The organism is Sphaerisporangium rhizosphaerae, assembly GCF_042665155.1.
Taxonomy (GTDB): domain Bacteria; phylum Actinomycetota; class Actinomycetes; order Streptosporangiales; family Streptosporangiaceae; genus Sphaerisporangium; species Sphaerisporangium rhizosphaerae.
Genome location: NZ_JBHTCG010000035.1, coordinates 1 through 42,616, shown reverse-complemented (window position 1 = coordinate 42,616; position 42,616 = coordinate 1). Strand labels below are relative to the sequence as shown.

At 72.3% G+C, this 42,616-nt stretch carries 38 protein-coding genes; 23 read left to right on the top strand and 15 right to left on the bottom strand.

The genetic code is table 11. From position 1 onward, the window contains the following. Positions 1 to 204 precede the first annotated feature (204 nt). A complete protein-coding gene (locus tag ACFQSB_RS33770) occupies positions 205 to 2,340 on the top strand; it encodes an NACHT domain-containing protein (protein WP_380830884.1) in 2,136 nt (711 codons plus the stop codon). Positions 2,341 to 2,437: 97 nt separating this feature from the next. Here ACFQSB_RS33770 and ACFQSB_RS33765 read toward each other — a convergent pair whose 3' ends face one another. Further along, positions 2,438 to 2,914, bottom strand: coding sequence for an ATP-binding protein (locus tag ACFQSB_RS33765; protein WP_380830883.1), 477 nt, complete (start codon positions 2,912 to 2,914; stop codon positions 2,438 to 2,440). An 804-nt stretch (positions 2,915 to 3,718) separates the two neighbouring features. On the opposite strand from ACFQSB_RS33765, the gene ACFQSB_RS33760 reads away from it, so the two are divergent. From ACFQSB_RS33760 to ACFQSB_RS33745, 4 genes are all read left to right on the top strand, one after another. Next, positions 3,719 to 4,540 (top strand): helix-turn-helix domain-containing protein, encoded by an 822-nt coding sequence (locus tag ACFQSB_RS33760; protein ID WP_380830882.1) that lies wholly within the window; start codon positions 3,719 to 3,721, stop codon positions 4,538 to 4,540. Beyond that, positions 4,531 to 4,743: a DUF397 domain-containing protein gene (locus ACFQSB_RS33755; protein WP_380830881.1), complete on the top strand. Its 213-nt coding sequence runs from the start codon at positions 4,531 to 4,533 to the stop codon at positions 4,741 to 4,743. Before ACFQSB_RS33760 ends, ACFQSB_RS33755 begins: the two co-directional genes overlap by 10 nt. Before the next feature lie 73 nt (positions 4,744 to 4,816). Continuing rightward, positions 4,817 to 5,749, top strand: coding sequence for a helix-turn-helix domain-containing protein (locus tag ACFQSB_RS33750; protein ID WP_380830880.1), 933 nt, complete (start codon positions 4,817 to 4,819; stop codon positions 5,747 to 5,749). Positions 5,750 to 5,910: 161 nt separating this feature from the next. Next, complete coding sequence (locus ACFQSB_RS33745) at positions 5,911 to 6,471, top strand: GNAT family N-acetyltransferase (RefSeq protein WP_380830879.1); 561 nt, start codon at positions 5,911 to 5,913, stop codon at positions 6,469 to 6,471. A 102-nt stretch (positions 6,472 to 6,573) separates the two neighbouring features. Here the strand turns inward: ACFQSB_RS33745 and ACFQSB_RS33740 are convergent, their stop codons facing one another. Then, positions 6,574 to 7,071: a GbsR/MarR family transcriptional regulator gene (locus ACFQSB_RS33740; RefSeq protein ID WP_380830878.1), complete on the bottom strand. Its 498-nt coding sequence runs from the start codon at positions 7,069 to 7,071 to the stop codon at positions 6,574 to 6,576. An 80-nt stretch (positions 7,072 to 7,151) separates the two neighbouring features. Between ACFQSB_RS33740 and ACFQSB_RS33735 the strand changes: the two genes are divergently transcribed. Next, complete coding sequence (locus tag ACFQSB_RS33735; protein ID WP_380830877.1) at positions 7,152 to 7,967, top strand: class I SAM-dependent methyltransferase; 816 nt, start codon at positions 7,152 to 7,154, stop codon at positions 7,965 to 7,967. Positions 7,968 to 8,048: 81 nt separating this feature from the next. On the opposite strand, the gene ACFQSB_RS33730 is transcribed toward ACFQSB_RS33735, so the two are convergent. Continuing rightward, positions 8,049 to 8,954, bottom strand: coding sequence for a helix-turn-helix domain-containing protein (locus tag ACFQSB_RS33730; RefSeq protein WP_380830876.1), 906 nt, complete (start codon positions 8,952 to 8,954; stop codon positions 8,049 to 8,051). A 143-nt stretch (positions 8,955 to 9,097) separates the two neighbouring features. Beyond that, entirely contained in the window at positions 9,098 to 9,334 is a 237-nt protein-coding gene (locus tag ACFQSB_RS33725) for a DUF397 domain-containing protein (protein WP_354849167.1), read from the bottom strand. Between the two features lie 221 nt (positions 9,335 to 9,555). Between ACFQSB_RS33725 and ACFQSB_RS33720 the strand changes: the two genes are divergently transcribed. From ACFQSB_RS33720 to ACFQSB_RS33700, 5 genes are all read left to right on the top strand, one after another. Continuing rightward, entirely contained in the window at positions 9,556 to 10,146 is a 591-nt protein-coding gene (locus tag ACFQSB_RS33720) for an ATP-binding protein (RefSeq protein ID WP_380830875.1), read from the top strand. 121 nt (positions 10,147 to 10,267) lie between these two features. Continuing rightward, positions 10,268 to 11,095: an SAM-dependent methyltransferase gene (locus tag ACFQSB_RS33715; protein ID WP_380830874.1), complete on the top strand. Its 828-nt coding sequence runs from the start codon at positions 10,268 to 10,270 to the stop codon at positions 11,093 to 11,095. 211 nt (positions 11,096 to 11,306) lie between these two features. After that, positions 11,307 to 12,569, top strand: coding sequence for a Bcr/CflA family efflux MFS transporter (locus ACFQSB_RS33710; protein WP_380830873.1), 1,263 nt, complete (start codon positions 11,307 to 11,309; stop codon positions 12,567 to 12,569). 65 nt (positions 12,570 to 12,634) lie between these two features. Then, the gene (locus ACFQSB_RS33705) at positions 12,635 to 13,120 is read left to right on the top strand and encodes a hypothetical protein (RefSeq protein ID WP_380830872.1); all 486 of its coding nucleotides are present in this window, start codon (positions 12,635 to 12,637) and stop codon (positions 13,118 to 13,120) included. Between the two features lie 257 nt (positions 13,121 to 13,377). Continuing rightward, positions 13,378 to 14,214, top strand: coding sequence for a sirohydrochlorin chelatase (locus ACFQSB_RS33700; protein WP_354849180.1), 837 nt, complete (start codon positions 13,378 to 13,380; stop codon positions 14,212 to 14,214). Here ACFQSB_RS33700 and ACFQSB_RS33695 read toward each other — a convergent pair. Continuing rightward, entirely contained in the window at positions 14,181 to 15,680 is a 1,500-nt protein-coding gene (locus tag ACFQSB_RS33695; protein WP_380830871.1) for a glutamate--cysteine ligase, read from the bottom strand. The genes ACFQSB_RS33700 and ACFQSB_RS33695 overlap by 34 nt on opposite strands. Positions 15,681 to 15,860: 180 nt before the next feature. Between ACFQSB_RS33695 and ACFQSB_RS33690 the strand changes: the two genes are divergently transcribed. From ACFQSB_RS33690 to ACFQSB_RS33665, 6 genes are all read left to right on the top strand, one after another. Beyond that, positions 15,861 to 16,985, top strand: a complete 1,125-nt coding sequence (locus ACFQSB_RS33690; protein WP_380830870.1) for a hypothetical protein — start codon at positions 15,861 to 15,863, stop codon at positions 16,983 to 16,985. 91 nt (positions 16,986 to 17,076) lie between these two features. Next, complete coding sequence (locus ACFQSB_RS33685) at positions 17,077 to 17,826, top strand: Clp protease N-terminal domain-containing protein (RefSeq protein ID WP_380830869.1); 750 nt, start codon at positions 17,077 to 17,079, stop codon at positions 17,824 to 17,826. Between the two features lie 388 nt (positions 17,827 to 18,214). After that, positions 18,215 to 19,939 (top strand): L-arabinonate dehydratase, encoded by a 1,725-nt coding sequence (gene araD / locus ACFQSB_RS33680; RefSeq protein WP_380830868.1) that lies wholly within the window; start codon positions 18,215 to 18,217, stop codon positions 19,937 to 19,939. An 89-nt stretch (positions 19,940 to 20,028) separates the two neighbouring features. Next, complete coding sequence (locus tag ACFQSB_RS33675; RefSeq protein ID WP_354839692.1) at positions 20,029 to 20,751, top strand: GntR family transcriptional regulator; 723 nt, start codon at positions 20,029 to 20,031, stop codon at positions 20,749 to 20,751. A gap of 433 nt (positions 20,752 to 21,184) precedes the next feature. Beyond that, positions 21,185 to 21,940: an ABC transporter ATP-binding protein gene (locus ACFQSB_RS33670; RefSeq protein ID WP_354839689.1), complete on the top strand. Its 756-nt coding sequence runs from the start codon at positions 21,185 to 21,187 to the stop codon at positions 21,938 to 21,940. Continuing rightward, positions 21,925 to 23,652, top strand: coding sequence for a hypothetical protein (locus ACFQSB_RS33665; protein ID WP_380830867.1), 1,728 nt, complete (start codon positions 21,925 to 21,927; stop codon positions 23,650 to 23,652). Before ACFQSB_RS33670 ends, ACFQSB_RS33665 begins: the two co-directional genes overlap by 16 nt. A 172-nt stretch (positions 23,653 to 23,824) precedes the next feature. Here ACFQSB_RS33665 and ACFQSB_RS33660 read toward each other — a convergent pair whose 3' ends face one another. The 3 genes from ACFQSB_RS33660 to ACFQSB_RS33650 form a co-directional block, all read right to left on the bottom strand. Further along, complete coding sequence (locus tag ACFQSB_RS33660) at positions 23,825 to 24,190, bottom strand: hypothetical protein (protein ID WP_354839683.1); 366 nt, start codon at positions 24,188 to 24,190, stop codon at positions 23,825 to 23,827. Between the two features lie 408 nt (positions 24,191 to 24,598). Continuing rightward, complete coding sequence (locus ACFQSB_RS33655) at positions 24,599 to 25,372, bottom strand: ribonuclease activity regulator RraA (RefSeq protein ID WP_354839680.1); 774 nt, start codon at positions 25,370 to 25,372, stop codon at positions 24,599 to 24,601. 62 nt (positions 25,373 to 25,434) lie between these two features. Continuing rightward, on the bottom strand, positions 25,435 to 26,346 hold the full coding sequence (locus ACFQSB_RS33650) for a dihydrodipicolinate synthase family protein (RefSeq protein ID WP_380830866.1): 912 nt from the start codon (positions 26,344 to 26,346) through the stop codon (positions 25,435 to 25,437). A 172-nt stretch (positions 26,347 to 26,518) separates the two neighbouring features. Here ACFQSB_RS33650 and ACFQSB_RS33645 point away from each other — a divergent pair, with 172 nt between their 5' ends. The 4 genes from ACFQSB_RS33645 to ACFQSB_RS33630 are packed head-to-tail and all read left to right on the top strand — an operon-like array spanning position 26,519 to position 30,688. Further along, positions 26,519 to 27,730, top strand: a complete 1,212-nt coding sequence (locus ACFQSB_RS33645; RefSeq protein WP_380830865.1) for an extracellular solute-binding protein — start codon at positions 26,519 to 26,521, stop codon at positions 27,728 to 27,730. Beyond that, positions 27,727 to 28,944, top strand: coding sequence for an ABC transporter ATP-binding protein (locus ACFQSB_RS33640; RefSeq protein WP_380830864.1), 1,218 nt, complete (start codon positions 27,727 to 27,729; stop codon positions 28,942 to 28,944). Before ACFQSB_RS33645 ends, ACFQSB_RS33640 begins: the two co-directional genes overlap by 4 nt. Then, the gene (locus ACFQSB_RS33635) at positions 28,944 to 29,843 is read left to right on the top strand and encodes an ABC transporter permease (RefSeq protein WP_354839669.1); all 900 of its coding nucleotides are present in this window, start codon (positions 28,944 to 28,946) and stop codon (positions 29,841 to 29,843) included. Before ACFQSB_RS33640 ends, ACFQSB_RS33635 begins: the two co-directional genes overlap by 1 nt. Continuing rightward, on the top strand, positions 29,840 to 30,688 hold the full coding sequence (locus ACFQSB_RS33630; RefSeq protein ID WP_380830863.1) for an ABC transporter permease: 849 nt from the start codon (positions 29,840 to 29,842) through the stop codon (positions 30,686 to 30,688). The genes ACFQSB_RS33635 and ACFQSB_RS33630 overlap by 4 nt, the downstream gene beginning before the upstream one ends. A 54-nt stretch (positions 30,689 to 30,742) precedes the next feature. Here ACFQSB_RS33630 and arfA read toward each other — a convergent pair whose 3' ends face one another. After that, on the bottom strand, positions 30,743 to 32,245 hold the full coding sequence (gene arfA / locus ACFQSB_RS33625) for an arabinosylfuranosidase ArfA (protein WP_380830862.1): 1,503 nt from the start codon (positions 32,243 to 32,245) through the stop codon (positions 30,743 to 30,745). 258 nt (positions 32,246 to 32,503) lie between these two features. On the opposite strand from arfA, the gene ACFQSB_RS33620 reads away from it, so the two are divergent. Further along, positions 32,504 to 33,694, top strand: coding sequence for a TIGR03118 family protein (locus ACFQSB_RS33620; protein ID WP_380830861.1), 1,191 nt, complete (start codon positions 32,504 to 32,506; stop codon positions 33,692 to 33,694). A 380-nt stretch (positions 33,695 to 34,074) separates the two neighbouring features. Here ACFQSB_RS33620 and ACFQSB_RS33615 read toward each other — a convergent pair whose 3' ends face one another. The 5 genes from ACFQSB_RS33615 to ACFQSB_RS33595 all read right to left on the bottom strand — a co-directional run bounded on the left by ACFQSB_RS33615 (position 34,075) and on the right by ACFQSB_RS33595 (position 40,492). Then, complete coding sequence (locus tag ACFQSB_RS33615) at positions 34,075 to 35,118, bottom strand: LacI family DNA-binding transcriptional regulator (RefSeq protein ID WP_354921368.1); 1,044 nt, start codon at positions 35,116 to 35,118, stop codon at positions 34,075 to 34,077. 64 nt (positions 35,119 to 35,182) lie between these two features. Next, positions 35,183 to 36,067, bottom strand: coding sequence for a hypothetical protein (locus tag ACFQSB_RS33610; protein WP_380830860.1), 885 nt, complete (start codon positions 36,065 to 36,067; stop codon positions 35,183 to 35,185). Then, entirely contained in the window at positions 36,067 to 36,834 is a 768-nt protein-coding gene (locus ACFQSB_RS33605; RefSeq protein ID WP_380830859.1) for a bestrophin-like domain, read from the bottom strand. Before ACFQSB_RS33605 ends, ACFQSB_RS33610 begins: the two co-directional genes overlap by 1 nt. Positions 36,835 to 37,398: 564 nt before the next feature. Next, positions 37,399 to 38,928, bottom strand: a complete 1,530-nt coding sequence (locus ACFQSB_RS33600; RefSeq protein ID WP_380830858.1) for a PQQ-dependent sugar dehydrogenase — start codon at positions 38,926 to 38,928, stop codon at positions 37,399 to 37,401. A gap of 358 nt (positions 38,929 to 39,286) precedes the next feature. Beyond that, positions 39,287 to 40,492 (bottom strand): phosphotransferase enzyme family protein, encoded by a 1,206-nt coding sequence (locus ACFQSB_RS33595; RefSeq protein WP_380830857.1) that lies wholly within the window; start codon positions 40,490 to 40,492, stop codon positions 39,287 to 39,289. Positions 40,493 to 40,794: 302 nt separating this feature from the next. Here ACFQSB_RS33595 and ACFQSB_RS33590 point away from each other — a divergent pair, with 302 nt between their 5' ends. After that, positions 40,795 to 41,541: an SDR family NAD(P)-dependent oxidoreductase gene (locus tag ACFQSB_RS33590; protein ID WP_380830856.1), complete on the top strand. Its 747-nt coding sequence runs from the start codon at positions 40,795 to 40,797 to the stop codon at positions 41,539 to 41,541. A gap of 44 nt (positions 41,542 to 41,585) precedes the next feature. Here the strand turns inward: ACFQSB_RS33590 and ACFQSB_RS33585 are convergent, their stop codons facing one another. Continuing rightward, positions 41,586 to 42,410, bottom strand: coding sequence for an HpcH/HpaI aldolase/citrate lyase family protein (locus ACFQSB_RS33585; RefSeq protein WP_380830855.1), 825 nt, complete (start codon positions 42,408 to 42,410; stop codon positions 41,586 to 41,588). Positions 42,411 to 42,616: the final 206 nt, after the last annotated feature.

Genomic DNA, 42,616 nt, shown 5'->3' with positions numbered 1-42,616 from the left:
ACCTTCGCCAGGTGCTGTAGTGATCGGCGCCGGGTCGGCGGGTCGTGGTACGGCGAAGCCGGCGCCTACCACGGCGCCAAGCCGCGATCGTTTCGCGGTCACAGCATTGGCAGCACCGGCAGCACCGGCCGGTCGCGTCTCCGACCGGTCACGGAATTCGCGATCACCCTGACGGCGGCCGACCAGATTTGTCAGTATCCGATCATGTCCCGGTCTCGCCGTCGCCTCATGGTCACCGCCGCGGCCTGCCTGTCCCTGCTCGGGCTCGGCGCGGTCGTCGTCATGGTGCTGGTCAGGCTCGATCTCGGTGAGAAACTGCACCTCGGGGACGCGGCCGGCGTGCTGCTCACGACGGTCGCGCTCGTGGTGCCGCTGGTCCTGTGGCTCAGGCGGGCGTGGGCGGCCGGGCCGCCCGAGGACGTCGCCGAGGCCAAGCGGGTGCTGGCCGAGCTGGTGCACGACCGGTGGGCCGAGGAGCGGGCGATCCGCGCGCAGGGAGCTCCCGCCATCCCGGTCCCCTGGCACCTGACTCGGCGCACCGCGATGATGGACCACGCCCGGCTGGTCGCCGACGGCGACATCTCCGGCGACGCGGCCGATGACGAGTGGCTCGCGGCGACGTTCCGCGCCCTGCGCCGGCGCCGCCTGGTGATCACCGGCGGCGCGGGCACGGGGAAGACCACGCTGGCCGTCCGGCTTCTGCTGCTGCTCATCGAGACCCGCACCTCCGAGGAGCCGGTACCGGTACCGGTGTCGCTCGCCGACTGGGACGTCGAGGTCCACCCGCGCCTGCACGACTGGCTGGCCGAGCGGCTGCGCACGGACTACGGGGTGGCGCGGGGCCGGGGAAAGGGCGCGGACGGCGCCGACCTGCTGGTGCGGCGCGGTCACGTCCTGCCGGTCCTGGACGGCCTGGACGAGCTGCCCGAGGCGGCCCGGCCCGGCGTGATCGCCGCGCTGAACAAGACGCTGGCCGAACGCGACCAGGTGATCCTCACCTCCCGGACCGACGAGTACGGCGACGCCGTCAAGAAGTCCGGCCGGGTGCTGAAGGGCGCCGCGGTCATCGCGCCCAAGGCGCTCGACCCCAAGGTCGCGATCGGTTACCTGACCGACGACCTGCCACCGGACCGCACCCCGGCCTGGGATCGGACGCTGCGCGCGATGGAGAACGGCGAGGCGCCCGCGCTCGCCGCGGCGACCAGGACCGCGCTCGGGCTGTGGCTCGTGCGCACCGTCTACATCGAGCGGGGCGCCGATCCCACACCCCTGGCGACCGTCTACGCGGGCGACGCCGCCGCGCTGCGCGCGCACCTGCTCGACGAGCTCATCCCCGCCCTGCTCGACCGGCCACCCACCCGGCCGTCCGCCGGCGACCCCTTCCGCCCGCACCACACCTGGGACCCCGTCAAGGTGCGCCGATGGCTGTCGCTCCTGGCCCGGCTGTCGACGGCCCACGGCACCCGTGAAGTGGCCTGGTGGCGCGTCGCGCGGCAGGCGGCCACCCCGCCGGGACGCAAGCGGCCGGCCTGGCCCGTCCAGGGCTGGACCATCTCCTTGACCGGCATCCTGTACGGCCTGCCCGCCGCGCTGCCTCCGCTCGCGACCGGCCACGCTCCGCTCGGGCTGGCCCTGTGGTTCGCCTACGGCCTGGGCACGGCGTCGATGGCCTCGGACACTCCGGCCTTCTCCCGCCCGACGCTCGCGGACCACCTCGCCCGACTGGTACGCGAGCAGATCAGGCCCTTCCGGCTCGCCATGCTGTCCATTCCCGGCATGGGCCTGCCGATGGGAGTCGTCACCGGAGCGGTCTATGGGTTCTGGGAGGGGGTCGGCATGGCGGTGATGACCACGACCGGCCTCTGGCTGACGATCGCCGGCCCGCGGCCCGAGGAGTCGGACGAGGAACGGCCGCCTCGGTTCACCAGCGCCCTCACCCCGATGGCGGTGTGGCGGGCCAACCGGGCGCTGACCGGCATGCGGCTGGTCACCGGGCTGCTCCTCGGCACGACGCTGGCCCTCGGCGCCGGCTGGGTGCTGCGGCAGATGGGCGGCGAACCGGGCGACCGGCTGCGCGAGCTGGGCCTCGGCCTGCTCGTGGGCGGCATGCTCGCCACGGTGACGCAGCGGGGACGGCGGGCCTGGGCGGCCACCGTGTTCACCCTGCCCCTGCTGGCCGCGACCGGCCGGCTGCCGCTGCGCCTGATGACGTTCCTGGACGACATGCACAAGACCGGCCTGCTCCGCGCCGTCGGCCCCCTCTACCAGTTCCGCCACGCCGAACTCCACGACCACCTCGCCCGCGTCTCCCCCGACGCCACGCGTTCGGCCGTGTCCTGATCCCCGAGGAGGCGGCTACCGACGCTGTGTCTGCCGAAGCGCGCCGCTCATGCGGTCACCCGGCGCTCGCGCCCTCATGCGGGTCTCCGGGGGCCGATCAGGGGAAAGGTTCGCATGCGATGCCGGTCGCCCCGCTCGCGCGCCGGCCGGCGTCCTGAGCCGGCGGCGCGCACCGCGCGGGAACGCGCCAGCGGGCCCAGACCGTCTTGCCGACGACGCCGGAACGCGTGGTGACGCCGCATTCGGCGGCCAGGGCCTCGACGATGGCCAGGCCGCGGCCGTGGACGGCCTCCACGCCCAGGTCCAGCCGGCGCGGCCGTCCGCGACCATGGTCGGTGACCTCGACCCGAAGCTCGTCGCCGCGTGCCGACAGGGCCAGCCCTATCGGCGGCGCGCCGTAGGCCAGCGCGTTCGCCAGCAACTCACCGGTCGCCAGCACCACGTCGTCCGCCAGCGCCTGGAGCCCCCAGGACAGCAGGGTCTCGCGCACCATGCCGCGCGCCTTGCCGGCCATCGACAGGTCGTGCGGCAGCTCCCAGTTGACGACGCGGGCGTCCGGCGTGCTGTCGGGCATGTTCGCTCCTCGGGGTGGACGCGGCGCGGGCGGGAGGACGGTAGGCCAGGGCGGCAGGCTCACGGTCCGCCCTGGTGACTGGGAGTGACCAGTGGGCGGAGGCGGCGGGATGGCGGGGTGCGCCTGCGGGGACGGCGGGTGCCCCGGTGACGGGGATGAGGCGGCTCCGGTACGACCAGGCCGCTCGGCCTCGCGCATGAGGGCGCCGAGTTCCTCGACCGAGCGGGACCGGACGATCAGGGGCTCGGGTGTCTCCCAGATGGCCACGGCGTAGAAGCACCTGGCGCCGACCCCGTACCAGACCGTCCAGGCGGGTTCCAGTCGGTCGAGCTGACGGGCGGCGGCCCGCTTCGCCGGATCCCACCGCCCCGGCTGGACCTCGTTCACAGGAGCCCCCACCCGATGCCTGCCACCCCGGCCCGTCCCGATCTCACGCGCTGTCATTCCACCCCCCTGACAGGTACGGCGAAGATCGCCCCGCAGCGCTGTCGTCCCGGTGACAAACCCCTAACCGACTGCGGCGGCGACTGGTGGTCGAATCCGGGCCCTCCCCCACTCCGACGGCCATTCTTATCTCCTTATATTTGGACATAATGGACTACCTTTTGACACCCCTATATGGGACGCCCAATTGGCCGAGCGGACGGGCATCGCCCTTGCCGCCCAGCTCCTCGAACCGCTTCACAGCGTGCTCCCGACCGGCTACTTTGTGCAGCGAAAGACGGGCCACATAGCCGGACGCTTTGTACTGCCGCTGTGCTCGCCGTGCTGAAGGAGTAGCGCATTCCACCCGACGGAGCCGTCATGCCCATTCCTCTCGACCCCGATCCGACAGAGCGGCCGCTGGCCTTTCTGGGCGCCGAAATGCGCAAGCACCGACTGCGGTGCGACTTCACCCAGGACCGCCTGGCGCGGATCATCCAGTTCAGCCAGAGCCTCGTCGGGTTCATCGAGCGCGGCGAGCGCACCCCGAGCCAGAACTTCATGCAGCGCTACGACGACGCCGTGGACGCCGACGGCGAGCTCGTCCGCCTCCGGGCGCAACTGACCCGAGGCGCGAGCCCCCGCTGGTTCCGCGACTGGCTCGAAGTCGAACAGGAAGCCCACACCTTGCACAGCTGGGAGCCCCTGGTCGTGCCGGGCCTCCTGCAGACCGAGGACTACGCCCGAGTCGTCATCCGCGGTGAACCTGGTATCAGCGAGGAACGCGTGGAAACTGCGGTCCAAGCGCGAATGGATCGACAAAATATCTTGGTGCGCCCCAATTGCCCCATCCTTTGGGTGGTGCTGGACGAGGGCGTCCTCTGCCGTCCTATTGGCGGAAAGAAGGTGATGGGCCTTCAGCTCGAACGCCTCTTGGAAGCGGCCGAGTCACCTAGGGTCAGCGTCCAGATCATCCCTCTGAGCCTCGGGGCGACCACCGGCACCTCTGGCGGATTTATCATTGCGCAACTTCCCGGAGGTGCGGATACGGTATATATCGAGTCCGCGACTCACGGGCACGTGACCAACCGGCCAGAAGATGTCGAGGCCATCCGCGCTCGATACGACAGAATTCGAGCCGACTCACACCCGCAACATGTCTCTATCAAGTTGATCAGAGAGGCGCAGGCAGCATGGACGTGAACGAAGAACTGAAGGTGGCAGCCTGGCGCAAGGCCACCAAGAGCGCGTCCAACCAGGGAAACTGCCTGGAAGTGGCTCCGTTGTCCGGGGGGCGGGTCGGGCTGCGGGACACCGAGGCGCCCGAGAAGGCCCCCTTCGTCGTCAGCGCCACCGTCTGGGACGCCTTCATCGACGGCGCCAAGAACGGCGAGTTCGACTTCTAGCCCCCCATCACGCCAACGGCGGCAGAGGGCCGCGGTTGACTTTCGGGTGGGGCGAGGGTGCAGGCTCGGTGCCGTGAGCGAGAGCGTGGAGCTTCACACCGTCGGCCGCATCGCGCGGCGTACCGGCCTGTCGGTGCACACCATCCGGTTCTGGTCGGACATCGGCGTCGTGCCGCCGACGGTGCGTTCGGCCGGCGGGTACCGCCTGTACGACGCGGCGGCCGTCGCCCGGTTCGACCTCGTCCGGACGCTTCGCGACCTCGGCATCGGCCTGGAGACCGTCCAGGCGATCCTGACGAACCAGGTTTCGGTCGCCGAGGTCGCCAAGGCGCACGTCCGCGCCCTCGAGGCCGAGATCCGCACCCTGAGACTGCGCCGCGCCGTGCTGAACGGCATCGCGGAGCGCGGCGGCACCGCAGAGGAGACCGTGATGACGCACAGACTCGCCCGGCTGTCGGCCGCCGAACGGCAGCGGGTCATCGACGACTTCGTGGCGGAGATCTTCGCCAGGATCGGCCCGCGGGAGGATGCCATGATCGTCGCGGAGTGGATGCGGGAGCTTCCCTCCGAGTTGCCCGACGACCCGGACGCCCGCCAGATCGACGCGTGGCTGGAGCTGGGCGAGCTGGTCGCCGACGAGGGCTTCCGGGCCCGGCTGCGGCGCATCGTCCTGGACGGGGTCTTCGGGCCGCCGATCGAGGACGGCTTCGACCTGAGGCGGCGGGTGCTGGAGGAGGCCGGCCACGCCCTGGCCGGAGGGATCGCGCCCGAGACGGCGGCGGGGAAACAGGTCCTGGACCGCGTCATCGAGCCGGGTCTGCCGGCGGCGGAACGGGCCGAGTTGCGCGACCGCCTCCGGACGCTCGCCGACGTCCAGGTCGAGCGCTACTGGCACCTGCTCGCCGTCCTCAACGGCCGCGAGCCCGGCCCGTCGGTCATCCCCGCGTTCGACTGGCTCATCACCGCCCTGCGCACCCACGGCCGGCCCCCGACGGAGCCGCGCTGACATTGCCCGCAGTCACCTCGTCGCGGTGATGATCTCGCTGTCGGGTTCCTCTTTCAGCGGGTTGGTGCTCGTGGTGGCGGATGCCGTCGTGAGCAAGTGCGGTTGATCGATCACTCCGAATTCGTTGGACGTCTGTCGGACATTTTGCGAGCATCCGCATGGTGACCGATGAAGCCGATCGACAGACGTCGTTCCCCACCAGTTCGAAGCATGTGCGCTTTGTCGAGTTGTCGCGCACTACGATGTCCGCTCTGCTCGATGGGGACCTAGCCGCAGCCGGCAACATGGCTGGGGTCGCTCTGACCGAGTACTTCGTGACAGACAGAGCACGGTGGCTGTGGCGGTTGCGGATCGACCAGATGGCCGCCGACCCCCGCCACGCACAGTGGATGGTGCGGCAGGCGGTGACCGGGCCTGAAGGTGTCGTCATCGGTCATGCCGGGTTTCACGGACCGCCCGATGAGGCGGGCATGGTAGAGATCGGCTACGCGGTTGCTCCTGACTTCCGTCGCCAGGGGTATGGCCGAGCCATCCTGATCGAGTTGCTGCGTCGGGCCGCGGCCGAACCGGCGGTCAAGACCGTACGGGCGACCATTGGTCCCGATAACGTGGCGTCCCTGGCCACGATCGCCGGCTTCGGCTTCGTCGAGGTCGGAGAACACTGGGACGAAGAGGACGGTCTCGGACTCATCTTCGAAGTCCCCGCCAACCGCAGCCGCTAAGGCCGGCCCGCGGCACTCTTTGATCCTGTTGATGCCTTCTACGACTGAGCAACGACGGCCCGGTGCACCATGCGGACACGAAAGCTCGCGCCACCATCGAGTTCACAGCGCGCGCCTTTGACCGGGCTCGCGTTCGGCCTCCTGGAGTCGCTGCCACTTCACCATCGACCGCTTGATCTCCTCGCGTACGAACGCGAAGAACCGTCGGGTCTCGTCCAGCCGCCGTCCGGCGGGAGAGTCGGGTCCCAGGACCGGGATGCCCTCGCCGGCGCCTTCCTGTAGCCGGGCCAGCACCGGGTCGGACTGGCTGACGTAGTGGCTCCAGGTGTGCTCGTGGATGCGGCAGAAGTCGTGTCGGCCACCGGGTTCGCGACCGCGTTCGACCAGTCGCACCTGCACCAGGTACTTGACCGCCCCCGAGATCGCTGACGCGCCGACGCCCAGTCGCTCGGCGAGTTCGGCGGCCGACAGCTTGCCGGAGTCGGTGACCAGCAGTGCGGCGTACACGCGCGCGGCCATCCGGGGCATGCCGGATTCGACCATGATCTGCGCGAACCGTTCCTGGTAGCCGGCGATGGCGTTCTCGTCCGCTTGTGTCACCGAAGCTCCCTATCTGCCGTTGACGATCGAAAGTGTTCGCGAACTTCACGAAATTCGTGAAATAGGTCTAGTGTAGCTGTGTGAGAGACGCCGAACTCGTCGGAGTGCAACAGACCCTAAGCCCCGTCCTCAGGGCCAAAGCGCTGGACAACCGACTGCCGGACCCGATCCTCGGTGACGGGTTAGCCGAGCAGGCGATGCGCCGTCTCGACCCCGGCTACGACAAGCGCAGATTCGGCACCAGCCAGATGGGCCTCGCCGCCGTGGTGCGCGCCAAGGCCCACGACGACTGGGCGCGAAGCTTCCTCGCCGACCACCCCGACGCGGTGGTGCTGCACCTGGGCTGCGGTCTGGACGCCCGGGTGTACCGGATCGACCCGCCCGCCACCGTCGACTGGTACGACCTGGACTATCGATCCGTCATCGACCTGCGGCGGCGATTCCTGCCGCCACGCGAGCACTACACCCTGATCGACTCCGGTGTCACCGACCTGACCTGGCTGGAACGCATTCCCCGCGGCCGGCCGGTGCTGATGATCGCCGAGGGATTGGTGCCCTATCTGACCGAGACCGACCTCCGGCGGCTGCTGATCAGCGTCGTCGACGCCTTTCCCACCGGACAGATACAGTTCGACACGGTATCGGTCTGGGCGTGGCGCACGTCGAAATGGCATCCCGTGCTGCGCAAGTACAGCACCCAGTTCCACTGCGGCTTCAACGACCCGGCGGAGCCGGCCGATTGGCACCCGCGGCTCGAATACGTCGATGAGGCGCCGATGTCCGACTCGCCGGTGCTGATGGCCAAGGCGCCCGCGAACGTACGCCGCGTGTACCGCGTCATGAATGCGCTGCCGGGCATGAAGCGGTCCACCCGCATCGTGCGCTTCTGCTTCTGACACGGCCGATGGCCGTCACGGTGGCCGTTCGCCGCGTTGACCCGGTCCGACGGCCCCTCGGCCCGGGCCCCTCGGACGGGGTCAGAGCTCGGCGAGGATTCTGGTGAGGGCCTTTTTGGTCTCGGAGGCGGGGACGGCGTCGATGCACAGGCGTTCCATGACGGCCTGGTAGCGGTCGAGGTCCTCGCGCTTGTCCAGGTAGATGGCGCTGGTGAGCTGCTCCAGATAGACCACGTCGGGCAGGTCGCGCTCGGAGAAGCGCAGGATGCTGAACGGGCCGCCGGCCGCCGCGTGGCCGCCGGCGCTGAAGGGCATCACCTGGACGGTGATGTTCGGCGAGGCGATGGCCTCGATGAGGTGCCTGATCTGGCCGCGCATGACCTCGACGCCGCCGAGGGGGCGGCGAAGGGCCGCCTCGTCGACGACGGCCCACAGGTGCGGAGGGGTGGCCCTGCCGAGCACCTTCTGCCGGGCCATCCGCAGGTCGACCCGCCGCTGGACCTCCTCCTCGACGCCGTCCGGGTGGCCGAGCAGGACGACGGCCCTGGCGTACTCGGGGGTCTGGAGCAGGCCGGGGACGAACTGCACCTCGTAGCAGCGGATGCGGGTGGCGGCCTCTTCGAGCCCGACGTACGCCTCGAACCAGTTGGGCAGGATGTCGTCGTAGTTGTGCCACCAGCCGGGGCGGTTGGCCTGCGAGACCAGCGAGAGCAGGGCCTCACGCTCGCGCTCGTCGCTCACCCCGTACAGGGTGAGCAGGTCGGCGACGTCGCGGGCGCGGAAGCTGACCCGTCCCAGCTCCATGCGGCTGATCTTGGAGTGCGAGGCGCGGATGGAGTGCCCGGCCGCCTCCAGGGTGATGCCTCGGGTCTCGCGCAGCCGGCGGAGCTGGGAGCCCAGGAGGATGCGCAGGACCGTGGAACTGCCCCGTTCCCGAGCCATCAGATTGAGCGGGGTCTCGTCCCCTTCGGCTCGGGCTGTGATCATGGCCAGTCCTTAGAAGAGCAGCAGTTCAGATTCACTTCTCGCGGTGACAGAGAAGTTCACGATACCCCCGGGCGGCCAATCCGGATATACCCCAACATCACCCTTAGGCTACGATTTTGGACACTCCGTAGCCGCCGGATCGGTCAAAGTGCCAGGTCATCGAACTCGCCGTTCTTCGCCCCCTGGATGAAGGCGGCAATTTCTCCCCGACTGTAAATCAGGGCCGGACCGGAGGGATGGCGGGAGTTGCGCACGGCCACCTCGCCCCCCGGGAGCTCGGCGAGCTCGACGCAGTTGCCACTGGGGTTGCTGTACACGCTCTTGCGCCACCGCACCCCTGAGAGCGCGGTCGCGGCCACGCCGTTGGAGATCTCGTTCATCCCTGCTCACACATCCCCGAAGCCGACGAATCTGACATCGTTCCTGAAAAGGGGCCTTCATCCTGATGAGCGCCCCAAACGGGCTGCCTTCACCCGCGAGTCAGCATACCGGTGTGCGGATGCACGTGCATCGGTACTTGCATCTGCACACCGGGCCGGGCAATATGGGCATGAGGCGTAAACCCCCCGGCGATATGCCCTAAACCCCCTGAGGCTTCCCCATGAATGGGTGCAGAACACAGCTCGCCAAACCCGCTCAGACAGGGGACGAGAGGTGGGAGGGCTGGCTCGACGAGCTGGGCCGCGCCCTTTCCTCGGGCGACTCGCGGGCCGCGTCCGGCGCCCCGGGAGACACCCCGGACGACGACGGGATCCGCCTCGAACGGTGCGAACTGCGCGGCGACCCCCAAGCAGCCCGCACCGCTCGCCGGTTCACCCGGGCCACGGTGCGCGAATGGGGCCTGGACGGCCTCGCCGACGACGCCGAACTGGTGATCGGTGAGCTGGTCATCAACGCCCTGCGGCACGGGCTCAGCAGCCGCGCCGCCGCACCCGCCGCCCACCCGGTGCGGGTCGTGCTCGCCCACACCGGCGAGTCGCTGATCTGCGTCGTCACCGACCCGAGCGACCGCTCCCCCACCCCCCGCCCGCCCGACGCCGACTCCGAGGGCGGGCGGGGGCTCCAGGTCGTCGCGGGCGTCAGCCACCGATGGGGCTGGGCCCCCGGCCACCCCGGCAAGGCCGTCTGGGCCGGGTTCACCCTCCCCCGCGGCACCGCGCGCCCGGCGCGGCACCTGGAGATCTGCCGCTGACGGTGCGCGCTCCCCGCCGCGGCCGGCCCCGCTCCGCCGCCCCTCCGCCACGTAGTGCCCGGAACGATGGTCGCCGTCGTGTCCGCGGCGCTACCATCGGGTTCCGGCGAGATGGGGTGTGATGACGAGGTTCCCGAAACTCGAGCCTCTCGGCTTCGATCCGACCATCCCCAACCAGGCCCGCATCTATGACTACCTCGTCGGCGGTAAGGACAACTTCGCGGCCGACCGCGAAGCCGCGCGCTGGGCTCTGTCCGTCGCTCCAGAGCTGCCCATGATGTGCCGCGAGGGGCGCCGGTTCCTCGAGCGCGTGGTGCGCCACCTCGCCGGGCGCGGCGTCCGGCAGTTCGTCGACGTCGGGTGCGGCCTTCCCACACAGGGCAACGTCCACGAGATCGCCCAGGCTGCCGCGCCGGGGTCCCGCGTGGTCTACGTCGACAACGACCCGGTGGTCGTCACGCACGCCCGCGCCCTGCTGGAGGACGAGGAGCACACGGCCGTCATCGAGGCCGACATGCGCGAACCCGATCAGGTCCTCGGCCATCCCCGCCTGAAGTCGCTGATCGACCTGGGGAGCCCGGTCGCGATCCTGCTGTTCTTCGCGCTGGACGTGATCCCCGAGGACGAGCTGGCCTCCCACATCGTCGGCCGGTTCCGCGACGCCATCGCCCCGGGCGGGTACGTGGCCATCGGCCACACCGTCTCCGACCTGCGGCCCGAGGCCACCGCCGGGCTCGCCGACCTCTACCAGAGCCGCAGCGTGGTCACCGGCCACGCCCACAGGGAACAGCAGCGCACCAAGGCCGACGTCGAGGGCCTGTTCGACGGCCTGTCGCTCGTCCCGCCGGGCGTGGTGTACATCCCGGCCTGGGGGGCGGACGCCGGGCAGGACACCCTCGACCCGCGCGCGATCTGGTCGGTCGGCGGCGTCGGCCGCAAAGACGCCTGACGCGACGCCCCCCCGGGCACCCATCACGCCGGACCGCGCCACCGCCCGACGTGCCGGGCCGCGACGACGCCCCGCACGTCCAGGCGGCGGCGGCCCGGGGCCGGGCTCGGGCGGAGGGCAGGCGTACCGTGGCCAGGGACGGCACCGTCGCGCGCTCTTCCGGAGCCGACCGGCCGGGGGCGCCGCGGGGAACGGCCCCAGGGAGTCCGCCATGTCCGCTACCACCATCGCCGGCGCCCCCACCACGACCAGCCCCTCCCGGGAGCTGGCCACCGTGCTCGGCCTGGTCGCGCTGTTGGCACCGTTCGGCAGCGACATGTACCTGCCGGGACTGGCGTCGATGGCGGCCGAGCTGCGCACCGGCACGGTCGGCGCGCAGCTCACCTTCTCGGCCTTCCTGCTCGGCATGGCCGCGGGCCACCTGGCGCTGGGACGGCTGTCGGACCGCTACGGCCGCAGAGGACCGCTGCTGGCGTGCCTCGCGGTCTGCGCGGTCGCCGGGGCCGTGTGCGCGCTGGCGCCCACGATCGGCGTCCTGATCGGCGCGCGGTTCGTCCAGGGGCTGACCGGCGCGGCCGGCGTCGTGATCGCCCGCGCCGTCGTGTCCGACCTCGCGCGCGGACGCCGCGCCGTCCGCGTCTTCGCCGCCCAGATGTGGGCGCTGGCCGCCGTGCCCGTCGTCGCCCCGCCGATCGGCGGGGCGCTGGTCGCCGTGGCCGGCTGGCGGGCGGTGTTCGGCGCGCTCGCCCTGCTGTCCCTGCTGATGTTCCTGGCCGCGCTGATCGCCCTTCCCGAGACGCTTCCCCTGCACGCCCGGGCGGTGAGCCCGCCGCTGCGCCGCCGCGACCTGTCCGTTCTGCGCACCCGGAGCCGCCTCGCCCCCGTCCTGGCCTTCGTTCTGGCGTTCGGGGCGCTGGCGGCCTACCTGGCCGCGGCCCCGTTCTTCCTGCGGGCTCTCGGGCTGCCTCTCGCCGGCGTCGGGCTCACCCTCGGCCTGAACGCGCTGGCGCTGGTGCTGGTCGCCGCGGTGGGCGCACGGATCGCCCACCGCTTCCGGCCGCTGGCGCCGGCGCAGGCGGGAGTTGCCGTCCTGCTCGCCTGCGCCGCCGTGCTCTGGGCACTGGCGGCGACCGGATGGCTGACGGCCGACACCTGCCTGCCGCCGCTGCTGCTCGCCGTCGCGTCGCTGGGCCTGGTGCTGGGCGACACCTCGGCGGTCGCCTTCGGCCGGACGACCCGCGCCGCCGGGACCGCCGCGACCCTGACCGCCACCGCGCAGTTCACCTTCGGCGCGCTGACGGCCCCGCTGGCCGGGGTGGCCGGCGCCCGCAGCGTCATGCCCATGGCGCTGATCATGGGTGTCTGCGCGATGTTCGCCCTGGTGGCGCTGGCCGTGAGCGAGTCGTCCATGATGCCGGGCGACCACTCGGGAACGGCAGGCATCGGTGGCGGGTATTGCGATCAACCGGAGTGACGCCCACACTCGAATCGGGCGACGCCGTGTAACAGGCGCGCGCGCACCCTTGGGGGGTGGTCCTGGTGGACGAAGGCTTCAGCACCCGGGAGATCTGGCCGTTCGAGTGCCTCCGCTGTCTTTCGGTGTGGGAGGAGGAGTACGTCGTCCGGCATCTGTCCGACAGCCACGGTAACGACGCCGACGTCTGGTTCCGCGCCGAGCTGCTGGTCCAGCCGCCGTGGTCGGGCGCCCGCTGCCCGTCGTGCGGCGATACGGGCGTGAAGACGTTCCCGCGCGGCTACCTCGCCCGACATCCCGAGCTCCGCACCGCACCGCCTGTCGTGCCCACGCTCCCGCCCGTCCCGCCGCCGGTCTCGCCCGCCGTGGCCGCCGCACGAACGCGCCCCGCGCGGGCCGGGCGGGCGCGCCTTCCGGCGGCGCTCGCGCGGTGGCCGGTCGCCGCCCGGGCGCGCGTCTCGGCGGCCTACGCGGTCATCGGGCTCTCGGTGGCGCTGTTCGCGAGCCTCGGTGTGTTCGAGGTCCTGCGCGCCGCCCACCGCGTGCACTGACACGCGCGGAGCCGCGCGCGGTTGAAAAAAACTTCACCGCCGGAAAGAACGCAACTGTCAACGGCGGGCCCCCTCCGGGCCCTTCCGCGACCTTCGGCGCCCCCGCCATGATCTCGAATGATTACGGACCGTTGGTACCGTTCAGAGGATCGAGTCCTAATTTGTCACTGATGTCACGGGAGATGGGCCCGGCTCGGCCCGCGCGTAACGGCGAATCAGACTTAACTTTTGCCTCATACCCCGTAAAATCCGCCGATGTGAACGATGGTCATCAGGCTCCACAGGAGCTTCCGGTCCGCGAACGCTCGTTCCGGACCAGCTCCGGCCGGCATCGGCGCCCCGTGCCCGCGCAGCTCCCTCCGGACGCGCCGGCGCTCGTGCTCGCCGCGCCCGGCACCGGCGGCGACGTCCCCGCCGCGGTCAAGACCATCGTCAGTGTGGACCATCCCCAGCTCGACGTCCGGCTGGTCCACCTGGGCGACACCAAGACCAGCCTGGCCGAGACGCTCACCGACTGCGCCGCCGACCGGCCGAAGGAGTCGCCCGCCGCGATCGTGGTCCCGCTGGTCACCGGGCCGCACCAGCAGGTGTACCGCGCCATCCGCGAGGCGGTCGCCGAGAGCGACGTCATGACGACCATCGCCGACCCGCTCGGGCCCCACCCGCTGCTCGCCGAGGCCCTGCACGTCAAGCTGTCCGACAGCGGGCTCGCGCGCGCCGACCGCATGCGCCTGTTCAACATCGCGGCCCCGGTGGACGGCATCATCGTCGCCACGGTCGGCGGCCAGGAGGCCGTGCGGGCGGCGGACGCCACGGTCGTCCTGCTGGCCGCCCGCCTCACCCTCCCGGTCGTCGCGGCCTCGCTGGACGCCCGGCCGGGCGTCGGCGACGCCGCCCAGCGGCTGCGCAACATCGGCGCCTCGCGGCTGGCGCTGGCGCCGTTCCTCATCGGCCCCGAGATCGACCCGCAGAAGATCACGGCGGCGGCCGAGTCGGTCGGAGCCGGATGCGCCGAGCCGCTCGGCGCGCACGGCGCGGTCGCCCAGCTCGTCGCCCTCAGCTACGGAAGCTCGCTCACCGGCATCGACGACTGAACCCCCTCGACGGCCGGCCAGGTGTGGACGGGATCGCCGCCGAAGGCCAGCTCGCGGTAACGCCCCAGCATGGCCGCCCGCGCGCCCGGCTCCTCGCCCAGGGCGGCCAGCGCCTCGCGCTGCCAGACGGCGCCGGTGCGGCGCAGCCGGACGCGTTCGGCGATGACCGACAGATGGCGGCTCGCCTCGCCGGGGTCCACGCCCGCCGACAGCAGCCCGTCGTGCGCCACCGGCAGCAGGTCGGCGACCAGCCGGGACGCCGGGACGGTGTCGAGCCGTCCCGGCCAGGCCAGCTCGGCGTCCAGCCCGTTGCGCGCCGCCCGGTAGAAGTTGCGGTAGGCGTCGGCGAAGGGGAAGCCGCCGATCCACGCGGGCCGGGCCGCCATCGCCGTCACCAGGCCGAGCAGGAAGGCCGCGTTGGCCGCCATGTCCGCGCAGGTGGGCCCGGCCGGCAGGGCCCGCAGCTCCACCCGCAGGTGCCCCCCGTCCGCCGGGTCGTACACCGGCCGGTTCCACTGCCACACCGTGCCCTGGTGCAGGCGCAGCTCCGCCAGCCTCGGGACGCCGCCCCCGCGGGTCACCGCCAGCGGGTCCTCCTCCTCGTCCAGCACCGGGATGACCGGCTCGTACTCGCGGACGCTCTGCTCGAACACCTCACCGGCGCCGCTCTCCACCCAGCCGGACCCGAAGCAGACGCGGCCGTCCACCCGCCATGGCCGTTCCATGTCGCGGTCGTCGACCGCCGCCTCGAACAGCGCGATGCGCGTCTCCTCCCACAGGTCTCGCCCGAGGAAGGACGGGGAGTTGCCGCTGACCGCGAGCACCGGGCCGATGGCGAGCTGGGCGGCGTTGTAGACGCGGGCGAACTCCTCCGGCGCGGTGCGCAGATGCACCTGCCAGGAGGTGTTGGCGCTCTCCAGGATGACGTCCTCCACCTCCAGCTCCAGGCGCTCGTTGCCGTGGATCTGCACGCGGAACGGCTCGGCGCGCACCCGGCGGATCCCCCGGCTCATCGCGCGGTAGCGGGTCTCGTCGCTCATGGCGTCGCGGGTGAAGTCGAATTCGGTCAGGGTGGGCAGGATGCCGATCGGCACCACCCGGCCGCCCTGCGATCGGGCCGCGTCGTCGACCAGGTCCATCAGCCGCCGCATCTCCTCCGTGAGCGCGCTGAACGGCTTGCCGGCCATCGGCGCCGGGGTCAGGTTGACCTCCAGGTTGAAGCTGCCCAGCTCCAGCACCACCCGGTCGTCGCCGGCGGCGTCGCGGACCTGCTTGTTGCGGCGCAGCGGGCGCCTGTCCTCGTCGATGAGGAAGAGCTCCAGCTCGGCGCCGACGGTCGCCGGCCCGGCGCCGAATCCGGGCCTGGCCAGCAACTCGCGGAGCGCGATGAGCGAATCCTTCAGGCGCTCGCCGAAACGCCCGTACTCCGCCTCGGAGAACCGCTCCTTGGCTACCTGCTGTCCCATCGTGTCGTCCCCCATGTGCGGCCTCGGGTCTCACCCCCTCCCTGTCCCGGCGCCGGGTTTTCATGCCTGGTAACAGGCACGCCGTCGATCGTCGTGAACCATTGACTCCGCACAGCCGAATCGGTATGCCTGGACAACGCCATTTGTGGGGTGAGGGCCCCTTGTGGGGAGGCGATGGCAATGCGGGTGCTCGTGCACGCCTATCCGTGGGACGTGATCGGTGATCCCCTGTTCACCGCGCGGATGCAGGCGCTCGGCGACGTCGGGGTGAACCTCGCCTCCGCCTACCACACCGTCAGGGCTGCGACCCCCTGGCATCCCGACCACGCGTACATGGACGCCCGGCACGCCGCGCTCTACCGCCCGCTCCGCCGGGAGGCCTGGGATGGACGCCGCCTGGTGCCCGGCACGCCCGCCTGGATGCGCGACGCGGACCCGTTCGGCACCGCCGCGCGCACCCTGGCCGACGCCGGCGTCCCGGTGACGGCGTGGATCGTGCTGACGCACAACTCGCGGCTGGGCGAGGCGCATCCGGACGTGAGCGTGGTCAACTGCTTCGGGGAGCACTACCCGTGGGCGCTGTGCCCCTCGCGCGCCGAGGTGCGCGAGTACGCCGCCACGCTGGCCGCCGAGGCCGTGCGCGACGTGCCGCTGGCCGGGGCGCTGCTGGAGGCCTGCGGGCAGCTCGGCGCCGACCACGGCGGCCACCACGACAAGACCGACGGCGCCTACGACGCGCGGGCACGGCGCATGCTGTCGGTGTGCTGCTGCGAGGCCTGCCAGGCGGGCTGGGCGGCGGCCGGGGTGGACCCCGTGCGCACGGTGCGCGAGGTGCGGGCCGCCGTGCGCTCCCGAGAGCACGACCTCGACCAGGCGACGGCGGCCGCCGTCCTGGCCGTGCGCCACCAGGCGGCCGACGCGCTGCGCCACCAGGTGATCGAGGCGCTCCCCCCAGGTCTGCGCATGAGCCTGCACGCCGGCCCCGACCCGTGGGCCACGGGCGCCAACCCCGGCCTCGGCCCGCAGGCGGGCAAGGACGTCGACGCCGTCGTCGTGCAGTGCTGGCCCACCGGCCAGGAGTCCGCCGACCGGGTGCGCATCACCCGGCACATGCTGCCCGAGCAGGTGACGGTGGGCGCCTACGTGACCGCGCTGCCGCCGGTGCGGCAGGAGGACATGGCGCCCCACGTGCGGCGCCTGGCGGAGGCCGGCGCCCAGGAGGTGCACCTGTACCACGCGGGGCTGGCCGGGCCCGCCCGGCACGGCCTGCTCGCCGAGGCGGCCTCGACGGCGGCGAGCCTGTGACGGCGCAGGCACCGCCCTCTCCCCAACCCTGCGAAAGGCTTGCGTCAACCCGGGGTTGACGGGTGAGTTTGCGTCAACCTATGGTTGACGCATGCAACCGACACCCGTTCGTCTGGACGATCTCATCGAGTACATCAAGACAAACCACGCCGCAGGCGGCGCCCTCCAGCAGCTCAGCGGGGCCGTGCTGCTCGGCGAGCACCTCGGCGAGGTGGCCGACCACCTCATCGGCCACTTCGTCGACCAGGCCCGCAAGGCCGGCGCCTCCTGGACCGAGATCGGCCAGAGCATGGGCGTGACCAAGCAGGCCGCCCAGAAGCGGTTCGTCCCCAAGGGAGGCGAACCGTTCGACCTGACCTCCTTCGCCCGGTACACCACCCGCGCCCGCAGCGTCGTCGTGGCCTCGCAGGAGGAGGCCCGCCAGTCCGGGCACGGCCACATCGCCTCCGAGCACCTGCTGCTCGGCCTGCTGCACGAGCCGGACGCGCTCGCGGGGCGGGCCATCACCGAGCAGGGCGTGCCGCTGGAGCGGGTGCGCGAAGCCGCCCTGGCCTCGCTCGGCCCGAACGGCGAGCGGCCCGCCGGGCAGGAGGGCGCCGGCGAGGTGGCCTTCACCGCCGAGAGCAAGAAGGTGCTCGCCCTGACCGTGCGGGAGGCGCTGCGGCTCGGCCACAACTACATCGGCACCGAGCACCTCCTGCTCGCCCTGCTCAGCACCGAGGAGGACCCGGCCGCCCAGGTGCTGGCCGCCCTGGGCGTCACCCCGCAGGCCTCCGAGGCCTCGATCCTCGCCGCCCTCGGAGAGATCACGCGCGCCAAGGAGAACCCGCCCGGAGCCTGACGCGGCTCCGAGGAGGACAGCCTGAATCGTCACGCGGGCTCAGGGGAACCGCCCGGAGTGTCACGCGGGCCCAGGAAAACCGCCCGGAGCCTGACACAGGCTCAGGAGAAGCCGCCCGGAGCCCCCGGCGAACGTCCCGGGGACCGGGGCGCGTGAGAGGTTCACGCCGCACCGGGGTCTCGCGTACGCACGGTCGCCTTCCTGACCAGCGCTCTGACGGGTGGAGGTCTTCGATTCGTGGTCGTCCGTGGCCAGGGCCCGGCCGCAGGCGACCACGCCGTTCCGCACCACGGTCATAAGGTGACAGGTGTGGCCACGTCCGGTCATCCGGCATCGAGACGACGGACGCTGCCGATATCGTGATATATCAGGATATCGAGGAGGACTGGTGCAGCGTCTGACCCCTGAACAACTGAGAAGCCACCGGTGGTACGGCACCGACGGGCTCCGCTCCTTCAGCCACCGTGCGCGGACCCGTCAGCTCGGCCTGTCCGCCGAGGAGCACATGGGCCGCCCGGTCATCGGCATCCTGAACACCTGGAGCGAGCTGAACCCGTGCCACATCCACCTGCGCGAGCGGGCGCAGGACGTCAAGCGCGGGGTCTGGCAGGCCGGCGGCTACCCGGTGGAGCTGCCGGTGATGTCGCTGTCGGAGTCCTTCATGAAGCCGACCACCATGCTGTACCGCAACCTGCTGGCCATGGAGACCGAGGAACTGCTGCGCGCGCATCCCGTCGACGCGGCCGTGCTCATGGGCGGGTGCGACAAGACAACGCCGGCGCTGATCATGGGCGCCATCAGCATGGACATCCCGGCGATCTTCGTGCCGTCCGGCCCCATGATCCCGGGCAACTACCGCGGCGAGGTGCTCGGGAGCGGCAGCGACATGTGGCGCTACTGGGCCGACAAGAAGGCGGGCCTGGTCGGCGAGGCCGAGATGAGCGGCGTCGAGGAGGGCATCGCCCGCTCCCCCGGCCACTGCATGACCATGGGCACCGCCTCGACCATGACCTCGGTCGCCGAGGTGCTCGGCATGACGCTGCCCGGCGCGGCCTCCATCCCGGCCGTGGCCTCGGCGCACAACCGGATGGCCGCCGCCACCGGCCGCCGCGTCGTCGAGATGGCCTGGGAGGACCTGCGCCCCTCCGTCATCCTCACCGCCGAGGCGTACGCGGACGCGGTGACCACCATCCTGGCGCTCGGCGGCTCCACCAACGCCGTCATCCACCTCATCGCCATGGCGCGCCGCAGCGGCGTGGAGCTGACGCTGGACCATTTCGACGAGGCCTCGCGGCGCGTGCCGGTGCTCGCCGACCTGCGCCCGAGCGGCGCCTTCGTCATGGAGGACTTCTACCTGGCCGGCGGCCTGCCCGGCCTGCTGAGCCGCGTCCGCGACCTGCTCCACCCCGACCGGCCCACGGCCGTGGGGGCCACCCTGGGCGAGACGCTGGAGCGGGCGGAGGTCTTCGACGACAAGGTCATCCGCACCCGGGACAACCCCCTGTCGCAGGAGGGTGGCCTGGCCGTGCTGCGCGGCAACCTCGCCCCGTCCGGCGCGGTGATCAAGCACGTCGCCGCCGAGCCGAGGCTGCTCAAGCACACCGGGCCCGCGGTGGTGTTCGACGGGCACCGCGACCTGATGCGGCGCATCAACGACGAGAGCCTGCCGATCACGGCCGACTCGGTGCTGGTGCTGCGCGGCGCCGGCCCGCACGGCGGCCCCGGGATGCCCGAGCACGGCATGCTCCCGATCCCCGACCGGCTGCTCAAGATGGGCGTACGCGACATGGTGCGCATCTCCGACGCCCGGATGAGCGGCACCAGCTACGGCGCGTGCGTGCTGCACGTCGCGCCGGAGTCGCACGTCGGCGGCCCGCTCGCGCTGGTGCGCGACGGCGACCCGATCACCCTGGACGTCGAGGCGCGGCGCCTGTCGCTGGAGGTCCCCGAGGAGGAGCTGGAACGCCGCCGCGCCGCCTGGCGGGCTCCCGAGCCGGTGTTCCAGCGCGGGTACGGCAGCATGTTCACCGCCCACATCCTCCAGGCGGACCAGGGCTGCGACTTCGACTTCCTGCTCGGCACCGGAGGCGCCCCGGAGCCGGACATCGGCTGAGGACGACCCGCATTCCCCGGCGATCGCCTTTACATCGTAGATCAACGGCTTCGGTGGCCGACGCCGCCGGGGCCTCGTCGCGGAGCGGCGTGAACGAGGGGGTGGACGTGCGGGACGATATACCGGTGTACAACATCTCGGAGGAACCGGTCCTGCGGCCCGTGGCACGGTCGATCACGCGCACCGACCTCGTGGCCGACTCCATCAGGGCCGCCATCCTGTCGGGCCGGATCAGGCCCGGCGAGACGCTCGTGGAACGCCGGCTCGCCGAGCAGCTCGGCGTGTCCAAGACGCCGGTGCGGGAGGCGTTGATCGGCCTGGCCTCCACCGGGCTCGTCGTCATCAGCCCCAACCGCGGGGTCAGCGTGCGGGTGCTGGACGCCGCCGACCTGCGCAAGGCGCAGGAGCTCCGCCTGCTGCTCGAACCGTGGGCGGTGGCCTCCTCCACGCGCGCGGGACGCGCCGGCACCCTCGCGGACGCGCGCGGGGCGCTCGGCGAGGCCGGCGAACTACTGTCGGGCGAGGACCCGACGGCCCTGAGCCTGGCCAACCGCCGCTTCCACCGGGCGCTGTACTCGGGCTGCGACAACGAGCTGGTCTCCGCGCAGCTGGACAACCTCCAAGATCTCACCGCGCTCGGCACCGTCAGCGTGCTGTGGCGGCGCTGGCCCACCTGGCGCGAGGAGCACGCCGAGCACGAGGAGATCCTGGCCGCCGTGGCGAGCGGCAACGCCGCCCTGGCCGAGCGCCTGACCAGAGCGCACGTCAAGCGCACCGTCACCCACCTCGCCCGCTCCCAGGACAAGGACTGACCTTCCGCGCCGGCGCCGGCGAACCGCGAATGACCACCAGCCCGCCGTACCCGGCACCGTCCCGCGGCCGCTCGTGGATCCGGTCGCGGCGTTTCCCTCGCTCGTGGATCCGGTCGCGATGCTTCCCTCGCTCGTGGATCCGGTCACGATGTTTCCCTGGATAATGATCTGACGCGACGACGGCCACCACCCCGGTCCGCGCGCACCGCACGAGGCCGTGGACGAGCTCGCCGCCGCCCACGACCGGCTCGCCGTACCCGGCGACGCCTGGCTTCCCGAACCCAAAGGGCGTCCGCCCCCCACCGACCACCGTGTGAACAGGTACCGCGTCCACCCGCGGACCCGCCGGCCGCGGCGACCCCACACCCGAGCTTCGCCCACGACCGTGACGGGCCCTCCTCGGGCCGGCGGGAACCCCCCGGAGGACGACACCATGACGCCAGCGCTGGAGATCAGCGGGCTGACCAAGAGATTCGGCGAGAACCTCGCCGTCGACGCCATCGACCTACGCGTGCCCCAGGGCTCCTTCTTCGGACTCGTCGGCCAGAACGGCGCGGGCAAGACCACCACGCTGTCCATGGCGGTCGGCCTGCTGCGGCCCGACCACGGCAGTGCCCGGATCTTCGGCGAGGACGTCTGGTCCGCCCCCGAGCGGGCCAAGGCCATGGTGGGGGTCCTGCCCGACGGGCTGGCCATGCCCGAACGGCTGACCGGGCGCGAGGTGCTCACCTACCTGGGTCTGCTGCGCGGCCTGGCCAAGGAGGTGGTGGCCCAGCGCGCCGACGAGCTGCTGACCGTCCTGGAGCTGGACGGCGCGGAGCGGACGTTGGTCATCGAGTACTCGACCGGCATGCGCAAGAAGATCGGCCTGGCCACCGCGCTGCTGCACGCGCCGCGGCTGCTGGTGCTGGACGAGCCGTTCGAGGCGGTGGACCCGGTGTCGGCCGCCACGATCAAGACGATGCTGCGCGGCTTCGTCGCCGGCGGCGGCTCGATCGTCCTCTCCAGCCACGTGATGGCGTTGGTGGAGCAACTGTGCGACCACGTCGCGGTGATCGACAAGGGGACGGTGGCCGCCGCGGGCACGCTGGACGAGGTACGCGGCGCGCGGTCGCTGGAGGACACCTTCGTCGAGCTCGTCGGCGACCGGGACACCGGGGTCAAGGAGCTCTCGTGGCTGTCGCGCTGACCATGGCCCGGATGAAGGTCGCGGTGCTGCGCCACGCCTTCCACGGCGGGCGCGCGCAGACCGCGGCCACCGGAGCCGCGCTGGGCGTGCTGTTCGCCGCCGGGACGATCTACCTGGCGTTCGCCGGCCCGGACCTGCTGGCGGCCGGGTACGCGGTGTGGATGCTGGGCTGGATGCTCGGGCCCGCCTTCATGGGCGGCGGCGACGAGACATTGCGGCCTGAGTACTTCTCACTGCTCGGCCTTCCTCCTCGCCGCCTGGCGGCGGGCCTGCTGGCGGCGGCCTTCGTCGGCGTCGCGCCGCTGGTCAGCCTGACCGCCCTGCTCGGCCTGCTGGTGGCGGGTGTACGGCTCGGCCCCGTCAACGCCCTGCTGGCCGTGCCCGCGATGGTGTTGCAGCTCGCCGTGTTCGTCCTGCTGTCCAAGGTGTCGGTCGCGGTGGTGGGGCTGGCGCTGCGCTCACGCCTGGGCGCCGTCGCCTCGGGGGTGCTCAACGGCGCGATCCTGGCGGCGCTCGGCCAGATCTGGGTCTTCTTCTGGGCTTTCGGCCAGACGGGCGTGCCCTCCGCGGTCTGGTACCTGCCTTCCGGGTGGGGCCTGCTGGCCGTCCAGGGCGACTGGCGGGCGCTGGCGGCGCTGGCCGTACTGGTGCTGCTGCTCCTGGGCGCGTGGGCCGCCCTGCTCGGCAGGCGCGTGGGCGCGACGCGGCCCTCCGCACGCGGCAGGCGCCCGATGACGGCGGCCACGGTCAACGGCGCGATCGTCGCCAAGGAGTTGCGCACCTGGTCACGCGACCTGGTGCGCAACCACCAGCTGACCTTCGCGCTGTCGTACGGCGTCTGCTTCGGGGCCAGCCCGCTGATCCTCGGCTGGGACGGCATGCTTCCTTACGCCGGCCCCATCTTCGTCGTGATGGCCGCGGCCATGGCCGCCAACCTGTACGGGACCGACGGCACGGCGCTGTGGCTGACGCTGATGACGCCCGGCGTGAGCGACGTGCGCGGCAGGCAGCTGGCCTGGCTGTCGGCGCAGGCCCCGGTGGCGATCGTGATCACCGTGGCGTTCACCGCGATCACCGGCGGCCCGTGGCCGCTGATGCTGGCGCTGCTGCCCGCCCTGCTGGGCGGCGCGACCGGGCTGGTTCCGCTGATCTCGGTGTACGGGCTGGTGCCCGGCACCGACCCGCACCGCCGCGCGGGCAATCCGCTGCGCACCAGTGAGGACGACGGCGGGCTGACCGGGCTGGCCTACCTGGCGCTCGCGCTGGTGCTCCTCACCGGTGTGCCGGCGGGGCTGGCCGCGTTGTGGTTCGGCTGGGCGGGCGTGGCCGTCGGCGTCGTGACCGGGGTGCTGTTCGCGTGGGGCTTCGGCCTGCTCGCCGAGCGGCGGCTGCGCTCGCACGGCCCCGAATTGCTGGAGACGATGCGGACCGGACGCAGGCCGCGGCCGACGGCGAGGTCCCGCTTCGACGAGCTGTCCAAGACGCGGAAGGCGATCACCTGGTGGTGCTTCGGCTTCGGCGCCATCCCGCTGTTCCCGCAGGGCGTCGTCGCGGCCGTCTTCGTCGGCAACGGCATGCTGCGCCACACCTGGTTCCTGGCCACGTACATGCCGCCCGGCCTGCGCTACCCGGTGGCGGCCGCGTTCATCGTGCTCGGGCTCGCGATGTACGGCACGGGCCTGTGGATGCTCAAGCCGCGCTCATCCGGCTGAAGCCCCGGCCTCCGGGCGGGCGGTGGTGGCCGGCGACGGGATGGGCCGCGGTCGCCCGACCGGCGCCGGCGGCGTCCTCGCCTTCGATGCGGGACCGCCGGAGCCGCGGTGGGCGGCGGTGAAAAGGGGCCGGCCCCGGGGTGGGCCCGGGGCCGGCGGGGTGGGGCGAGGGTCAATCGGCGCAGATGGCGAAGACGCTGATGCCGACGTCGTTGTAGCCGTCCTGGCGGCCGAGCCCGATCCAGCCGCGCCCGTCGTCGGTCGGGAAGGAGCCGACCAGGATCGCGCGGTTGCCCCGGGCTTCGGCGCCGCCGCCGAGGACGTGCTTGGAGCCGGGGCAGTAGAGGGTGCGGCGCTGGAAGTTCGGGACGTTGGCGTTGGGCAGCGTGACGAGCTGGTAGCCCGGGGGCAGGGCGTGGACGGGCCCGGGCGGGGCACCGGCGGGGGTGGTGTCGGCGCTCGCCGAGGCGGCGGTGGCGAGGCAGGCGCCCGCCATCAGGACCGACAGGGCGAGGGCGGTGGACTTCTTCGGGTGCATCGCTCTCCTATTGGCGTTCCCCGGCGCTCGCGCGGCCTCACGACGTCACGGAATCGCCGGCGATGTGCCGCCGGGGCGCCCGAGTCACCGGGGGTGACTTGTTGACACGTTGAGTATCCGCCCCATGACTCTCCGTGTCCATAGCACAAAGTGAGCATATGGATACTCTCCGTGTCCACATGGGGACGCGACCGGCCCGCCAAGCCGTCACCAAGGCTCAACGGGATTCTCGCCGATCCTCACATGGGTCCGCCCCGGGACCTGCACCAAGGCCCGCACCGCGTCTCTCCGGGATCCGCGCCAAGGTCCGGCCGAGGTCCGCGCCAGGGTCGACACCAGGTCATGGCCGGCCCTCGACGCGCTCGCGGCGCCCGGCGGCGCCCACGGCGGCCGGGCGCTGGTGCGGCGTCAGCGGGCGCGGTAGCGGCGCAGGGTGTCCTCGTCCGGCGGGTAGGTGCCGCGCAGCGGTGCCCCGCCCTCGACCTCCGCCTGGATGAACTCCTCCAGGTGCTCCTGCTCCAGGGCGTCGCGGGCCACCTCGGCCGCCAGATGACGCGGCACGCAGACCACCCCCTCCGCGTCGGACACGATGACGTCCCCGGGGTACACCGGCACCTCGGCGCAGCCGATGGGCACCTGCAGGTCGATCGCGTGGTGCCGGGCGAGGTTGGTCGTCGCGCACACGCCCGCGGCGAAGGCGGGCAGGTCCAGCTCGGCGAAGAACGGCGAGTCGCGGACCGCCCCGTCGGTGACCAGCCCGGCGGCGCCTCGCCGCAGCAGGCGGGTGGCGAGGATGCCGCCGATCGAGGCGGCGCGGGTCTGGCCCCGGCAGTCCATGACCAGCACCTGTCCGGGGCCGACCGACTCGACCGCGAGCCGCTGCGGGTGGTCGTAGTCCTTGAACACCGACAGCACGTCGAGGTCCTCGCGGGCGGGGATGTGGCGCAGCGTGAACGCCTCCCCCACCATCCGGGTGCACGCGGGGTTGAGCGGGCGCAGCCCGGCCAGGAAGGTGTTGCGCAGGCCGCGGCCGAAGAGCTGGGTGGTGATCGTCGCCGTCGACACCCGCCTCAGCGCCTCGAAGACCTCGGGCGCGATCACCTCGCGGCCGTCCTGCCCCCCCGTCGCCCCCGCGCCCTTCGCCCCCGCGCCCTCCGCGCCGTTCCGCCGTTCCTCGCCCACGTTCTCCGCTCCTGTCGCCTCGGTACCGCTCCGCCGGTCATGTCCATGATCTCCTGGCCGCGTCATCCGGGGCTCGCCGGGAGGTCCAGGGAACGCAGGATGGCGGCGACCTCCTCGCGCTCCGCGGCCGGCAGCGGGGAGATCGGCGGGCGGACGTCGCGGCGGCACAGGCCGAGCTGGGCCAGCGCCTCCTTGAGCACCGAGACGTTGCCGGCGTTGCCGTGCCGGGCGCGCAGGTCCTCGATGGGCTTGAGCCGCGCCCACAGCCGCATCGCGCCCCGGGCGTCGCCGGCCTCGAGCAGGCGGTGCAGGTCGAGCGACAGCTCGGGGACGATGGCGGCCAGGCCGGAGGTGAACCCGCGAGCCCCGCCCATCCAGTAGAACGGCGCCCAGCTCTCGGCCAGCCCGCACACCCAGGTCACCTCGGGCACCCCGGCCGCCATCTCGGCGAAGCGCACCGGGTCGGGATGCGCGTACTTGACCCCGGTCACGTTGGGGCACGCGCTCACCAGTGCCCGCAGCGTCCCGGCCGTGATCAGGGGCGAGCGCAGGTAGCAGACGACCGCGAGCTCGGGGACGGCCTCGGCGACGGCCCGGTGGTAGTCGACCCAGCCCTCTTCCGACTGGTAGGGATGCACGGGCTGGTGGACCATGACGGCGTGCGCCCCGAGCCGGGCGGCACCGGCGGCGAGCAGAGCGGCCTGCCGGGCGTCGTGCCCGACCCCGGCGATGACGCGCGCCGGGCCCGCCGACTCCACCGCGAGCGCGACCGCGCGGTCGAGCTCCTGCGATGACAGCGAGTAGAACTCCCCGGTGTTGCCGTTCGGCGTGACGGCGGTGATGCCCGCCGCAGCCATCCGCGAGACCACGGCGGCGTAGGCCTTCTCGTCGATGCGGCCGGTGTCGTCGAACGGGGTGACCGGTACGGCCACCACCGACGCGAGCGCCCGCCTGACGTCATCCAGCATCGCCATCTTCCCTTTCATGAGCGCGCGGCACGGCTCCCGACACCAGTCCTGGTATATCAGTACATCGACGTGCCGACCTATTGACATATTTCACCAGACGTTTTCATTCTGGTGTGCGCCCTGAAACGTCGCCTCCGAAAGTCCCGGCGCTCCCCGGCCCACTAAGGAGGACCACCCCATGAGATCTCCCCGACTCACCGTCCTGGCCGGCTGTCTCGTCCTGGGCCTGGTCGCGTGCGGCGCGCCCGACGCGGGCCAGGCCTTCGCCCCCGAGCCCGCCGCGGCCGACGTGAAGATGCCGCAGTCACCGGTGACGCTGAACATCGTGGACGTCGCCGGAAACCTGCAGCTCACCCAGCAGATCTTCGACAACTACAAGGCTTCGCACCCCAAGGCCGTCAGCAAGATCACCTACTCCAAGGTGACGGCCCCGGAACTGGCCGGCAAGATCAAGGCGCAGCAGGACGCGCAGCGCCTGGACATCGACCTGGTGCTCACCGGCACCGACGGCCTGTCCGCCGGGCTGGAGCAGAACCTGTGGGTGGACCTGGCAGGGAAGTACGGCGACAAGCTGCCCGACCTCGGCGCCTACCTGGAACCGGCCGCCAAGATGCAGGAGCTCGCGCGGGGCAAGGGCGTCGTCGTCACCTACTACCCCTCCGGGCCGCTCATCGAGTACAACCCGGCCAAGGTGCCGAACCCCCCCAAGACCGCCGAAGAGCTGCTCGCCTGGGCCAAAGCACACCCGAAGAAGCTGGAGTACGCCCGGCCGGCCAACTCCGGGCCCGGCCGCACCTTCCTCATGGGCCTGCCCTACATCCTCAAGGACCGCGACCCCAAGGACCCGGTCAACGGCTGGGCCAACACCTGGAAGTACCTCAAGGACCTCGGCCGGTACGTCGAGTACTACCCCACCGGCACCTCCCAGACGATGCAGGAGCTCGGCGAGGGCACCCGCGACATCATCGTCACCACCACCGGCTGGGACATCAACCCGCGGGTGCTCGGCCAGGTGCCCAAGGACTTCAGGACCGCCACGCTGGAAGGCTTCACCTGGGTGACCGACGCGCACTACATGGTCGTCCCCAAGGGCGTCACCGGCGAGAAGCTGGCCGTGGTCCTGGACCTGATGAAGTTCGCGCTCACCCCGCGGCAGCAGGCCGTCACCTACGACAAGGGCTACTTCTACCCCGGGCCGGCGGTGAAGGGCGTCACCATCGACATGGCTCCGCCGGAGAGCCGGCAGGCGATCAAGGACTTCGGCCGGCCGGAGTACGACCGGCTCATCGAGCAGAACCCCAAGGCCGTGCCGCTGGAGGCCAAGGCGCTGGTGACGGCGTTCGACAAGTGGGACAAGGAGATCGGCGGCGACAAGGTGCGCAAATCATGACCGGCGCCGCACCGGCCGCGGGCACCGGCGAGGCGGCGCCGACCGTCCGGGGGCGCGGCGCGTTCGGCACGCTGCGCATGGAGGCGGTGTCCCGGCGGTTCGGCTCGGCCACCGCCCTGGACCGGCTGGACCTGACCATCGAGGGGGGCGAGTTCCTCGCCCTCCTCGGGCCCTCCGGCTGCGGCAAGTCCACCGCGCTCAACTGCCTGGCCGGGCTGCTGCCGCTGAGCGGCGGCAGCATCCGGCTGGACGACGAGCGCATCGACACCCTGCCGCCCGAGAAGCGCGGGTTCGGCATGGTGTTCCAGAACTACGCGCTGTTCCCGCACCTGACCGTGCGCAAGAACGTCGCCTTCGGGCTGGCCGTCCGCGGCACGCCGAAGGCCGAGATGGCGCGGCGGGTGGACGAGGCGCTCGCGCTGGTCGAGCTGTCCGACCACGCGCACAAGCTGCCCGGCCGGCTGTCCGGCGGCCAGCAGCAGCGGGTGGCGATCGCCCGCGCCGTGGTGATCCGCCCGCGGCTGGTGCTCATGGACGAGCCGCTGTCCAACCTCGACGCCAAGCTGCGCCTGCAGATGCGCACCGAGATCCGCAAGCTGCACCAGTCACTCGGGCTGACCACCGTCTACGTCACCCACGACCAGGAGGAGGCCCTGGCGCTGGCCGACCGCGTCGTCGTGCTGCGCCACGGCGTGGTGGAGCAGATCGGCACGCCCGAGCAGGTCTACACCTTCCCGCGCAACACCTACGTGGCGGGCTTCATGGGCTACCGCAACCTGCTGGAGCTGCCGGTGGCCTCCCGCGAGGGCCGGCGCGTGGTGCTGGAGGAGCCGGGCCTGCGGCTCACGGGCGTGGCGCAGGAGGACCTGGACGGGACGAGCGCCGTGGCGGCGGTGCGGCCCGACGACTTCACGCCGGGCCGCGGCGGGCCCAACACGGTGCGGGTGAGCGTGGAGGTCGCCGAGTTCCACGGCAGGGAGATGGCGGTGGAGGGCGTCACCGAGTCGGGGCGCGTGGTCCACTTCCGCTCCCCCGAGCGGATGGCGCCCGGCGACAAGGTGGACCTCGGCGTCCCGGCGGACCGCGTCCTGGTGTTCGCCACCGGCGGCGCTTCCGGCGGCACGTCAGGCGGCGCTTCCGATGGCGCTACCGGCGGCACGTCCGGCGGCGTGTCCGGGGGCGTGTCCGGGGGCGCTTCCGGGGGCGAGGGGTGATGGCGGTCACCGAGGCGCCGCGGCTCGTGCTGCGGCACCGGCTGGCCGAGCGCGGCATCGACCGGGTGCTGGTGCTGCTCGTCCCGGCGGTGCTGGTGCTGGTCGCGCTGTTCCTGTACCCGATGCTGTACGGGGTCGGCCTGTCGTTGCAGCCGCGTTCCGGGGGCGGCATGCTCGCCAACTACCGGGCCTTCTTCGGCGACGCCTACCAGAGCTCGACGATCTGGAAGACCACGCGCCTCGCGCTGCCGGCCGCGCTGCTCAACGTGGGGCTGTCTGTGCCGATCGCCTATCGGCTGCGCGGCCGGTTCCGGGGGCGCAGGCTGCTGACCGCCGTCCTGGTGCTGCCGGTGACGCTGGGCACCGTGCTGGTGGCCGACGGGCTGCTGCGCTACCTCGGGCCCAAGGGCTGGTTCAACCGGGTGCTGCTGGACCTCGGCCTGGTGGAGGAGCCGGTCCGCCTCATCTACAACTACTGGGGCGTGCTGTTCTCGCTGCTCATCACCGGGTTCCCGTTCGCCTTCCTGCTCGTCATGTCGTACATGTCGGGCATCGACCCGACGTTGGAGCGGGCCGCGGCGACGCTGGGCGCCGGACCGTGGCAGCGGGTCAGGCACATCACGCTGCCGCTGCTCGCGCCCGGCCTCGCCACCACGTTCATCCTGGCGTTCGTGCTGGCCTTCTCGGTGTTCCCCTCGGCCAACCTCGTCGGCGAGCCGGCGGGCGAGACACGCGTGATGGCCATCGCGGCCTACCAGGCGGCCTTCGAGAAGTACGACTACTCGATGGCCTCGGCCATCGCCGTCCTCATGGGCGTCTTCGAGCTGCTGGTCATCGGCCTGGTGATGCTGTGGCGGGGACGGTTCTACACCGGTTCGACGGGAGGCAAGGGCGCGTGACCGTTCTCACTTCCCTGCGCGGACGGTGGCGGCCGCATTCCTGGATCGTCCCGATCGGGGTTGGCTTCTTCCTGCTCAACCTGGCCGCGCTGATCATGTCGGTGCTGGTGAACTCCTTCGCGGTGAACTGGTTCGGCACCTGGCTGCCGTCGGCGTTCACGGCGTCCTGGTACGGGGACGCCTGGACGGAGTTCGGGCTCGCCGAGGTGCTGCAGGTGACCCTGCTGGTCGCCCTGGCCGTGGTCGGGCTGGCCCTGCTGCTCGGCGTGCCGGCCGCGTACGCGCTCGCGCGGCGCGACTTCGCGGGCAAGCGGGCGGTGACGCTGCTGCTCCTGCTGCCGGTGCTGCTGCCGCCGATCACCTACGGCATCCCGCTGGCCACCGTGCTGTACAAGTTCCACCTGGCCGGGACGATGGCCGGGGTGATCGCCGCCAACCTGGTGCCGGCGCTGCCGTTCGTCGTGCTGGTCATGACGCCGTTCATCGAGCAGATCGACACCGACATCGAGTCGGCGGCCCGCATGTGCGGCGCCGGCACCCGGCAGGTGTTCACCCGGGTGCTGATCCCGCTGCTCATCCCCGGCATCCTCGCGGCCGGCGTCCTGGTGCTGGTGCGCACGGTGGCGATGTTCGAGCTGACGTTCCTGGTCGCCGGCCCCGACAGCCAGACGCTCATCGTCGCCCTCTACAGCGCCGCCTTCACCCCCGGCATCCGCGCCTCCCAGGCGATCGACGCCATGGCCGTCATCTACACCCTGCTGTCGTCGACCCTGCTGGTGCTCGCCCTGATGTTCGTCAACCCCACCCAGATCGTCGCCCAGGTCAAGGACGTCGCTCCCGAGTAGCCCCCGGTGGGCCGGGTGCCGGCCGTCATCCTGCCCTGGCACCGGGGTCGTGGGTCAGTGGGCCAGGCGAATGACGTTCCAGGAGACGGGGGGCAGGACGACGCGCAGGGGGTCGGCCTCGACGTCGGGGTTGGCGCGCGGGACGACCCGTCCGGGGTCGTCGGCGGTGTTGACGGCGTAGACGTCGGGGCCGCTGAGCGTGGTGGCCTCGACGAGGCGGACCACGCCGAGCGCGCGGACGTCCAGCGTGAGCGAGAGCGGCCGGTCGGTAGAGCGGTTGACGGCGAAGACGGTGGTGACGTCCTCGTCGTGGGTGGCGACGGCGTGCAGCGCCGGCACCTCGCCGTACTCGGTGGTCTCGTGCTCCGGCGAGACCGGCTCCACCCGCAGCACCTCGCCCGAGGCGTATCGGGACGCCTGGGCGAAGGGGTGGAAGACGGTCTGGCGCCAGGCGCGGCCGCCCGGCTCGGTCATGATGGGCGCGATGACGTTGACGAGCTGGGCCTGGCAGGCGGCGGTGACCCGGTCGCTGTTGCGCAGCAGCGTGATGATCAGGCCGCCTACGGCCACGGCGTCGGCCAGGTGGTAGCGGTCCTCCAGCAGCGGCGGGGCGACCGGCCAGTCCTTCGGCGGCTCGCTGGACTGCTCCGCCTGGAAGCGGCTGAGGTACCAGACGTTCCACTCGTCGAAGGACACGTTGATGCGCTTGGTGCCGCGCAGCTTGGCCCGCACGTGGTCGGCGGTGGCGACGACCGAGGCGATGAACCGCTCCATGTCGGTGGAGCAGGCGAGGAAGCTCGCCAGGTCGCCGTCCTTCTCCTCGTAGTAGGCGTGGCAGGAGATGTAGTCGACCTGCTCGTAGGCCTCCTCCAGGACCTCGGCCTCCCAGGCGCCGAAGGTCGGCATGGAGGAGCCCGAGCTGCCGCAGGCCACCAGTTCCAGGCCCGGGTCGATCATGCGCATGGCACGGGCCGTCTCGGCGGCGAGCCTGCCGTACTCGCGGGCGGTCTTGTGGCCGATCTGCCAGGGCCCGTCCATCTCGTTGCCCAGGCACCACATCCTGATGCCGTGCGGTTCCTTGGAACCGTGGGCGGCGCGCAGGTCCGACCAGTGCGTGGCGGAGTCGAGGTTGCAGTACTCCAGGATGTCCAGGGCCTCCTGGACGCCGCGGGTGCCGAGGTTGACGGCCATCATGGGCTCGACGCCGGCCTTGCGGGCCCAGCGGACGAACTCGTCCACGCCGACCTGGTTCGGCTCGGTGCAGTGCCAGGCCAGGTCGAGCCGGGCGGGGCGCGAGGAGACGGGCCCGATGCCGTCCTCCCAGCGGTAGCCGGAGACGAAGTTGCCGCCCGGATAGCGCACGGTGCTGACGCCGAGCTCACGGGTGAGCTCAAGGACGTCGCGGCGGAAGCCGTCCTCGTCGGCGGTGGGGTGGCCGGGCTCGTAGATGCCGGAGTAGACGCAGCGGCCGAGGTGCTCGACGAAGGAGCCGAACGTGCGCCGCTGTACGGGGGCGACACGGAAAGCGGGATCGATCGTGAGGGATGCCTGGTGCACGGTGCTCCTGCCCGCCTTCGCGGAGGTCGGTGACGCCGGGTTCGGTTGCGCCGATTGTCAGCACTCCCATGCCCGCAGTCAAGGACGGGCATGGGGACGCTCGGATCCGGCCCACGCCGTGCTCGGCGGCCCCGCCCTCACCTGGGAGCCACAGCGCCGTTCCGTCGGCCAAAGAAAGATTACAAATCGGTTTGAACCGGGTCTGGGGTCGCCGCGTACCTCCGTCCGTACGCACATGCAGACGACATAGGAGGCCTGATGCGGTCGCGCATCGTCACGCTCTGCGCTGCGGCACTCGTCCTGGGCATTTCCACCGGCACGATCCCGGCGCACGCTGAGTCCACGCAGTCCAAGGAGTCCACCAGGTCCACCACTCATAACAAGAACCGATTCGCCGAGATCCCCCTCATCTCGGACGTGGCCGGCAAGGCGGACGTCACCGACGCCAAGGTGGTCAACCCCTGGGGCCTGGCGATGGGCAAGACGCTGTGGGTCTCCAACGCGGGCACCGGGACGGCGACCGTGTACTCGGGCGGCGCGAGCCAGCTCACCAAGGAGAAGACCGAGGTCTGGATCCCCGGCGGCACCCCGACCGGCCAGATCTTCAACGACTCCGGCGAGGGCTTCGAGATCTCCAGCAAGGGGGCCTCCGGCCCGGCGACGTTCATCTTCGCCAGCCCCAGCGGCGCCATCACCGGCTGGAACGCCGAGGTGAACCCGAGCAACGCCATCATCGCGGCCTTCACCCGTCACGCCGACTACAAGGGCCTGGCCCTGATGCCGACCAACCGGGGACGCTTCCTGCTCGCCGCCGACTTCGCCCACAACCGGGTCGACGTCTTCGACGACGACTTCCGCAGGGTGCGGCTGTCGAAGTGGGCTTTCCGCGACCGCGGCCTGCCGCGTGACTACTCCGCCTTCAACGTCGAGATCGTGGGCAACGCCGTGTACGTCGCCTACGCCAAGCGCGACTCCGAGACCGGCAAGTCGGTCGCGGGACGCGGCTTCGGCTTCATCAGCCGCTTCACCGCCTCGGGTCGCTTCGCCGGCCGCGTGGCCGCCCGCGGCGCCCTGAACGCGCCCTGGGCGATGATCAAGGCCCCCGCGAGCTTCGGCGCCTACGCCGGCGCGCTACTGGTGGGCAACTTCGGTGACGGCTGGATCAACGCCTACCGCGACGGCCGCTACCTCGGCCCGCTGCGCAAGGCCGACGGCAAGGCGATCGCCATCGAGGGCCTGTGGGACCTCGAGCCCGGCACCGCGGCCATCGGCGGCGAGAACGCCCTGTGGTTCTCCGCCGGCGTCCAGAAGGCGCAGCACGGCCTGATCGGACTGATCATGCCGGCCGACGCCGCCGGCGGCACCTCCACCCCCGCGCCGAGCGCGTCGGCCAGCCCGTCGGCCTCGCCGACCTCCAACTCCAATTCCAACAACAACTCCGGCTACTGATCACGACGGGAGGTGAGCGACCACCGGGCCCTGCGATGACCGAGGGCTCCCGCGAAACGAGGATTCACCATCTTTTCTGAAGATCAACACGACCCGCCCGAATGAGCGGAAGTCGGCTGCGGGGTGGCGCGCCCCGCAGCCGGCTTTCGGTTGTTCGGACATCTCCGTCCCCACGGCGGAGAGGTCCGTCCCGGCGCCTCCCCGCCGGGCGCGCCCGTCTCATGGCCCGGACACATCCTGCGCCCCCGGGCCATGAGACGGCGCCCCGTCAGGCCACCGAGCCCTCGGGCCATGAGACGCGCCCCGTCAGGCCACCGAGCGGACGGTCTCGCCGGGAGCGTACGGGTGTGGCCGCGGAAGCGTACGGGTGTGGCCCGTGCTCACGCGCGGGCGGGCGGGGCGGTGCTCTCGCGGACGATCAACTCGGTCGCCAGTTCGACCCGGTGGTGCTCGAGTCGCTCCCCCGCCGCGAGGGCGGCGATCATGCGAGCGGCGGTGGCGCCCATCTGGACCAGCGGCTGGCGCACGGTGGTCAGCGGCGGGCCGGCCCACTGGGTGAACGGCAGGTCGTCGAAGCCGATCACGCTCAGGTCGTCGGGGATGCGCGCGCCCGCCCGCCTCGCCGCCTCGTACACGCCGAACGCCTGCAGGTCGTTGGCGGTGAAGATGGCCGTGGGCGGGTCGGGCAGACTCAGCAGCTCGGCGCCGTCCTGCAGGCCGCCCTCGACGTACAGGGTGCTGACGCGGACCAGGTCGGGGTCCACCGGGACGCCGGCGGCGTCCATCGCGGCGCGGAAGCCGTCCAGCCGCGCCCGGCAGCACGGCCACTGCGTCGGCCCGCTCAGCATGCCGATGCGGCGGTGGCCGAGGTCGAGCAGGTGGCGGGTGGCGGCCATCCCGCCGCTCCAGTTGGTGGCGCCGACGGAGGGCGTCTGGTGCAGCGGCTCGCCGGTCGGGTCGATGACGACCAGCGGGATCGAGCGGGTGGCGAGCTGCGACTGCTGCTGCACGGTCAGCTCGGAGAACACCGTGATGACACCGCTCGGACGCCGGGCGAGCACCTGCTCGGTCCAGGCCTTGCCAGGAGTGAGCCTGCCCTGCATCTCGGTGAGCACGACGGCCAGCTCGCGCTCGCGGGCGGCCTGCTCGACGCCGCGGATGATCTCAAGGGCCCACAGGCTCTCGAGGGCGTGGAAGACCAGCTCGACGATGGCGACGGAGGTGCTGGTGTCGCGGCGGCGGTAGCCGTGCTCACGGAGCACCGCCTCGACCCGCTGCCGCGTGCCGAGCGCGACCCCTGCCTGGCCGTTGATCACCCGGGACACCGTGGGCGCCGACACCCCGGCGAGTTTCGCGATCTTCGCCACCGTCAGGTCATGGCGCGCTGAATCGCCTGCGGCGAGCCCGGCATCCGTCGCGGTCACCGCCCCAGTCTACGCACCTTCCCCTCATTCACAGGGCCACCGGTCCCACCCCGCCCCTCATGGGTCAGCGGACGGTGCCGAAGGCGAGGCCGGCGGCGAGGGCGATGACCAGCGACAGGACCACCATGACCATCACCGTCGCCAGCGGCTGCGGACGGCGCGGCCGCGGGACCTCCGCCCGGAGCCGGCGCTGGACGGCGGACGGGACGACGGCCGCCGGTGTGGGCCTGCCCGTCGGCGGTGAGGGCGTCGGTGTGACCTCCGTCCGGGACGGCGCCGGGCGAGGCGCCGCCTGCGGCCGTCCGGGTGGGACCCCGGGGGCGGGGGGCCGGGACGACGGCGCCCGGGAGGAGGTGACGGTGGGGGTGGGAGCCGGCGGGGCCGGCGTGCGCGGGGCCGGCGTGGGCGGTGTGCGCGTGGGCGGCGTGGCCGGGGTGGGCGGCGGCGTGGGAGCGGGGGCGGGTGCGGGTGGGGCGGCCGGACGCCGGCAGACGGGCGGGCCGCCGATGGTGATGCCGACCCGCAGGCTCACCACCAGGTCGACGTCCAGGCAGAGACCGACGCCCGGGAGGACGCCGAGCCGGTCGCCGTCGTCGTCCGACAGGCGCAAAGCGGCGTCGGCGACCCCTGGACCGGAACGCGCCCCCGCCCCGGCCTCGACTTCGACGCCGACCTTTCTCGCGGTACGGGACGTCCTGCTCGGCCTGGCCGGTGCGTTGGGTCTCGCCGCTTCCGGCGCATGGTTCGGGGTTTCGGCCGGGGGCCGGGGTGTGCGGTGCGGCGTGGAGGTGGGGTGGTGGGGAGGCTTCCTCAAGGAGCCGGGCGGTGCGGGGTGGACGGCTTCGGCGCTGGAGGGAGGGGTGGGGGCGGCGGCCATGAGGACGCCCGCGATGGACGCGGTGGCGAGCGGCACCGCCAGCAGGGCGGTGGCGCGGGAGCCGGGCGCCATCATCCGCTCCACGGGATGCGCTGGAACTCGTCCAGAGCGGACCGGAACGCCTCGGGACCCACCGACAGGCCACTGGAGAACACGTGGGAGATCTGCCAGGTGAGGTAGATGCCGAACCCGAGCAGCCCGGCCATGATGAACAGCGGCACGAGCGTCTTGCCGCGCGGACGGGCGCCGGCCAGGAACGGGTAGAGGATGACGATCGACCCGGTCAGGATCGTCAGCGGCAGCACGCCGGCGGGCGGTCTGGCCTGGGCGTCCGCACCTCTCTGGCGTCGCGCCGCCGACACCTCCTTCAGTTCGTCCAGGGTCGCGCTCTTCGCGGCCCTCGCGTCGTCACCGGTGACGATCAGGCCCGCCACCTGAGTGCGCAGCGCGTCCAGCCGCGAGGCGCCCTCCAGGCTGAGCCGCCCGTCGGCCATGAGCGGCCATTCCTTCTGCACGACGTACTGGACGTAGTCGCGAAGCTGCTGCTGCACCTGGGCGCCCACAGGGGACGGAAGCCCGGCCGCGGCCCAGTAGGTCTCCACGGCGGCGCGGCTCTCGGTGTAGGTGTTCTGCCGGGCGGAGTCGGCCGTGGTCCACGGCACCACGACCGCGATGGCGAAGACCAGCAGGAACAGGGACGACAGCATGGAGCCGGCGTGGCCGGCGGCAGGGCCGTTGGGGAGCACGTCGTCGGTGCCGTGATCGAGCTTGCGGAAAAGAAAGGCGGCGGCGGCCACCACCCCGACCGCGGCCGCAACCGCCAGGACGCTGACGAGCATTACCATCTCCATAGCGTTGTGCGGGCGGTCGCACACCACCCGTTACCGATCGCATGCCGTCACATAGCTATCACATTACGTGACCATGGCGGGCATTGATCGAAAAGGTGGCTCCAGCTTCCTTGCCGAAGGCCGCCACGGCAGGGCGCGAGGCGGCGGGAACGCCGACGGGGCAGCGGTTTCCGGCCCGTTCGCGGCCCGCACGGCGTGGAGCGCGCACGCCCGGCACACCTCTCAGAGATACGCCCGGGCCAGGAAGGCGGGTGGAGGTCGGTTCGGCCGCCGAAGACACCATTCGTCCCACCGGCGCCGTCCCGGCCCTGATCGGTCGGCGCGGTACGGCGAGGATCGGAAAGACCAGAACCGGCGGCGACCACGGGACCGTGAGGTGCCGCGGATGCCGCCGGTGTCCGGAGGGCGACCGCGGAGGCGGCGTCGCGGGACGCCGCCTCCGCGGGTGTGGTCCAGGGAGCTCTGTGACCGCTCGCGGGCGCCGAGCCCGCCCGGTCAGGCGGCCCGGCGCCTGCGCTCACCGCATCAGGTCGGCCCTATCACCGCACCAGGTCAGCCGGCGGAGCAGGTGAGGGTGGCCGGCACGCCGTTCGCCCCGGTCCAACCGGCGTTGAAGCCGGCGGTGGTCGACCCGTTGGGCTGAAGCGTGCCGTTCCAGGACTCGTTGCGCATCGTCACGGCGGAGCCGGACTGGGTGTACCGGCCGCCCCACGCCTGGCTGATGGTCTGCCCGTTGGGGAAGGTGAAGGTGACCGTCCACGACGCGATGGCGGAGGTCCCCGAGTTGCGCACCGCGATCTCGCCCTGGAACCCGTTCGACCACTGGTTGACGACCCGGTAGGTGGCCGCGCAGGCGCGTCCCGCCGTGGGGGTGGGGGTCGGAGTGGGCGTGGGAGTCGGCGTCACCGTGGGGGTCGGCGTGGGGGTCGGCGTGGGCGTCGGCGTCACCGTCGGGGTGGCGGTCGGCGTCGGGGAGGGCGTGGTGCCCGTCGGAGGGACGCGGATGATGCGGTCGTCGGTGCTCGCCGGGGTCCCCCGGCCGTCACGGTTGCTCGTGGTCACCCACAGCCAGCCGTCGGGGCCGACCGCGACCGCGCGCAGCCGTCCGTAGGTCCCCTGCAACTCGGCGACCGGGGAGCCGACGGTCGAGCCGCCGTTCACCCCGACCGTCCACAACCGCGTGCCGCGCAGCGCTCCGGCGAACAGCGTGCCGTTGGCGTAGGCCAGGCCGCTCGGCGACGCCTGGTCCGTGGTCCAGGTCACCAGTGGGTTGCGGAAGGAGGAGTTGTTGCACATGCCCTCGCAGGTGGGCCAGCCGTAGTTGCCCCCGGCGACGATGTAGTTGAGCTCGTCGTAGGTGTCCTGGCCGAACTCGCTGGCGTACATCCGCCCCTGCGGGTCCCAGGCGATGCCCTGGACGTTGCGGTGCCCCAGCGTGTAGACGAGCGAGTTGGGGAAGGGGTTGCCCGACGACGGCACCCCGCCGGTCGGCGTCATGCGCAGGATCTTGCCGCCGAGGCTGTTCTGATTCTGGGCGTTGGAGGTGGTCCCGCCGTCGCCGGTGGTCACGTACAGCATGCCGTCGGGGCCGAAGGCGAGACGCCCGCCGTTGTGGTAGCTGTTCTTCGGAATGCCGGAGACGAGCACCTGCTGGGTGCCCGGCGCGTTCAGGCGGAAGCGGACCACGCGGTTGTCGGCGCCGGCCGAGTAGTACGCGTAGATGTACTGGTCCTGCGCGTAGGTGGGTGAGACCGCGATGCCGAGCAGGCCGCCCTCGCCGGACGGCACGACGTTCGGCACGGTGGCCACGGCCGTGGGCGTGGCCCCGGGACGCACCTGCATGATGCGGGCGGTGCCGCGCTCGGACACCAGCCCGCTGCCGTCGGGCAGGAAGGCCAGTCCCCAGGGCACCTGCAGCCCGGTGTTGGCGACCGTCGCGCGGGTGAAGTCGAAACCGCCGGTCGCGAGGGCTCCGGCGGGGATCGGGCGGGTCACGACGAGAACGGCGGCCGCGGCGACGGCGGCGACGGTGACGGTCAGGATGGAGGTGAAGCGCCTGCGCTTCACCGGTACAACGGTCATCACGTGCTCCCTACGCCGTGTAAGGCACGGTGTCAAAGCCTGGTCCACGACCGTATGTGGGGGCGCGAGTGCGGGCAATCATGGTCGTGGCGCGGGCGCGCGAGCCACCGCCCTGGCCTGCGCGTAAGCCCGGCGGCCCGGCGCCGGCGTTCCCGTCCGGCTGGAAACTTTCATCGTACGTCTGCAACTTTCCACCGCCCGGCGGCCCCCGGCCGTCCATGGTCACGGTGCGCCGACGCCCCCCGTTCGCGGCGGCCGGCGGCGGACTCCACCGCGATCGCGGGCGGGAGGTGCGCACGGTCCGGGGCCGGCCGTGGGGCCGGCCGCCGGTTCGCTCCCCCTTGCGCGAAGCCGGGTGTCAGATCGAGGCGAGGTAGCGCTCGGCCAGGGCGCAGGTGCCCTCGGTGTACCCCGCGCCCAGCTCGCGGGCGATGTCCACGGCCGGGTGCGAGCCGATCCAGGCGACCAGCAGCAGCCGGCGCAGCATGATGAAGGTCCAGATCTCCCGCTCGTCCTCGCGCGGGAGATCGAGGACGGTGCGGTAGCCGCCCGCCCACGACTCGGCCATCTCGGGGACGCCCGGGTGGTGCTCGATGAAGCTGAGCGCCGCCCCGAGGTCGTACAGATACCACCCGAAGCCACAGTCGTCGAAGTCGATGACCGTCACGCCCGCCGTTCCCCGGTCGACCCGCCGAGCGCCAGGGGACGGTACGGCCGCCCCGGCGGCGGACTCCCCGGGGTGACCCGCGCCGCCGGACCGAGCGGCCGTGGCCGCCCGTCCCCCGCTCGCGGCGCCGCCGACCAGGAGGTTGGCCAGGCGCAGGTCAGCGTGGATCAGCCCGTACCGCTCGGGGCCCTTGCCGAACCGGGCGAGCCGGTCGCGCAGGGCGGCCTCCAGCCTGCCGAGCACCGCGTGCTCCTCACGGCCGACGCCGGCGCCGTCCTGCCAGCGGCCCCAGCGGGGGCGCGGGCCGAAGGCCGCGTCCTCGTCCCAGTGGAACCGGGTGAACGAGGCAGGCCGCCGCCAGCGGCGGGCGTGCAGGTGCATGCGCGCGGTGATCGCACCGAGCGGCCCGAAGTGCTCGCCCAGGCGGTGCTCGGCGGGTTCGGCGCCGGGAACGTGGGCGAACATCACGCAGTCGCGCGGGGCCGCGCCCGGGTCGGCGACGCCGACCACGCGCGAGCCGTCCAGCGCGGGGACGACCCGCGGGGTCGGCACGCCCGCCTCCTCGCGCAGCGCGGTGAGCCAGTCGAGCTCGGAGGCGATCGCCTGGCGCGAGTGGTAGCCCAGACGGTGCACCCGCAGAATCAGCCGGCGTCCCGCGTCGGCGACCAGGAACGTCGCGTTCTCCGACACGTTGATCAGCGTGACCTCGGCGTCCGGCCCGACGTCGTAGCGCCGCAACGCCCGCCGGGCCACCCGCTCGACCCGGCCGAGTACGCCGCCCCCGGCCGAAAGGTCGTGAAGATCCCGCCCCGGCAGGGTGTCGTCCGGCGGATCGTGGCGGGCGGGCCCGGCGTGCGCGAGCGCGTCCTCCGCGTCCGGCAGGTCGTGGACCTCCATGCGTTCTCCTCGTGGGGTGGGCCGGCGGAACGGCGGACCATCATAGGGACGGCGCCCTCCGGCCCGGCCCGCCGGGATCGTCGGACCGCCCGGCCGCCATCACCGGCCATCGTCGGGAGCGGACCGGACGGACGGTGACGGCCCGGCCGGTCCGTAGTGCGGACCGGACGGACGGTGACAGCCCGGCCGATCCGTGATGCGGACCGGCCGGACGGTGACGGCCCGGCCGTGCCGTGGTGCGGACGAACTCGGCGTACCGCCCGGCGGTGGGCCGGCCGGGCGAAGTTGCTAGCTTGTGCGAAATGAGCGGACGAGCAGTGTTGGTGACCGGGGCATCGCGGGGCATCGGACGTGCGGTGGCCGCCGCGTTCGCGGGCGAGGGCGACCGCGTGGCCGTCCACCACCGCGATTCGGCCGAGCTGGCCGAGCGGACGCGGGCCGGGCTGCCGGGCGGCGGGCACGTGGTCGTCCAGGCCGACATCGCCGACCCCGAGCAGGTCCGGCGCATGGTGGACGAGGCGGCCGACGGACTGGGCGGCATCGACGTACTGGTCAACAACGCCGGCGTCTTCCTTCCCCACCCGATCACCGAGGTGTCCTACGAAGAGTGGCAGGAGGCGTGGCGGCGCACGCTGGACCTCAACCTGCTGGGCGCGGCCAACCTCACCTGGTGCGCCGTGCCCCACATGCCGTCCGGGGGGCGCATCGTCAACGTGTCCTCGCGCGGGGCCTTCCGCGGGGAGCCGCACGCTCCGGCGTACGCGGCGAGCAAGGCGGGCATGAACGCCCTCGGCCAGTCGCTGGCCATCTTCCTCGCCCCGCACGGCATCTCCGTGGGCACCGTCGCGCCCGGCTTCGTCGAGACCGACATGACCAACGAGCACCTGAAGGCTCCGCGCGGCGACGCGATCCGCGCCCAGAGCCCGTTCGGCCGGGTGGCCCGGCCGGAGGAGATCGCCGCCGCCGTGCTCTATCTGGCCTCGCCGGCCGCCGAGTGGGCGAGCGGCGCCATCATCGACCTCAACGGCGCCTCCTACCTGCGCAGCTGACCCCTTCCCGCCCTTCTGACCCCTTCCCGCGCACCTGACCCGGTTCAGGCCGTGCCGGCGGGGATGGCGCCGCTCGGGCGGGCGGCGTCGGCGAGCAGGGCCCTGGCCTGGCGGACGACGGCCTCGTCGACGAAGCGGCCGTCCGGGAGGGCGACGGCGCCGGCGCCGGCCGCGGCCACCACCTGGTTCGCCGCCGCGATCTCCTCCTCGGTGGGGCGGTAGGCGGCCTCGATGACCGGCAACTGGGCGGGGTGGATGGCCGCGCGGCCCCGGAACCCCATGGCGCGGCCGGCGCGGCAGGAGGCGGCCAGCCCTTCCAGGTCGCGGAAGGCGGTGTAGACCGACTGGGCGGGAGCGGGCAGCCCCGCGGCGCGGGCGGCGACCACGATCCGGGACCGCGCCCACGCCAGGCCGGTCTCGTCGGCGACGCCGAGATCGGCGCGCAGGTCCGCCTCGCCGAGCCCGATGCTCGCGACGGCCGGGCAGGCCGTGGCGATCTCGTAGGCCAGCTCGAGGCCGAGGGCCGACTCGACCAGCGGATGGAGCGCGACGCCGGGAGCCGCGAGGGCGATCTCGCGCAGTCCGGCGGCCGACTCGGCCTTCGGCACGCGGATGCCCGCGGTGCCGGCGCACAGGGGCCCGATGGCCCGCAGGTCGGCCTGCCCGTACGGGGTGCGCACGTCGTTGATCCGGATCTGGACGCGCGGGCGCGGGGTCGCGAGCAGCGCGACGACCTCGGCGCGCGCCCGGTCCTTGTCGCCGGGCGCGACGGCGTCCTCCAGGTCGACGATCACCACGCCGGCCGGGCCGGCGAGGGCCTTGGCGACGAGCGCGGGCCGGTCCGCGGGCGCGTACAACCAGGTCGGCATCAGATCACTTCCTCAGCGGGCGCGTACAACCAGGTCGGCATCGGTTCACTTCCTCAGATGTCGGGTGAGCAGCGGCGCGCTAGTGTCATGCGCCTGAAATTCGTCACTTAAATTTCTATGATTGCCGTATGTCGTCTTCGGGGCCGTCCGCGGTGGAGATCAAGCTGACCGATGCCGAGCGTGCTCGGTTGGTGGAGTTGTCGGCC

Bases quoted from the DNA above. Each gene is read 5' to 3' on its own strand.
- ACFQSB_RS33595 (WP_380830857.1), bottom strand. From the start codon at position 40,492: ATGGAGGTCCACGACCTGCCGGACGCGGAGGACGCGCTCGCGCACGCC.
- ACFQSB_RS33695 (WP_380830871.1), bottom strand. From the start codon at position 15,680: ATGGGACAGCAGGTAGCCAAGGAGCGGTTCTCCGAGGCGGAGTACGGG.
- ACFQSB_RS33650 (WP_380830866.1), bottom strand. From the start codon at position 26,346: ATGGCGATGCTGGATGACGTCAGGCGGGCGCTCGCGTCGGTGGTGGCC.
- ACFQSB_RS33645 (WP_380830865.1), top strand. From the start codon at position 26,519: ATGAGATCTCCCCGACTCACCGTCCTGGCCGGCTGTCTCGTCCTGGGC.
- ACFQSB_RS33690 (WP_380830870.1), top strand. From the start codon at position 15,861: ATGCGGGTGCTCGTGCACGCCTATCCGTGGGACGTGATCGGTGATCCC.
- ACFQSB_RS33620 (WP_380830861.1), top strand. From the start codon at position 32,504: ATGCGGTCGCGCATCGTCACGCTCTGCGCTGCGGCACTCGTCCTGGGC.
- ACFQSB_RS33600 (WP_380830858.1), bottom strand. From the start codon at position 38,928: ATGACCGTTGTACCGGTGAAGCGCAGGCGCTTCACCTCCATCCTGACC.
- ACFQSB_RS33610 (WP_380830860.1), bottom strand. From the start codon at position 36,067: ATGGCGCCCGGCTCCCGCGCCACCGCCCTGCTGGCGGTGCCGCTCGCC.
- ACFQSB_RS33765 (WP_380830883.1), bottom strand. From the start codon at position 2,914: ATGCCCGACAGCACGCCGGACGCCCGCGTCGTCAACTGGGAGCTGCCG.
- ACFQSB_RS33590 (WP_380830856.1), top strand. From the start codon at position 40,795: ATGAGCGGACGAGCAGTGTTGGTGACCGGGGCATCGCGGGGCATCGGA.
- ACFQSB_RS33770 (WP_380830884.1), top strand. From the start codon at position 205: ATGTCCCGGTCTCGCCGTCGCCTCATGGTCACCGCCGCGGCCTGCCTG.
- ACFQSB_RS33605 (WP_380830859.1), bottom strand. From the start codon at position 36,834: ATGCTCGTCAGCGTCCTGGCGGTTGCGGCCGCGGTCGGGGTGGTGGCC.
- ACFQSB_RS33670 (WP_354839689.1), top strand. From the start codon at position 21,185: ATGACGCCAGCGCTGGAGATCAGCGGGCTGACCAAGAGATTCGGCGAG.
- ACFQSB_RS33685 (WP_380830869.1), top strand. From the start codon at position 17,077: ATGCAACCGACACCCGTTCGTCTGGACGATCTCATCGAGTACATCAAG.
- ACFQSB_RS33720 (WP_380830875.1), top strand. From the start codon at position 9,556: ATGAATGGGTGCAGAACACAGCTCGCCAAACCCGCTCAGACAGGGGAC.
- ACFQSB_RS33660 (WP_354839683.1), bottom strand. From the start codon at position 24,190: ATGCACCCGAAGAAGTCCACCGCCCTCGCCCTGTCGGTCCTGATGGCG.
- ACFQSB_RS33635 (WP_354839669.1), top strand. From the start codon at position 28,944: ATGGCGGTCACCGAGGCGCCGCGGCTCGTGCTGCGGCACCGGCTGGCC.
- ACFQSB_RS33760 (WP_380830882.1), top strand. From the start codon at position 3,719: ATGCCCATTCCTCTCGACCCCGATCCGACAGAGCGGCCGCTGGCCTTT.
- ACFQSB_RS33715 (WP_380830874.1), top strand. From the start codon at position 10,268: ATGACGAGGTTCCCGAAACTCGAGCCTCTCGGCTTCGATCCGACCATC.
- ACFQSB_RS33730 (WP_380830876.1), bottom strand. From the start codon at position 8,954: ATGATCACAGCCCGAGCCGAAGGGGACGAGACCCCGCTCAATCTGATG.
- ACFQSB_RS33640 (WP_380830864.1), top strand. From the start codon at position 27,727: ATGACCGGCGCCGCACCGGCCGCGGGCACCGGCGAGGCGGCGCCGACC.
- ACFQSB_RS33755 (WP_380830881.1), top strand. From the start codon at position 4,531: ATGGACGTGAACGAAGAACTGAAGGTGGCAGCCTGGCGCAAGGCCACC.
- ACFQSB_RS33725 (WP_354849167.1), bottom strand. From the start codon at position 9,334: ATGAACGAGATCTCCAACGGCGTGGCCGCGACCGCGCTCTCAGGGGTG.
- ACFQSB_RS33710 (WP_380830873.1), top strand. From the start codon at position 11,307: ATGTCCGCTACCACCATCGCCGGCGCCCCCACCACGACCAGCCCCTCC.
- ACFQSB_RS33585 (WP_380830855.1), bottom strand. From the start codon at position 42,410: ATGCCGACCTGGTTGTACGCGCCCGCGGACCGGCCCGCGCTCGTCGCC.